Source organism: Nocardia nova, from assembly GCF_002933465.1.
In the GTDB taxonomy this organism is placed as follows: domain Bacteria; phylum Actinomycetota; class Actinomycetes; order Mycobacteriales; family Mycobacteriaceae; genus Nocardia; species Nocardia nova_B.
The window spans coordinates 458,529-513,636 of the sequence record NZ_PSZE01000001.1; the positions used below are offsets into that span (position 1 = coordinate 458,529).

A 55,108-nucleotide genomic window follows, 5' to 3' on the forward strand; every position below is an offset into this window, starting at 1 on the left:
CTGCGCCGAGGCCTTCGCGAGCGCCACCGCGCGGGCCGCGGTGATCGGATGCAACTGTTTGGGACCGTCACCGATGCGGTGATCGCCCACGCGGGCGCGAATCACGAACGCCAGCACCGCTTCCACGGCGGCCACCGGATACAGCGAGGCGCCCGCGATCACCGTGATCGGCGGAAAGCTCGAATAGGCCCACCGAGTCGCCACCCACGCCACCGCGGCGGCGATCACGACATTCGCGAGCAGATCCAGAATCTTGGTCGGCCTCATGACATTCATGACCAGCCACCGTTCATCGCTGCGCCGCGGACAGCGACAAGTCGGTGAGCCGGACGCCCTCGACGTCGTCCGGATCGAGAGCGGCGAGCAGTTCCCGAATCGGCCGGGTCCAGCCGAGCACCTCCAGCGTCGCCTCGGGTTCCACTTCGGCCCACGGCACCAGGACGAACGCGCGATTGTGCGCCTGCGGATGCGGCAGTGTCAGTTCCGGGTCCGCACTGGTCACCGGGCGCGGCCCCGCAGGGCCACGCTCAGCGCACCAGATCACGTCGACATCCAGAGTCCGTGCGCCCCAGCGAATCTCGCGGACACGCCCGGACCGCTGTTCCAACCGCTGTCCGCGTTCGAGCCAATCGCGCGGGCCCAGCTCCGAATCCTCGACCACCACAACGGCATTGAGGTAGTCCTCCTGCGGCACTCCACCCCACGGCGCGGTCGAGTACACCGACGAGACCGCGACCAGCTGCGGCGTCAGCGCCTCGACCACACTGCGGAGATGGGCCAGCCGATCCCCCAGATTCGACCCGATCGACAGCACCGCACGGCTCATCCGGCCACCTCCGCGGTCGGCGGTAATCCCCGCCGCCTGGTAGCCACCACGCGCACATCGGCGAAAGTGTGCGGAATCGGCGCCGAGGGCTTGTGCACGACAACCTCTGCTGCGGTGACGCGCTCGTCGCGCATCACATCGTCGGCGATCTCGGCGGCGACGGTCTCGATGAGATTGCGCGGCGGGCCGGAGACGATCGCTACCGCGCGTTGCGCCAGCTCGCCGTAGTCGACGGTGGCCGACAGCTCATCGGTCGCGGCGGCCTTCGCGAAATCCAGCCACAGGGTGATGTCGACCAGGAATTCCTGGCCGTCGCGGCGCTCGAAGTCGAAGCAGCCGTGGTGACCGTAGGCGCGCAGACCGCGCAGCTCGATGCGATCGGTACTCACTCGTTCCCCTGATTGTGTGAACCGGATTCGGCCCGCCGCTGTATCGACTCGGCGGCCCGCCGCCCTCCAGATTCGGCGGCCCGCCGCCCTCCAGATTCGGCGGCCCGCCGCCAGGCATCCGCGACGGCGATGGCGTCGAGCGACGACCGCGCATCGTGCACCCGCACGCCCCACGCGCCGTGCTGGGCGGCCAGGGCGGAGATGGTGGCGGTGGCGACCTCACGCCCGTCGGGCGGGCGCGGTCCGGACTCGTCGGCCAGCAGCGAACCCAGGAAACGCTTGCGGGAGGCACCGACCAGAATCGGCAGCCCCTGGGCCGTCAGTTCCGGCAGTGCGCCCAGCAGGGTCCAGTTGTGCTCGGCGTTCTTGGCGAAGCCGAGGCCGGGGTCCAGTACCAGCCGGCTCGGATGCACGCCGGCCGCCATGGCCACATCCACCTGGGACGAGAGTTCGGCCAGCACCTCGCGCACGACGTCGTCGTAGTGGTCGGCCGGGCCGATGTGACGATAGTCGGCATTCGCCCGCCAGTGCATCAGAATCCACGGGATCTCCGCGGCGGCAACGACTTTCACCATCTCGGCATCCGCGCGACCACCGGATACGTCGTTGACCACGCTCACTCCGGCGTCGATGGCGGCGGCCGCGACACTCGCCCGCATGGTGTCCACACTGGTCGGCACGCCGGCTTCCACCAGCCCGCGAATCACCGGGACCACCCGCTGGATCTCGGTCTCCGGATCGATTCGAACGGCGCCCGGGCGGGTGGATTCACCGCCCACATCGATGATGTCGGCGCCCACCTCGTACAACCGCACCCCGTGGGCGACCGCGACAGCCGGATCGAGGTAGCGGCCACCGTCGGAGAAGGAGTCGCTGGTGACGTTCACCACGCCCATCACCACGCACGAGCGCCCGTCCCGGGGAGTGATCAATGCGCTCATGGGCGATCGCTCATTTGCGCAGGATCAGGTCGAGGGCCTCGGCGCGCGAGGACGCGTTGGTCTGCAGCAGGCCCCGGACCGCGGAGGTGGTGGTGCTGGCGCCCGGCTTGCGGATGCCGCGCATCGCCATGCACAGATGCTCGGCCTCCACCACGACGATGGCGCCACGCGGATCCAGCTTCCGCATGACCGCATCGGCGATCTGGCTGGTCAGCCGCTCCTGGACCTGCGGCCGCTTGGCGTACAGGTCGACCAGGCGGGCCAGTTTGGACAGACCGGTGACCCGGCCCTGCGGGCCCGGGATATATCCGACGTGGGCGACCCCGTGGAAGGACACCAGGTGATGTTCGCAGGTCGAGTACATCGGGATGTCGCGCACCAGCACCAATTCCTGATGCCCTTCGTCGAAGGTGGTGTTCAGCACCGAATCCGGTTCCACGTACAGGCCCGCGAACATCTCGCGATAGGCGCGCGCGACCCGAGCGGGGGTATCGATCAGCCCGGGGCGGTCGGGATCCTCCCCGATCGCGACCAGTAGTTCACGTACCGCGGCCTCGGCCCGCTTCTGATCGAAGGGCTGACCGGTACCCAGCGCGATCGGAGCCGGTACCTCGGCAATCACGGCTGCACCCGCTCCCGACGACGAATCGGACCCGGCGGGAGCGATGTTGTTGGCCGACATACGAGGACACCTCCACAATCACGTAAATCAACGCGCCGACAGCGCGGTTCGACCGTCGAGCCTAATCGCAGCCGGTCAGCGGTGGCCGTTCGGTCCGTCCCAATCGCCGTGATCCTGGGTGCCGCTTTGCGCCGATCCCTCCTGATCTCCGGGCCATTCGGGCCGACGATGACCGCCGCCGTAGCGCTGCGGCTCGCCATAGCGCTGGGGCTCGCCGTATCCCTGGGAGCCGCCGCCGTACTCCGGCTGCTGCGGCGATCCGCCCGCAGACGGATCCTCCTGCGGCGGCCAGCCCGGAGCCGACCAGCCGGCGGGAGCGCCGTAATCCGGCCGGGAGCCGTGCGTACCCTGCCGCGGATATCCCGGGCCACCCGCGGGCCGTGGGTAATTGCCGGGCTGCGGGGCCGGATAGCTGTAGCCGGTGGGAGCCGGAGCCGGGTTGCGATGCCCTTCCTGCGGATAACCGTTGGCCGGCACCGGCTGCGGAGCGGGCTGCTGGTTCGGCTTGCGTGTTTCGGCTTCCTCCGGCCACGGCTCACCGCGTTCGGCGGCGAGCTCGCGCGGGGTCTTCACCGGCGGCCGATCCGAGGGCACGCGTTCACCGAAATCGTTGAAGGCGGTGATGCGCGGGCGCTTGTCGACGGTGGCGAGAACCTGCTCGAGGTCCTTGCGGTGCAGGGTCTCACGCTCCAGCAACGCGCTGGCCAGCGCGTCGAGTTCGTCGCGATATTCGTTGAGGATCGCCCAGGCCTCGGTGTGCGCGGCCTCGATGAGGTTGCGCACCTCCTCGTCGATCTCGCGAGCCACCTCGTGCGAGTAGTCCGAGCCGGTGCCCATCGTGCGACCCAGGAACGGGTCACCCTGTTCCTGCCCGTAGCGCACCGCGCCCAGGCGGGCACTCATGCCGTATTCGGTGACCATCGCACGCGCGATCTTGGTCGCCTGGTCGATATCGGACGAGGCGCCGGTGGTCGGCTCGTGGAAGACCAACTCCTCGGCGGCGCGTCCACCCATGGCCATCACCAGCCGGGCGATCATCTCCGAACGGGTCATCAGGCCCTTGTCGTCCTCGGGCACGGTCATGGCGTGGCCGCCGGTGCGACCGCGGGCCAGGATCGTGACCTTGTAGACGGGCTCGATATCCGGCATCGCCCACGCGGCCAGCGTGTGGCCACCCTCGTGGTAGGCGGTGATCTTCTTCTCGTGCTCGCTGATGATCCGGCTCTTGCGCCGCGGGCCGCCGATCACGCGGTCGACCGATTCCTCCAGCGCCGGTCCCGTGATGACGTTGCCGTGCTCACGCGCGGTGAGCAGCGCCGCCTCGTTGATCACATTGGCCAGATCCGCACCCGACATGCCGACGGTGCGCTTGGCGAGGCCGTCCAGATCGGCATCGGGCGCGATCGGCTTGCCCTGCGAATGCACCCGCAGGATCGCACGCCGACCGGCGAGGTCCGGATTGCCGACCGGGATCTGACGGTCGAAGCGGCCCGGGCGCAGCAGCGCCGGGTCCAGGATGTCCGGGCGGTTGGTGGCCGCGATGATGATGACACCGGTGCGGTCGCCGAAACCATCCATCTCGACCAGCAACTGGTTCAACGTCTGCTCGCGCTCGTCGTGCCCGCCGCCGAGGCCGGCGCCGCGCTGGCGGCCGACCGCGTCGATCTCGTCGACGAAGATGATGCAGGGGCTGTTCTGCTTGGCCTGGTCGAACAGGTCACGCACGCGCGAGGCGCCGACACCGACGAACATCTCGACGAAGTCGGAACCGGAGATGGTGAAGAACGGCACCCCGGCCTCACCCGCGACCGCGCGGGCCAGCAGCGTCTTACCGGTTCCGGGCGGGCCGTACAGCAGTACGCCCTTGGGGATCTTGGCACCCAGCGCCTGGTAGCGAGCCGGATTCTGCAGGAAGTCCTTGATCTCGTACAGCTCTTCGACGGCCTCGTCGGCACCGGCCACATCGGCGAATGTGGTCTTGGGCATATCCTTCGACAACTGTTTGGCCTTGGATTTGCCGAAGCCCATCATGCCGCCGCGGCCACCACCCTGCATCCGCGCCATCACGAAGACGAACAGGCCCAGCAGAATCACCATCGGCAGGACGAACAGCAGCACCTGGGTGAACCAGCTGTCCTGTTTGACCGCGGTGTTGAACGGCGCACCGGACTGCTGCACGTCGCGCAGGATCTGCGCGGAGACCTCGCTGCCGCCGGGGTACTTGGCCATGATCTGGGTCTGGCCGCCGGTGGCGTCGTTGCCCTGTTTCAGGGTGATGCGCAGCTGCTGTTCTTTGTCATCGATCTGGACCTGCTTGACGTTCTGCTTGTCGGCAAGCTGGGTGAGCGCCACCGAGGTATCGACGTTCTTCCAGCCGCGCGTGTCGTTGCTGAAGTAGCTGACCAGATAGATCACGAGCAGGATGCCCGCGACTATGGCCAGGTTGCGAAACACTGTCTTGCGGTTCATAGAGCGTCGGCCGGCGGGCCAGTCCTTTCCGGTGTTTCCGGTGTATGCCTACTATGCGTCGGGCGGGGCCGTATCCATACCGGCACCGACCGGGTCGGGCAGAACGGATGCGGACAAGCCACGTTACCGCGTACGGTCTACTCGATACATCGCGCAGTTCGGCAGCTGATGCAGTTCAACAGGTAAACGGTCGGAGAACGCTGGTGGTTCCCGTCCTATCGGGCGATCACCTCGCGGTGTCCGTCCAAGTGGTCCCAATCATGGCATGCACGACCTATTGTGAGCGACAACACAGGACGAACGCAGGGGGTATGGACATAGTCGAGCTACGGACACCCACAGCGATACTGCGCCACGGCGGCGGGCGACTCCAGGTTCTGCGGCCGGGCGCCGAGGGCGAGCGGGTGCTCGACGTTCCGGTGTCGGACCTGCTCAAGGTCCGGCTGAACCGGCGCGCCGACGACGCCGTCGTGATCGAGATCTACCTGCGTTATCCGAGTCCGGTCCTCACCGGCGTCCCGGCCGACCGCACCCCGCTCCCGGTGCTGATCGCCGAGCATGACGTGCCGGCCGCGACCGTGATCGTGGAGCGGATCAACACCCAGATCCTGGCCACCCAGCGCATCGATATGTCGGCACCCGATCTGGTGCCTCCCGCGCCGGTCTGGGGTAAGACCGGCCCGACCCGGGCCGACGTGGACCGCGCCATCCGGCGGATGGCGCCGCGACGGGAGACCCGCTCGGCGGCCGCAACGTTGCACACGATGGTCACGCCCGATGAATTCATGCTGGAGACGGCGATGGTCACCGCGGTCCCGCCGGCCGGGCGCGGGCGCGGCCTGCTGGCCGTCACCACCGGGCGAGTGCTGACGCTCTCGATCGGATCCACTCCCCGTTACGCGCACGAGATGCCGGTTTCGGCGCTGATCTCGGCCGAGGTCGGCAAGGGTTCGGGCGACGAGCCTGGTGGTGATTACGGCATCGACCTCATCGACGGCAATAGAACGCTGAGTTTCCTGGGGACCGACCGGGCCGATACCGATCGGATCGTCGGCGCGGTGAATTTCGCGATTCAGCGCGAGTCCGCCGACGGCGCCGTGGCGCCGCCGGACCCTGGTGTGGCGCAGCTGTATTCGGAGTGGGAACTGCTGGTCGAGCGTCATTCACTGGCGATGGTGGACGATGCGCAGTTCCAGCGCTACGGCCGCGGGATCCTGCGCTCGCTCCCCGACTGAGACGCCTACTCTCCCTGGAGTGCGATGCGCCGCCACGGACTGGTCGGCCGCATCCATAGTCGGACCAGTTCGAGCCGCCGATCGGTGCCGCCGGACTTGAGTTCGGCCAGATCCTCACAGGCCTGCCAGTAGGTCCAGCCGGTGAGATAGGCGTCGCCGAACTGCCGCCAATTGCGGTAGCGCTTCTGCGCCGGCGGCAGCGCGCGCATCACATAATCCCAGGCGGTATCGGCCTCGAGGTAGCCGGCGGTGAAGGCCATCCGTGCCACCGCCACCACGCGGGCGAGGTCCCAGGCCAGGATATCGGCCGGCAGCGGCTGCACCAGATGGCCGGTCAGATCGAGTTTGATCGCCTGGGACCAGATGTCGTAGTCGCGAACCAGCGCCTCCGGATTGTCCATTCCCCGAAACGCCCCGACCTGCCGCAGGAAGGCGCGATGCCGATCGGCGCGTTCACCGAAGCGGTCCCGTTCGGGCGAGTTGAGGGCCGCGTTGACCAGCGGATGAACCAATGCGTACAGCGGCGCGTGCATCCCTTCGAGCAGCTGTTCCATCGACGCCATCGCCTCGGTCCCGTCGGTGATTCCCCAGGCCCCGGTCAAGGTGTCGATGGCCAGTTCACGGCGGTCGCCGAGCGGATGTTCCCGCTCGGGTCCAAGCAACAGCGCGTCGTGGAACGCGTCCCATCGAGCGGAATAGAACGCCCCCAGGGACAGCGCGCGTAATTCGTCGTCGGAAACCTGAGCGCCGGACCAGTGGTCGTCCTCGCGCTCGTCCAGTTCCGGGTAGGGGAAAGTGGTCAGGGTCGGCATGTCGCGGGCAGCCATGGTTCCGATTGTGTCGCATCGGCGATCCGGGAGTTCGGTTATCTCCCCGATGCTGTGTCGACTGTGACCCGGAAGGTTCGCCGCGCTCAGCGATCGGGGCGCGCGGGAGGCGGATTTCGAGGCTTTCGGACGCTCCGCCACAGTCCGATACACACATTTTTCACATTTGCCGTTTCATCGGGCGCCGCAAGCCCCTACCTAGGGCTACTCTCGGCGCCATGAGCAACATCACCGTGCTGCGCGGGCTCGAGCCCCGTGCCACCGAGCAGGAGATCTTCGCTGCCGCACAGGAATACGTGCGGAAGGTGGGTGGCCTGACCGGTCTGTCGTATGTCACGAAGCCGGCCTTCGACAAGGCGGTGGCCGCGGTGGCCGCGGCGACGACGACGTTGCTGGCGGAACTGCCCGACCATCCGGTGACCGCGGCGGCGGAACCGCCGCTGCGCGCGACCGGCGACCGGGTCTGAGCGCTCACACCCCGTAGACCGCGACGCATTCCAGCGCCAACTCGAGTCGCAGCCCGCATTCCTCGATGCGGCGCCCGAGCGTTTCCTCGATGCGCTGAACGCGATAGCGGACCGTGTTCTTGTGCACGCCGAGGCGCGCCGCCGCGCCCTCCGGGCTGCGGTGGCAGCGCAGATAGGCGAGCAGCGTCTCGCGCAGCCGCGCCGAACTCGCATCCGGCGCGGCCAGCGGTCCGAGCTCCCGTCGGATCAGCGTGCGCATCGCCGCGACGTCCGCACCGGCCAGATACGCCGGTTCGACCTGCGCGTACGGCAGCACCCGGCCGAGTTCGACGGCCGCACGCTCGGCCACCTGCCGTGCCGCGATCGCCTCACGGTGGCTCTGCCGGAATCCTGCCACGCCCGTCCCGGACGAACCCAGCGTGAGGCGCATCGGAGCGGCGACGATATCCGCGGCGACCGCCACGACCGCGTCGGCATCGGCCGCGATCCATGCCCACAGCGCCGCCGATCCGGCCGGAACGGTGAGCACCCCGACTCCGCCGAGCGCGGTGGCGAGCCGCGTAACCGTGCGTTCCAGCCGCCCTAGTTCATCGTTGCCGCCGGCCAGCCGGTCGTCACCGGCCCCACCCAGCTCGCCTGGATCACCGAGGGGTACAGCGCCTCGGGCGTCGCTCGCCGCCGAGACTCGCTCGGGTCCCGCCGGGCCTGTCGCGGCGCCCGAGCCATCGCCCGTCCCGGAGATGTCGATCCGGCCTCCCGAACCGACGTATCCGTCTCCCGTAGCGACGGCAAGGAGCGCACCTGCGTCGCGCGCCGCGGGGTCGGCCCACAGCGCGATCGCGACCTGACGTTGCGCGAGGCGGAAACCCAGCCGCGCCGAGGCGTAGTCCGCGTCGACGTCCTCGCCCGACAACAACGTGCGCACGATTTCGGTGCGCTGGTTGAGGGCCGCGCGCAGACCGCGCTCCCGCTCCTGCATATAGGTGTCGGTCAGCGCCTCGACGGAGGTGTTCACCCAGCGGGTGGAGCGTTCGAACAGCCGGATCAGCGCCGAGCGTTCGAACTGCTCGGGCAGCCGGCGCTCGTCGATCACCTCGGTCATGTAATCGATCGCGGCCTGCTGGCCGGCGTGGTACACCCGCAGCAGCAGCCGCAGGTCGTAGCCGCGGCGGGCCAGGGTGCGCGCGAACGCGTGTGCCTGCTCGGGAACCGCGTAATCCATCGCGTCCTGGGTGAGACCGCTGAGGACCGCCAGGGCATGCGCCCGGGTGCTGGATTCCAGGTCGCGGCGCAGATCACGATCGGTCAGCTCCGGCACACGGCCGATGATCTGCGCGTCGAGCCGGGCCACCATCTGTTCGAGAGTCTCCCCGCGCAGCGTCTCGGCTACGAAATCGGCCATCCACTGCCGTACCGCCACATCGGACGGAGCCGTCGCCATCACCGATCCCCCTCCGTCACACGATCTCGTTCCGCAGCCGCCGACCACCTGTCACCGACGGCGAAAGTTTGTGCTCTGATGCCAAATTGCGGGCGAATACTTGACCTCAAAGACCAAGCAGCACGCCATTCATTGTGACACGATCATAGATCAGTGAAGTGATTCACAATGTCAACCGTTCGCAGCGCAGCGCACGTGGGGAGAGGCAGCATCGTGCCGAATACCGAACCGTCACCCGGCGAATCCACGGCCGGGAAGTCGACCGGCGCCAACAAGCCGGCCGCCCGCAAGACCGCAGGCCGCACCGCGGCCAAGAAGACGCCCGCGAAGTCGGCGGCCAAGTCCGCCCCGGCCGCGAAGTCGAGCACCCCTGCGAAGTCGCGCACCGCCGAGCAGGCCCCGTCATCCGGGCAGCAGGCGACGGCGGTCGCGACCGCGGTGGCCACCGAGATCGAGATACGCAACCCCGCGACCGGCGAACTGGTGGGCACCGTCCCCGCCGAATCGGCCGACGCGGTTGCCGCCAAGGTGCGCGAATTGCGGCTCTACCAGCCCGAATGGGAGGCCATCGGGCCAGAGGGTCGCAAGGAATGGCTGCTGAAGCTCCAGGACTGGATCATCGATCACACCGATCATCTCGCCGATGTGCTGCAGTCGGAAACCGGCAAGGCGCGCGTCGACGCGCTGATCGATCCGAGCTTCTCGGTCGACCTCACCGGCTATTACGCCCGGCGCGCAGGCAAGTTCCTCTCCGACGAACATCCCTCTCCGCACAGCCCGCTGGCCCGGGTCAAGAAGCTGACCACCGCCTACCGGCCCTATCCCGTGGTCGGCGTGATCACGCCGTGGAACTTCCCGCTGGCGATGCCGGTGATCGACGTGATTCCGGCGCTGGCCGCGGGTGCGGCGGTCGTCCTCAAACCTTCCGAGGTGACTCCGCTGTCCGCACTGGAACTGGCGCGCGGCTGGTCCGAAATCGGTGCGCCGCCGGTGCTGGCCGTGGTGACCGGCGCCGGCGAGACGGGTGCGGCGGTCGTCGACAACGTCGACTACGTGCAGTTCACGGGGTCGACGAAGACCGGTAAGCGGATCGCCGCCGCCTGCGTGGAGCGGCTCATCCCCTACAGCCTGGAACTCGGTGGCAAGGATCCGGCGATCGTGCTGGCCGATGCCGATATCGACCGCGCCGCCTACGGCATCGCGTTCGGCGGCCTGTTCAACGCGGGGCAGGTGTGCATTTCGGTCGAGCGGGTCTACGTCGAGGCGCCGATCTACGACACCTTCGTGGAGAAACTCGCCGCGCACGTACGCGAACTGCGGCAGGGCGCCGACGGCCGGGAGCCGAAATACGATGTGGGCGCGCTGGCCAACGACGCGCAGAAATCCATCGTCTCCGGCCACGTCGAGGATGCGATCGCCAAGGGTGCGCGGGCCGTGACCGGCGGCAAGGCCACCGGTGTGGGCACCTTCTACCAGCCGACCGTGCTGGCCGACGTCGACCACTCGATGAGCTGTATGACCGAGGAGACCTTCGGCCCGACCATCCCGGTGATGAAGGTCGCCGACGAGGCCGAAGCCGTTCGGCTGGCCAATGATTCGATCTACGGCCTGTCCGCGTCGGTGTGGACCGGCGACAAGGCGCGCGGGGAACGCGTGGCGCGCCAACTGAACGCGGGCGCGGTGAACATCAACGACGTCTTCGCCAACATGTTCAGCTTCGCGCTGCCCATGGGCGGCTGGCAGCAGTCCGGTGTGGGCGCGCGTTGGGGCGGCGCCGACGGCGTGCGCAAGTACTGCCGTAAACAGGCCATCACCGTGCCGATCCTGCCCACGCAGGAAAAAGAACTCCTGTGGTTCCCGTACAACACCACCAAACTCGGATTCGCGCTGGCCGCGATGCGCGCCGCGGGCGCGCGCGGCATGCGCCGGCTCGGTATCAAGGACGTGCTCGACACGGTCGGAGGGAAGAAGTGACCGACTTCGGCAGGATCAACGGCAAGGTCGTCGTCATCACGGGTGGTGCCCGCGGTATCGGCCTGGCGACCGCGACGCGGCTGCAGCAACTCGGGGCGAAGATCGCCATCGGCGACGTGGACGCGACGGCCGTCAAACAGTCCGGCACCGACCACGATTTCGGTCACTACGGCCGAGTGGATGTGACCGACCAGCAGTCGTTCAGCAGTTTCCTCGACGAGGTGGAACGGGCGCTCGGCCCGATCGATGTGCTGATCAACAATGCCGGAATCATGCCCACCGGCAAGGTGGTCGACGAACCGGATGCGCTGACCCGCCGCATCATCGACATCAATGTCTACGGCGTCATCCTGGGCTCGAAGCTGGCGCTGGCCCGGATGCTGCCGCGGCGCAGCGGCCACATCATCAACATCGCCTCCCTCGCCGGTGAGACCCACATCCCCGGCCTGGCGACCTACAACGCCACCAAACACGCCGTCCTGGGCTTCACCGACACGCTACGAGAGGAGTACCGCGATACCGGCGTGTCGTTCTCCTCTGTGTTGCCGACGCTGACGAACACCGAACTGGGGTCGGGTGTTTCGGCGCCGAAGCTGATGCGCCCGGCCGAGCCGGAGGAGATCGCCGAGGCCATCGCGAAACTCCTGGTGGCGCCGAAGTCGAAGGTACGCGTGACCAAGGTGGCCGGCGCCATCTCGCAGGTAGTCGGGTTGCTGCCGGAAGCGGTGGGCGATGCGATCGGGCGTGCCCTGGGCGCGCAGCAGACCTTCCTCGGCGACGTCGACTCGGTGGCCCGTAAGGCGTACGAGGAGCGGGTCCGCAGCGGGACCGAATAGCGCGGAGCGAAACGAGCTGTCCGGCCGCGGTGTCCCGTGGGCGCCGCGGCCACCGTGCATTCGGCATCGGTGCGGTCGTGGTTGCGCGGCACCATCCGCCACGCCCCGTGATCATCAACGGTGTGCGGCGCCGAAAGTGATAACTTGCGCGACAACATCGAAACAGCCCATATCGACCACAACGCGACGGGGGCTTTGACATATGCACAACGAGGGCTCCGCACTAGCCGACGCGACATCGAACGCCGTCTCGCGCGCCACTCGGGAGGTAGCAGTGGACGCAGATGAAACCACCGGTACGGAACCAGCGGATCGGCCCTGCGGCCCCGCATCCGGAACCGATGAGCCAGAGCACGATTCCCCCGCCGAAGCCGAGCGCACCGATCAGCCACCGGCCGACGACCGCCCCACGGACACCGGGAAATCCTCGAGCGCGCAGCACCACGAATCGCCCGCGTCGTCCACGACCGCCCCGAAGCTCGCAACCGGTGAGCCGCCCGTCGACGGTCTCGCGGCCGCCGAGACCGTCCCGAAGCCCGCGAAGTTGACGACCGCCACCGCGATCGCCGCCGCGGTGCGCGACGGTCTGGTCACCGCCGGACAGGTCGTCGATGCGGCGCTGGACCGCATCGCCGGCGGCGATACGCGAGTAGGCGCCTTCCACACCGTCCGCGCGGAGCAGGCACGCGCCGAGAGCCGGGCCCTGGCCGACCGCGCCGACCTCGACATCCTCCCGCTGGCCGGCGTTCCGGTCGCGGTGAAGAACAACATCGATGTGGCCGGTGAGATCACCGCCGCGGGTTCGCGCGCCGGGTCGGGCGTCCCAGCCGGCTCGGATCATCCGGTGGTGCGGCGGTTGCGGGCCGCGGGCGCGGTCGTGGTCGGCCTGACCGAGATGCCGGAGGGCGGGCTCTGGGGCACCTCCGACACGCCCGAGCGGATTGCGCGTTCTCCGTGGAATATTCGCTACAGCGCCGGTGGCTCCTCGGGTGGGTCGGGCGCCGCGGTCGGCGCCGGACTCGTGCCGGTGGCTCACGGTAACGACGGGCTCGGGTCGGTGCGGATACCCGCCGCGTGCTGCGGCGTCTTCGGCATCAAGCCGGGGCGCGGCGTCGTCCCGGCCCAGGTCGGTGTCGACTCCTGGAGCGGCATGACCGAGAACGGAGTGCTCGCGACCACGGTCGCCGATGCGGCACTCATGCTTTCGGTGCTGGCCGACCGGCCCGCCCTGGCCGATCTGGAACCGCCGACACCGCTGCGCATCGCGATCGCGGCCGGATCGCCATCCCCGCTGGTACGGGTGGACAAGCAGTGGGCGGCGGCCGCGCAGACCGCCGCCCGGCTCGCCGGGGAGGCCGGTCACGGCATTGTTCCCGCCGCACTGCCCTACCAGGGCGCCACCACAGCGCTGGCGTGGCGCTGGCTAGCCAATGCGGCGCGCGAGGCGGGTGCGGTCGCGAATCCGGAACTGCTGCAACGCCGTAGCCGCGTGCATATCGCGCTGGGCCGGGCAGTGCTGAAGGCCGGTCTGGTCCGGCCGAATCAGGTCGACCGGATCGAGGCGCGGCTGCTCGACTTCTTCGAGCAGCACGATGTGGTGATCACCCCGACACTGGCCGCCCCCGCTCCGGCGGCACGCAACTGGCATGCCCGCGGCTGGCTGGCCAATGTCGTTGCCAACGTTCGCTTCTCGCCGTTCACGCCGCTGTGGAACCTGGTCGGCTGGCCCGCGGTGAGCGTTCCGATGGGGTTGCATCCGCGCACCGGGACGCCGGTGGCGGCACAGCTGGCCGGGCCCCCCGGTAGTGAATCGACGCTGCTACGGCTGGCCGCTCAGTTGGAGGCGGCCCAGCCCTGGCAACGCACCGCCTGAACGTCCCTCGGGCCCGCGGTTCGCCACGGACCGCGGGCTCCGGGCCTATCGGTCGTCTTCGACGAGGGAGAATCCGCCGGCGACAACGCGATTGGCGAAATCGAGAATGGTCGGCCGGTCGTCGTCCGCGCGCCACACCATGGCGAGTTCACACGGCGCGAGGCCGGCGACCGGGCGGGCGGTGAGCCCGGGCCACCGATACATCGGCACGTTGTTCTCGGCCAGTAGGCAGACCCCGAGTCCGAGGCTGACGGCCTCGAGCCGCTCCTCGGCGGTGGCGGCCTCGCCGCCGATCTTGGCCTGGCGGCCGCCGCGGGCGTCGCCGCCGAGCCAGAAGTCGCGTGCCGCACCGGCTTCGGCAGGCATCGCGACGAACGGCTCGTCGATCAGATCGGCGAATTCGATGCTCTCCTGATCGGCCAGCCGGTGATTCTCCGGGAGGAGTACCCACCTCGCCTCGGTACGCAGCACCTGCCAGCGGTAGCGTCCGGAATCGGGCACCGGCAGCCACATCAACGCCAGATCGGCCTGCCGGCCCGCGAGGCCGCTGGAGGGATCGGTCCACGACGCCGAATGCAGTGCCAGCCGATGTCCGCTGGCGCTTTCCAGTTCGGCGATCAGGCCGCGTCCGATCGAACTCTGGATACCGACCCGCAACACCTCACCGGCTTCCTGGAGAGCCACGTTGGTGACCTCCCAGAACTCCAGGATGCGCCGGGCGCCCTCGAGCAGCTCTTTACCGGCGACGGTCAGCGCCACGCTGCGCTGATTGCGATCGAACAGGACCACGTCGAGCTGACGCTCGAGCTGGCGGATCTGCCGCGACAGGGTGGGTTGAGCGATGTGCAGCCGCTGGGCGGCATTGGTGAAGTGCAGTTCCTCAGCGACGGCGACGAAGTACCGCAGGTCGCGCAAATGCGGGTCCATAGCACCTTGCTATCAGAATTGGTCTTGGAAATCCAGCTGCTTCAGACCTTCGAGTCTGAATAGAGGGTCAGAAACAGCCAAACGGTTTGTTACCGACAGCATAGGGCTCCGCCATAACTCCAGCACAATCGCCCTGGAAAATTTCCAGCGAACACAACCGCCGTCGCGGCGAGCCGATGACACGGCTTCACGGCGCGCGACGACCAGCGGTGATATCACTTCCGGCACTGCGCGCGGATCTCCGCCGCCGAGGCGGCCCGCTATCCGGGCCGACCAGCAACTTCCATCGATAGCGATTGCGCAGGGAACATCGTCAAACGGTGATTTTCGCCACAGCCCAGCGGAATTCGGTCACCAATTCGGTCATGCGCCCAGTTCAGGCGCTGTAGACCCGCGGGTTCAAGGTCCCGATGTAGGGCAGATCGCGGTAACGCTCGGCGTAGTCCAGGCCGTACCCGACGACGAATTCGTTCGGGATGTCGAAGCCGACGTGCGCGACCTCGATGTGGGTGCGCAGGGCGTCGGGCTTGCGCAGTAGCGTCACCACCTCCAGCGAGGCGGGGTTGCGACTGGAGAGGTTGCGCATCAGCCACGACAGCGTGAGACCGGAGTCGATGATGTCCTCGACGATCAGCACATTGCGTCCGGCGATGTCCTTGTCCAGATCCTTCAGAATCCGGACCACCCCCGAGGAGGAGGTGGACGACCCGTACGACGAGACGGCCATGAACTCCATCTGCGTCGGGATCGGCAGCGCCTGCGCCAGCTCGGTCATGAAGAAGATCGCACCTTTGAGCACGCCGACCAGCAGCAGATCACCCTCGGGCGCGTCGGGGGGATATCGCTTCGCGATGAGTTCGGCCAGCTCGTCGACCTTGGCTCGGATCTGCTCCTCGGTGATCAGCACCGACGCTATGTCGTCCCCGTACACGTGTGCTGGCTTCCCTTCGGGTCGTTATCGTGCAAACGCCAACGTCAGCCTGCCACGTTCGCGCCTGGCAACCAACCTGATCCCCGGCATTCCCCCGCCGACCGCGACGCCGCCCTGGCCGTGCCATTCGGTGATCAAGGACTCGACCGCGCGTAAATGCTTGTCCGTCAAGGCTTTTGCACCGCCGTCGAGCAGCCAGGCCCGGATAATACGCCGACGAATCGCGGGCGGCACCGTGGCGAGTGTCTCGACCGACAGGGACGAACCATCACGCGCGTCGACCAGCAATCGATCGGCAATCGCATCGAGCGCCGCACCGTCCTCCCGAAGTTGCGCGGCCGTGCGAGCCAGCGCCGGCGCCACACCCCCACCCAGGACCTCCTCCAGCAGCGGCAGCACCTCGGTCCGCAGCCGGACCCGGGTGAATTCGGGAGCGGCATTGTGCGGGTCCTCGTGCGGCACCAGGCCCAGATCCCGGCACATCTCCCGAGTGACCGCGCGCCGCACGCCCAGCAGCGGCCGACCCCAGGGCTCGTCGAATTCCGCCATCCCCCGGATCGACCGCGGGCCCGATCCGCGCGCCAATCCGAGCAGTACGGTTTCCGCCTGGTCGTCGAGGGTGTGCCCGAACAACACCGGGAGGCCGTCTCGCGCCTCGACCAGCGCCCGGTAGCGTGCCTCCCGGGCGGCGGCTTCCGGGCCACCCGGGCCACTCACCCGCACCCGGCACACCCGCGCGGATCGACACCCCAGCCACCGGGCGAGGGCGGCGGCCTCGGCGGCGACCTCCGCAGACCCGTCCTGCAGCCCGTGATCCACGACGAGCGCGTCGACCGCCACGGCCTCGGCCACCGCCGCGGCCGTGAGTGCCAGCGAATCCGCCCCGCCCGAGAGCGCGACGGCGACCACCCCGGCCGGTGCGTAGCGCACGAGCCAATCTCGCACGGCGTGCCGCATGACCAAGACGGCTCGGGTCTCGGGCAACCGCGCCCGGTCCGCTGCCCGCGGCTCCTGGGCGCCCAGCCGGACCGGCCCGGATGCCGAGGGCGACTCCGCATCGCCGGGCGATGGGATCGCCGCTGCGGACACCGGATCCGTTCCCGGCGACTGCGCGGGCCGTTCCGGGTTCATCCCAGGACTCGGTCGATCCATCGTTGCGGGGTGCTGATCTCGTCGGGACGGGGCAGGGTGTCGGCGTCGGTCCAGACGGTGTTGAACCGCCGCATGCCGACCGTGCCGACGACCTCGTCGACGAACGCCTTGCCGCGCACGTACTGCGCGACCTTCGCATCGACCCCGAGCAAGGCGCGCAACAGGCGCTGGATCGGATTGGCCGGGCGCCGCCGTCGCTGATCGAAGGCCTCGCGGATCTGCGTGACGGTGGGAATCACGGCCGGGCCGACGGCATCCATCACATGGTCGGCATGACCCTCCAGCAGCGTGCCGAGCATCAGCAGCCGGTCCAGCGCCTCGCGCTGCGGCGGCGGCTGGGTGGCGCGCAGCAGGCCGAGGATGCCACGATCGGCCGGATCGTCGCTGACCCCGTTGTCGCGCCGACGGCGTACCTCCTCCACCAGCCTGGTCAGCACCTCGTTCACCGATTCGTCGCCGACAGCACCGAGGGTGTCGACGTTCTGCTTCATGTAGTCGCCCAGCCAGGGTGCCGAGGAGAACTGCACCCGATGCGTCACCTCGTGCAGGCACACCCACAGCCGGAAATCGCTGGGCGAGACGCCGAGTGCGCGTTCCACGGCCATGATGTTGGGGGCGACCAGCAACAAGGTGCCGTCCGGCCCGCTGAACGGGTCGTATTGGCCGAGGATCGCGGTGGACAGGAAGGCCAGCATCGCCCCGGCCTGGACGCCGGCCGGTTTCCCGGCGAAACGGCCGCGCTCGTCGTCGGCGGACCCGGTGAGTTCGGACATGGATTCGGCGGCCGCACGGATCCAGCCGCGGCGATCGACGATCGTGGCCTGTGGGACGGGCTGGTCGTCGAGGAGCAGACTCACCTCCCGCACCGGGCCCTCGGCACGAATGGACGCCTCGGACAGTTCCTGGACGACCTGTTCGGCCGAGTACCGCGTGGTGCGGGGACCGGACGGCACGACGGCGCTACCGGCGCGTGCGGCCAGCTGCCAATCGACCGAGCCGGCCAGCACCGAGCGCTTCGCGGCCGAGTTTTTCGCCACGTCGTTCTTCGCCACGTCGTTCTTCGCCACGTCGTTCTTCGCCACGTCCGTGGGTTCGCGACCGGCGACCACGGCATCGTCGGCGGTACGGCCATCGGCGGGGTCACCGGATCCGGTCATCGCATTTCCACCCGTCAGGAGCATCCACAGTTGCGAAGCGTGGTGGCGACGGCGTCCAATGCCGGGCGGCTGGCCTCTGGGGGCCGGTCGTTCGACATCAGCGCGAAGGTCATGACTCGGCCGTCGCGATCCAACACATATCCAGCCAACGCGCTCGACACGGACAGAGTTCCGGTCTTGGCGCGCACCCAGCCCGCTCCGGCGCGTTCGGGGCCGCCGTCGACGAACCGCACGGCCAGCGATCCGGTACCGCCGGCGACCGGCAGATAGTCCAGCAGCGGCGCCAGCGGAGAGGCGACCGCGGCACTGTCACCGGTGTTGACGACCGAGGGCGCGGCGGTCCCGCCCGGGTCCGCAGCACCCGGCTGCGCGGAGGCGGCCGACTCGGCGATGATCCGGTCGAGCAGTCGCGCCGGAACCCGATCGTCGGTGGACAGTCCGCTGTTGTCGATCTGGGTGACGCCCGCGGTGTCGAAACCCGCCGCCTTCAACGCCGTCAGGGTGGCGGAGGCGGCGCCGGCGAACGACTGCTCGCCACCGGTCGCCGCGGCGATCTCCCGGCCGATCGTCTCGGCGAGCACATCGTCGGAGTGAATCATCATGTCCCGCAAGCGGTCTCGCAGCTGCGCGGATTCCACGTGGGCCAACTCGGCGGCCCCGGGCGCGGCCTTGGCCAGCCGAACCTTCGCGGGGTCGGCGCCCAGCTCCAGCGCCAGCCGGCGCCCCGCGTCCAATGCGGGGGTGGCAGAGCGCGGCGAATATTCGACCAGCGGGTCGAGGCGGCCACCGTCGATCATCACCGGTTCGATCGGCGCCCACGAACCGCCCGCGATATCGGCCGGATCCCAGCCGGCCGGCGAGGTGGGGCCCGAATACAGCGAGGTATCGACCACGACCGTGTCGACCGGATGGCCGGCGGCACGAATCTGGGCCACCAGATCCGACAACTTCGGCCCGTCCGGGTAGTACCCCTTGCCGTCGGCCTGCGCGGTCAGGGTCGGATCGCCGGCGCCGACCAGCACCACCTCACCGGGCGCCGAACCGGTCACCACGCGCGTGGTGAGCCGATGGTCCGGCGGCAGGACCAGCAGGGCCGCCGCCGCGGTCATGACCTTGAGGGTGGACGCCGGGATCATCGGCTTGTCCGGATCGGCGCTCCACAACATGGCGCGCGTGTCGGGGTCGGAGATCGATCCGGCGAAATTGCCGAGGTCCGGACTGGCCGCCACGTGGGCCAGGGCATCGGCCAGCCCCTGGCGGCTGGGTTCGGGCGCACTCGCCGAGGCGGGATTCAGCTGCGGAAAGGGCTTCACGGGGGCCGGAGGTGCGGCTATCGTCAAACCCCCGTGCCGGAATTCCTCGGTCCAGGGGCGCACCGTCACCAGGGCGACCGTGGCCACGACGACGGCGACAACGGTTGCGACCAGCACCGCGACCCACATATTGCGGCGTCGGCGAGCGGCCAGCCCACCGATGTTCTTCCTACCTCGACCTACCACGTGACAGCTGTCTCCCTATTCACCCGTGTGAGGCGGACGCTCCCTGCCGCACCCATGCGCGCATCGACCACACTATCCTCACCTCGCCGGCGTTCCATCGAACGAGCTGGCGAGTCGGCAGCCCACCGAACCGGTCGGCGAGTCGGCCGCGGCACACGCCGGCGAGCAGCCGTACCGCATCAACGCATACGCATCGGACGAAGGAGATGACGTGGAGTTCGACGTCACCATCGAGATCCCCAAGGGGCAGCGCAACAAGTACGAGGTCGACCACGAGACGGGTCGGGTGCGGCTGGACCGCTACCTCTACACCCCGATGGTCTACCCGGCCGACTACGGCTACATCGAGAACACCCTGGGCTCCGACGGCGACCCGCTGGACTGCCTCGTGCTGCTACCCGAGTCGGTGTTCCCCGGCGTGATCGTCGAGGCCCGCCCGGTGGGTGTGCTGCTGATGAGCGACGAGGCCGGCGGCGACGAGAAGGTCGTGGCGGTTCCGGCCGGTGACAAGCGCTGGGATCACATCCAGGACGTCAACGACATCCCGGAGTTCGAGCGCAAGGCCATCGAGCACTTCTTCGAGCACTACAAGGACCTCGAGCCCGGCAAGTGGGTCAAGGTCGACGGCTGGGACGGCCGGGCCAAGGCCGAGACCCTCGCCGATGAGGCGTTCAAGCGGCTGCAGGAGCAGGGCGGACACTGAGTCCGGTCGACGGCGCTCGCGGGCGTATGCGTCCCGACGAGCGCCGTCGCGGCTCCCCCGAGCGCTACCTGCCCTGGAAGTTCGGCTTGCGCTTTTCGAAGACGGCCTGGATCGCCTCGGTCAGATCCTCCGAGGGCAGGAAGGCAGCGTTCCACGCCGACACGTACCGCAGCCCGTCGGCCACCTTGCCGGCCTTGGGCTGATCGAGCACATCCTTGATGCCCTGCACCACCAGCGGCGGATTCGCGGCGATCTCCTCCGCCAGCGTGTGCGCGGCGGCAAGTACCGCCTCCTGATCCGGGTAGACGTCGTTGACCAGGCCGATCTTCTCCGCGCGCGCGGCGTCGATGTCCTTGCCGGTGTAGGCGAGCTCCCGCACATGCCCCTCGCCGATGATGCCCGGCAACCGGTGCAGCGACCCGATGTCGGCGACGATGGCGACCTTGGCCTCGCGCAGGCTGAAGCTGGCCTCCGCGCTGGCCAGGCGGATATCCGCGGCGGAGATCAGATCGAGCCCGCCGCCTATGCACCAGCCGGAGATCGCGGCGATCACGGGTTTGCGGCAGTCGGCGACCGCGGTCACCGACGCCTGCATGCGCCGGACCTCGTAGAGGAAATCGCTGCGCGGTGCGGCCAAGGCCTTCTCGGCCAGCAGCGGGCCGAAGGTCGGGGTCATCGCGGGCAGATCGAGACCGTAGGAGAAGTGCTTACCGGAACCGGTGAGCACGATCGCGCGGACCTGCGGGTCGGCGTCCAGCTCGCCGAAGATCAACGGCAACTCACTCCAGAAATCCGGGCCCATGGCATTGCCCTTGCCGGGTCCGGTCAGCGTCACTCGCGCGACGTGACCGGTGCGCTCGACGTCGAAAGCCTTCCAATCACTCATTCGTCCAGCGTATCGGGGAAATTCAGCGGCACCGGGACAGCGGTCGGGATTGCGGGAGCGCGGGCAGGACGTAGGTTGGAGGCGTGAGCAGTTCCCAGCGACCCGACGCCGAGCTGGCCGATCTCAACCCCGAGCATCTCGAACCCCGGCACGACGGCGTCACCGCAGCGCAGTACCGAGCCGCCATGCGCCACTACCCCACAGGAGTGACGATCGTCACTCTGAGCCGGCCGGAGCGCCCGGTGGGATTCACCGCCACCTCCTTCGCCTCGCTGTCGCTGGATCCGCCGTTGATCTCGTTCAACATCGCGCACACCTCCTCGTCGATCGACGCGATGACCGAGGCCGATTCGGTCGTCGTGCACTTCCTCGGCGAACATCAACAGCATCTGGCACAGCGGTTTTCGCGCGCCGCCGAACAGCGTTTCGCCGACCCGGAGTTGTGGTCGACGCTCGATACGGGCGAGCCGGTGCTACACGGCACCCCGATCTGGGTGCGCGCCACGGTACACCGGTTGATTCCCATCGGCGACCACACCCTGGTGGTCGGGCTGGTCACCCGCGTGCACGACGACACCGGCGGCGCACCGATGCGCAACCCGCTGCTGTACTACAACGGCACCTATCATCGCCCTGCCGGATTAGACTGAGCCACAAGCTTTTTCACACGTCACGCGATTGCGGGGCGGCGCGGCGCACCTTCTCGCCGGATGCCGGCGCTTGACAATGCCGGGCGAATTCTGCCAATCTCGGGTCAGGTCACGAGTACCAGCGTCAAGCCCCGGCTAGCTGGTCGGCAACCCTCCTCCGCGGTGGGGTGCTCCGGGTGACGACCTGGCCGCTGCTCGACCGAGCACGGCAAGCGCGGACTCCGATCACCTCCACACCCGGAGTCCCTGAACAAAGGGATCGTCCCGATGCATACTGCTGTCTCGACAACTGCCGTTGCCACCGAAACCGTTGCCCCGGAACAGGTTTGCTCGAACCGAGGCTGCGCCGACACCCTCTCCGGAACCTCCTGCACCTGCTCGACAACTGCCTGTGCCGACAATGCCACGCGCGCCTGCCGCACCGGCGAACCGATCGCCCGCGTCTCCGGCTGCGATCTGCGAGTTCCGCTGGTGCAGGGCGGTTTTCGCACCTACGCCAACTTCGACTACGCCGCCAGCGCCCCCGCACTGGCCCAAGTCACCGACCGGGTGAACGAACTGCTCCCCTACTACGCCAGCGTGCACCGCGGCGCCGGATACGCCTCCCGGATCAGCACCGATTGCTACGAGGCGGCACGGGTTTCGGTGGCACGGGCGGTGAACTGCGCCGACGACCAGGTCGTGGTGTTCACCCGCAATACCACCGACTCGCTGAATCTGCTGGCCTGCTGCGTTCCCGGTGACACCGTGGTGCTCGATATCGAGCACCACGCGAACTTCCTGCCGTGGACGCGCCGCGGCCGCCGGGTGGTCCCCGCCGCCGACACGATCGCGGAGACGCTGCGCCGGATCGATGGCGAGCTGTGCGCCGAACCCGCTGCGCTGCTTGCGATTACCGGAGCGTCGAACGTGACCGGTGAGGTGCTGCCGCTGGCGGACCTGACCGCGCTCGCCCATCGCCACGGCGCCCGCATCCTGGTCGATGCCGCACAACTGGCCCCGCACCGCCGAATCGACCTGCAGGCATTCGCGGAATCCGGCGGAACCGGCATCGACTACCTGGCCTTCTCCGGCCACAAGCTGTACGCGCCCTTCGGCGCAGGTGTGCTGGTGGGTCGCCGGGACTGGCTGGACGCGGCCCCGCCGTATCTGGCGGGCGGCGGGGCGGTCACCGCCGTCACCACCGAACAGGCGCACTGGGCGCCCGCACCCCAGCGGCACGAGGCGGGATCACCGAACGTGCTGGGTGCGGCGGCCGTCGCGGCGGCCTGCGAAACGTTGAGCGCGCTCGACGAGCAGGCCGTGGTCGAGCACGAACACCACCTGATCCGCCGCCTGCGCGACGGACTGAAAACCGTTGCGGGCGTGCGGCAATTGCGTATCTTCTCCGACAGCGCCGACAGTGTGGGTATCGTCGCATTCACCGTCGAAGGGCTCGAGCCCGGACGAGTCGCGGCGTATCTGTCGGCCGAATTCGGGATCGGCGTCCGCGACGGGCGATTCTGCGCTCATCCACTGCTGCACCGGCTGGGCGTCGACGGCGCGGTGCGCGCGAGCGTCGGCCTGGGCACGTCGGTCGCGGATGTGGATCGCCTGCTCGAGGCTCTGCGTCGATTGGTTCGAGACGGCGCTTCGTGGAACTACACGTATGCGGGCGGACAGTGGTCGCCCCTGCCGGAGACCCGGCCGGGTTTGACCGAGGCGGCGCACGGCACGGCGCCGTGCACGATCTGATCCAGCGCGATCCGATTCACGGCACCAGATAGCGGGCGGCCAATTCCTCGATCAGCGGATCGCCGTCGGGAACGGAATCGATGGCCTCGAGGTCGTTCTCGATCGCGAGCTGGCGCGGGTCGTCCTGCTCGGGGTCGGGCACGCCGTCCTCGTTCAGTTGGCGCAGCATCTTCTCGCGCACCCGAGCCTTCAGTGAATCAGCGATTTCCTGGGTCATACTTCCAGCATGCCCGCCTAGACCGGGGCCAACCATGTACCCCAGGGGGTGTTCCGGGCGACGGTGAACACCATGAGCAGCCCGATCAACCACCATTGCGCCTGGCCACGAAGGGTGAACGGAAAGGCGGTGTCGGCTCTGCCGTGCCATCGGCCCAGGGCCCACCGCCCCCACCACAATGCGAGAGTGAGCAGCAGCGGAAGCACGAAGACATTGCTGTGCAGCGCGTCGAGCACCCGGCCTTCGGTGAGATTGTGCACAGCGCGCAATCCGCCGCATCCCGGGCACCACCATCCGGTCAGCGCATAGAACGGGCATATTCCGTACGCCCCTTGGTTGTGCGGATCGCGGAAATGCAGCACCGTAGCCGCGGCGACCACCGCACCGGCCGCCAGCAGCGGCCCGCCCTGTGTACGCCATCCGGTGCGCGGCACCGACCGTTCGCCGGGCAGCTCGCGCGCGATATCCACAGTGTTCACGGTAATCGGCGGCACGGGTGAGCCGCCAGCCGTCGCCGCGCCACCGAATTGCGGTTCAGGCCGGTTGCGCGAATCGCAGAATGTTGCCGAAGGGGTCGTATGGCGGACGACGATCGCCTGGTTTGGCAGATCGCGGTAGGGCTGGGGCTCCCCGATGCCACCGGACCTGGATCCCGTGACAGCGATGAGATCCATCTCGCGCCGAACCGATGCTCCCAGTCCACGGCGAAACCCAGGAAGTCCGGGTAGAACTCGTACGCGAGGCCGACGTCGTAGATCCGCAATACCGGTATCGGGGCGGCGAATCCGATCGCGTCGCTGTGCATGGCCCGATCGTCACATAGTCACCGAGCACGCGTCGTGACCGGCGCGGTAAGGGTGCCGGCGAGCATGTCGATGACCTGATCCCAGGCCTCGCGGTCGCCGGCGGCGATCCGGCCTGCTTCGACGGCCCGTTCGTGGTCGGCCAGCAGCGCGAACAGCACCGTGGTGAGACTGCGCAGCCGGCGATGCCGCAAGCGTGGCGGCAGGTCCGCGAGCGCGCGGTCCAGCCCGGCCACGATCACTCGCACCGAGGTCCGTTCGGCGCTGTCCAGATTGGCCGCGTCCGATACCGCCGGATGGGTGCGGATCTGTTCGAGAAACCTTGCGTAATAAGAACTCTCGTTCCGCGCTCCCAGTTCGAACATGGGGATGACCAGCGCGTCGAGCAGCGTGTGCACGTCGTCGCCGGTCGCGGCCGGGCGCTGCGCCAGCAACTCCAACCGGCGCACCTCCAGAGTTGCCAGCCGCTGCTGCACCACTGCCTCGACGAGTCCGTCGCGCGAGCCGAAGTGATAGGGGATCGCCGAGTTGTTGCGCTGCCCGGCCGCGGCGGCGATATCGCGCAGCGGGACCAGATATCCCCGCTCGGCGATCAACCGTTCCCCCGCCATCATCAACCGCTCCCGGGCACTCACTGCTTCCACCTTGAGCACGATACGTCCTACCAGCGGATTGAGCACTCGTCCTTGACAGTTAAGAACTAAGTCTTAACACTGCGAGGACACCCACCGAAAGGACTAGCGATGATCCTGGACAAATTCCGACTCGACGGCCGCATCGCCGTCGTCACCGGCGCCGGCCGCGGTATCGGCGCCGCCACCGCCCTCGCCCTGGCCGAGGCGGGCGCCGATGTGGCGATCGCCGCGCGCACGCAGTCACAGCTGGACGCGGTCGCCGAGCAGATCCGCGCGACGGGCCGGCGCGCCCTCGCCGTGGCCTGCGATCTTTCGGATCTCGACGCCGTCACGGCACTGGCCGACGCCGCCGCCACCGAGTTCGGCCGCATCGACATCGTGGTCAACAACGTCGGCGGCACCATGCCGAACACCTTCCTGACCACCTCACCGGAATTCCTCGAGGAGGCGTTCCGCTTCAATGTCTCCACCGCGCACGTCCTCACCCGCGCGGCGGTTCCGCACATGCTCGCGGGCGAGGGCGGCTCGGTGGTCAACATCTCCTCGATGATGGGCCGGGCACCCGGGCGCGGCTTCCTCGCCTACGGCACGGCCAAGGCGGCGCTCGCGCACTGGACCCGGCTGGCCGCCGCGGATCTGTCGCCGCGGATCCGGGTCAACGGCATCGCGGTCGGATCGGTGCTGACGTCCGCACTCGAGGTCGTGGCACAGAATCCCGAGGTCAAGGCGAAGATGGAGGCCGACACGCCACTGCATCGGCTGGGCGATCCGACCGATATCGCGGCCGGCATCGTCTACCTCTGCTCGCCCGCGGGCAGCTATCTCACCGGCAAGATTCTGGAGATCGACGGCGGTATCGCCGCACCCAACCTGGAACTCGGTCTGCCCGATTTGTGATAACAACGCGGATTCTTCCGTACCATCCGCGCGCTCGGCAGGTCACAATGATCAACTATGCACTGTGATCGATCCCCCATCGGTCGCCTACGGTGCCGTCCCAGCTTGTCGACGAATGTGCCCGCCGCCCGGCCCAGCCGGACAGCGGGCCGGGTAGAGAGGTCGGACGCATATGAACTGCACGAGCATCACCCGATGGACGATCCGAGCGGCGGCCGCGACGGCGATCGCGACCGCCGGATTTGCTGTCACGGTGCCCGCGGGCGCCGACCCGGTGTGGCCCGGCGGCCCCGACATCCCCGGCATTCCGCAACTCGTACCCTCCCCGCCCGGCCAGATCTCGGCTCCCTGTTCGGCCGCGGCGCGCGCGTGCCTGCGGCTGTCGACCAACGAGGGCTGGCTGATGGACAACGGTCGCGTGGTCTACGGCCCGACCCCCATCTCGCACGGGCGGCCCGGGTATGAGACACCGCCCGGCACCTTCCACGTCGCGTTCAAGGAGCCGTATCACTGGAGCACCATGCACAACGCCGAAATGCGTTGGGCCGTCTTCTTCAACGGCGATATCGCCACCCACATCGGACCGATCGAGGAGCAGTCCCACGGCTGCATCCGAATGACGCCCGAAGGCGCCAAGGCCTTCTACGACTACGTCAATCCGGGCGACGTCTTCGAAGTCGTGCCGTGACCATACGCGCCGGCCCGGACTCCGGGTCGGCGCGCTACGAATTCAGGTGGCCCAGCTTGATCGCCAGCAGATTCGCGATCACGATGCCCGCGAAAACGAGCGCGGCCACCCGGTGCCCCAGTCCCCACAGCGCGGCCGCGGCGCCTCCGAACACCACGACCTTGGTGATCACCGCGAGCAGCGGAATATCGAAACTCGCCTTCGGCGCCGCGAACATTCCCCACACCACCGCGGCGGCCAGCGGGATGCCCAGCACCAGAACGACTTTCACAACGGTGTTGTCGCCGACGCGCCAGCCCCACAGTCCCAGCACCACCAGCGCGCCCACCTCCGCGGCGAACGCGACGGTCAGATTGGCCCACTTCCACAGTTCCTGCATGACTGCCCTCTCACGGTCTGAGAGCAGTGCTCTCTAATACGAGCAGTGTGCGCTAGAGCAGGGGCGTTGTCAACCGTTGCGGACTACCGTGCGCGACGGCACGGGAAGAGCAGGCCCGGCGGGGAGAGCTCGGCTCGCATGATCGGCCGGGCAGGATTCGACCCAACCCACGAGCGACCGGCAGTTACCGCGGCGGCGCGCCGAAATCGACAGGCGCGCAGACAAGGAAGCCGGCGAACACACCGAAAGGTCCACCGAACGTCCTGCCGAGAAGACGTCCTCAGCCTGCCGTTCGCGGCCGATCGGACAGGCCGAGGCGCAGATGCTCGCTGTGATACACCGCCTCGTCGAGCAGCTGTGCGACGTGCGTGTCGTAGAGGCTGTAGACGATGCTGCGCCCGGCGCGGGTTCCGGTCACGAGTCCGAGGTTGCGCAGCAGACGCAGCTGATGAGAGACCGCGGACTGCTCCATCCCCACCGCCTCGGCGAGCTCGGAGACGGGCCGCGGCCCCTGGCGCAGTTCACTGAGGATCAGCAGCCGGCTCGGCGTGGCCAGGGCTTGCAGGGTGGTCGCCACATGCGCGGCGGACTCACTGTCCAGCCGGGCAATCGGCCGATCGCGGCCCTCGACGCCATGTCCCATAACCGTGCAGTTTAGCCGACCAGGTATACATGAAGACCTCTTCACGTGTTCTGTTATTCTCGGGTTGTCCGCTCCCGATCCTCGGAGGTTTCTCGTGTCCGCACCGGCCGCCACGCGTCCCGCCGCGCTCACGGCGATACCCGCGCGGCGGACGCGACTGTTCGCGCTTCCCGAAATCCGTTGGGCCGCAGCGGCTCTCCTGCTCTTCGCGGCCGGCTCGGTGGCACGGATCCTGCACGCGCCCGTCGAGGTGTGGTGGTCGCTCTATCTGGCCTGCTACCTCACCGGCGGCTGGGAACCCGCCCTGGCCGGGGTGCGCGCCCTGCGCGAACGGACGCTGGACGTCGATCTGCTGATGGTGGTGGCCGCGATCGGCGCCGCCGCGATCGGGCAGATCACCGACGGCGCGCTGCTGATCGTCATCTTCGCCACCTCGGGCGCACTGGAGGCGTTCGCGACCGCGCGAACCGAGGATTCGGTGCGCGGACTGCTCGATCTGGCACCCGACACCGCCACCCGAATCGACGACGGTGTCGAAACAACCGTCAGAGCAGCGGATCTCGCGGTCGGTGATGTCATTCTGGTCCGCCCGGGCGATCGCATCGCGGCCGACGGCACGGTCGTCGCGGGAGCGAGCGAAGTCGACCAGGCAACCATTACTGGTGAGCCCATGCCGGTGGACAAATCGCCCGGTGACGAAGTGTTCGCCGGAACCTCGAACGGCACCGGTGTCCTGCGGGTACGGGTCGGTCGCCGCGCCGAGGACTCCGTCGTGGCCCGGATCGCCGCCCTGGTCGAACAGGCCGGCCGGACCAAGGCCCGGGCGCAACTGTTCATCGAGAAGATCGAGCAGCGTTATTCGGTGGGCATGGTCGCGGTGACACTCGCGGTCTTCGTCGTGCCACTGTTCTTCGGTGTGGCGCTGCGGGATTCGCTGCTTCGCGCCATGACGTTCATGATCGTCGCCTCACCGTGCGCGGTGGTGTTGTCCACCATGCCGCCTCTGCTCGCCGCGATCGCCAATGCCGGCCGGCACGGCGTCCTGGTGAAATCGGCGGTCGTGATGGAACGACTGGGCAGCACCACCCGTGTGGCCTTCGACAAGACCGGCACACTCACCCGCGGCGTCCCGGAACTCACCGACATCCGTGTGCTGCCCGATTGCCCGGGCACGGAGCCGGAGGTCCTGCGCTGGGCCGCGGGTGCGGAATATTCCAGCGAGCACCCGCTGGCCACCGCGGTCGTCCGAGCCGGTCGCGAGCGCGGACTCACGCTGCCCCCCGTCGACGCCTTCAGCGCGCAGCCCGGACGCGGCGTCACCGCCACTGTGGACGGTCACCGCATCGAGGTGGGATCGCCTGTCGCGCTTCTGGATTCGGCCGATACGGCCGCCGCGGCCGTGGTAGCGGAGATACAGGATGCGGGGCATACAGCGGTGATCGTGCGGCGCGAGCGCCGAGCCATCGCGATTCTCGGCATCGCCGATCAGACGCGCCCCGAAGCGGCCGATTCCGTTGCCGCGCTCACCGAAATCACCGGGGCCACACCGGTTCTGCTCACCGGCGACAATCTCGCCGCGGCCCGGAAGCTGGGCGCCCGTCTCGGACTGACCGACGTCCGGGCCGACCTGCTGCCGGAAGATAAGGTTGCCGCGATCACGGAACTGGAAGCCGCGGGCGACCGCGTCACCGCGGTGGGCGACGGTATCAACGACGCACCCGCGCTCGCCGCCGCCCACACCGGAATCGCCATGGGCGGCAACGGGTCCGACCTCACCCTGCATACGGCCGACGCGGTCGTCATCCGCGACGACTTGACCACCGTGCCTGCGGTGATCGCTCTGTCCCGTCGCGCGCGCCGCACCGTGGTCGCCAACCTGATCATCGCCGCGACCTTCATCGCCGCCTTGATCACCTGGGATCTCGTCGGCCACCTTCCACTACCGCTGGGCGTGGCCGGTCACGAGGGCTCCACGGTCATTGTCGGACTCAACGGACTGCGCCTGCTGCGCGGCCGCGCCTGGGAGAGCGGGACGGCAAACCGGGACGATTGACGGCTGTGCCCGGCCGAAGGCCGATCAGCCGATCGCGCCACCCGCTGAAGGGGAGAGGTGCATACTGGTCGAGCGCGCATGGTGCGGCGGCGGGGTCGAACCCACCGCCGGGGTAACTCGTTTCAGAGGCAGAACGTCAGAACGTTTCCCGAAACCGACCACCAGAGGTCACCATGACCGATCTGTCACCGTTCTACGCCGACGTGCAGGCCCACTACGACCTGTCCGACGATTTCTTCGCGCTCTTTCTGGATCCCACGCGTACCTACAGTTGCGCGTATTTCCGCGAACCGGACCTCACTCTGGAACAGGCACAGCTCGCCAAGATCGACCTGTCGCTCGGCAAATGCGACCTGCATCCGGGTATGACGCTGCTCGACATCGGCTGTGGCTGGGGCTCGACGATGTTGCGCGCCGTGGAGAAATATGGCGTGCGTGTGATCGGCCTGACGCTGAGCCGCAACCAGTTCGAACACGTGCGCGACCTGCTGGACGGCTTGCCGCCCGGCACGGGGGAGGTATACCTGCGCGGCTGGGAGGAATTCGACCAGCCGGTCGACCGGATCGTCTCGATCGGAGCCTTCGAACACTTCCGGCGCGAACGTTACGACGCGTTCTTCGACCGCTGCCACCACCTGCTGCCCCCGGACGGTCGCATGATGCTGCACACCATCATCGGCTTCCACCGCCACCAATTGCGTGAGATGGGCATCCCCATCACCCACGAATACCTGGCGTTCAGCAAGTTCGTCCTCGACGAGATCTTCCCCGGCGGTCAACTCCCGCAGCCGCAGTGGATCGGCGAATACGCCGGACGGGCCGGCTTCACCCTGCACGCCGTCCAATCCCTGCAGCCGCACTACGCCCACACCCTCGACCTCTGGGCCCAGGCCCTCCGCGACCACCGCTCCGAAGCCGTCGCCTTGACCTCCCCCACCGTCTACGACCGCTACATCCGCTACCTCACCGGCTGCGCGGACCTGTTCCGCGACGGCTACATCGACGTCCGCCAGCACGTCCTGCTGTCCTGACGAACCCGCCGCCGAACACACCAGATGCGAAACCGCCCCGGAAATCGTCTTCCGGGGCGGTCACGTGCACACCGCTGCCGCGCGTAGTTCGCGGCGGCCGAGCGCGCTAGAAGTAGTGCGCGCGGCCGGCCACTGGGCGTCCCAACGCTCCCATCAGAGCCAGCACCGCTCCCACGGCCAGCGCGATGATGCCCACAGTCCACAGGATCGGAATCCCGAGCAGGAAACCGAGAACCTGGTGCGACACCCACTTCGTCTTACGTGCGACCCCACGATGAGCAGCAGGCCGACCGCCAGCCACAGCAGCAACCAAGGGGCGGGTGAACTGGCGAACACGCGCAGCAGGCCATTGTCGGCCGCCCCTGCGGTGCAGGATGTGCTCGCCGGACCGCAGCAATCGCCGCCGCGCTTCGCGACTGGTCAAACCACTACGGCTGCTGCGCAGATCACGCGAGAGGCGATCGGCGTGCACAACGGGCCCGAGCGGCGTCGGCGCGAGGGACGAAGTGCCCCACTCATCCGTGCAGGTAAAAGACGTTCACACCCGGCCGACGTTCGGCCGACGCAGAAACGGTATCTGCTCGGACCGCTCACGCTCCTCGAGCGCGAGTTCCAGTTCGGCCAGCGCCGCCCGCAGTTGTGGAATTCGACGGTGTCGCAATGCCTGCACGCGCACCCGAGTGACGGCGAGTTCGTGGTCGACGATGCGGGTGGCCGCCTGCGCGGTGGCATGCGCAGCTGCCGCGCGGATCGCATCGCGAGCGGCTGCAGCAGCCGCCGGTAACGCCGCACCGGTGGTTATCGTATCGGCGTCGACAGGCGGGAATACGCATTCGGCCTTCGCCGGGTAGCGAACGCCGACCGTCGTTCCGGCGGTGACCGCCACATCACAATGGCGGGTCGTTGTCGCCAGCGCGAGCGCCCGACGCCCACCGGACAGGGCCGCGCGCTGGTACCACGCCAGCGCTGTCTCATTCGCCACAGTCCACTCCGCCCGCGTCGCTTCACACTCGGCAAGAAGCATCCGGTGCTCCTTTTCCAGGAGTGCCTGTTTCTGTTCGAGCAGTGACACCGCGGTCATCGCGGCGTCGAGGCGTTCGCGAAGCCATAGTCGTCCCGCTCGGCCGGGAGGAACACGCAAGGCCGCCATCAGCCGACGCCATGTGAGGCGAGTAGATCTTCGGGCAGCATTGTCAGTGCGGCACTGGGCAATTCGAGCAGAATCCGCCAGGCTCGCTCCAAGGTGTCGTCGAGAGTGCGACTTTCGGCACCGCCCTGCGCCACGAGCCCGCGCCGAAACCCTTCGTCGAAGTCCAGATACGCGTGATCGGCAGCGGTCAAAGCGTCGGCACCGATCAGTTCGGTGAGTTCGCGCACCTGTCTCGCCCGGGCCAGGGCGGCGAATATTTGCGCAGCCACCGGCAGGTGATCCGCACGTGTATGCCCGGTCCCGACCCCGTGGCGCATCAACCGCGACAGCGAGGCCAGTGCGTCGACCGGCGGGTACACACCGCGTGCGTGTTCTGTCGCCGACAGCACGATCTGGCCTTCGGTGATATAGCCCGTGAGATCTGGTACCGGGTGCGTGATATCGCCTCCGGGCATCGTCACCACCGGAACCAGAGTCACCGACCCGAGCTCACCGCGGATCCGGCCGCAGCGTTCGTACATCGAAGCGAGATCGCTGTACAGATAGCCCGGATAGGCTCGGCGACTGGGGATTTCACCGCGAGCCGAGGACACTTCCCGCAACGCCTCACAATAGTTGGTCATATCTGCGAGGACGACCAGCACATGCCGCCCGCCCGATTCGCCGAACGCCAACTGTTCGGCGATCGTCAACGCGATCCTCGGTGTCAGAATGCGTTCGACCACCGGATCGTCCGCGAGATTGAGCAACAACACCAATTGCCGCGCCGCCCTGCGCTCCGCGAGCGCATCGCGGACGAAGGCGGCGTCGGCATGGGTCACCCCCATCGTCGCGACCACGACGCAGAACGATTCCCCGCCGGTGCCACTGTGCGCGGCGATCTGGCATGCCAGTCGTAGATGCGGCAGACCCGGCGGCGAGAATATCGGCAGCTTCTGCCCCCGTACGAGCGTGGTCAGCGCGTCGATGACCGAGACACCCGTCAGGACGGGCTCGACAGGAGCTTCCCGTCGAACCGGATTGAGCGGGGCACCGGCCACCGGCATCTGCGCACCGGTGACCGGTGGACCACCATCGAGGGGCGCGCCACGACCGTTGCACACCCGCCCGAGCCACTGCGGACCGACGGGGATTTCGTAAGGCGCACCGGTGAATTCGGCGCGGACGGAGGCGGGGTCCATGCCCGCGGTTCCCTCCAGCATCTCCACCACGGCGATATCCTGAGCGACATCCAGCACCACTCCGTGCCGCACCTCACCATCGCCCAGCCTCACCCGCACGAATTCGTCCCACCCCACCCCCTCCAACCCGGACACCACCAGCAACGGGCCTCGCATTTCCCGCACGCGCGTGTACTCGACCCAGGTGCGAGGCGACGTGCGCCCGGACCGCATCGGCGTGACCGTCGGCTGATCTCCGGCTGCTGTCATGTCAATTCCCCGATCCGGTCCAGAATCTCATCCCGCAGGCGCGCGACCTCGATGGTGTCGTCCGGGCCGGTTGTTTCGCGAGCTCGCACCAAAGTTCCGAAATCCAACTCCTCGACGCGCTCCGGTGCGACACCGCGCGCGACGGCCTGCCGGCAGCGATCGATCACCGTCAGCACGGCGTCGGCCAGCGCCACGGTCTTGGCCATCGCACAATGAGAATCGTTGGCCGACAGCGCGTTCTGCGTGAGCAGTCCCTCGCTCAGCAGGCGGCCGGCCAGCACGGTCACCCGTTGATCCGGCGGAAGCGCGTCCAGTCCGACCAATTCGGTCAGCGTCGCGATTCGATCGGCTTCCGCGAGCAGCGCGACGACCTGTCCACGGCGCTCGCCCCACGCGGAATCCCCCGCCTGTTCGTATCCGGCGCCCACGGTATCGACGTCGTAGGAAAACGATGCCTCCCAGGAGACCGCGGGATAGTGCCTGGAGTAGGCCAGTTCCCGGTCGAGACTCCATCGGCAACGGACGAATCGCTCGGTCTGCGCGGTCACCGGCTCGGACAGGTCGCCGCCCGGCGGCGACACCGCCCCGATAATCGTCACCGAGCCGGACCTTTCGCCCAGAGTTCGCACCGCACCCGCTCGCTCGTAGAAGGCGGCCAAGGCCGACCCCAGGTCGGCCGGGTAGCCCTCTTCCGCCGGCAACGCTCCCAGCCGAGAAGCGAACTCGCGCAGAGCCTCCGCCCACCGCGAGGTCGAATCCGCGACGACCACGGCGTGGTAGCCCATGTCCCGGAAGTACTCGGCCACCGTGACCCCGGTATAGACACTGGCCTCTCGTGCCATCATCGGCATATTGGAGGTGTTGGCGATGATGACGGTGCGCTCGATCAGCTTTCCGCCACTGCGCGGGTCGCCGAGAGTGACCAACTCGTCGATGATGTCGGCCAGCTCGTTTCCCCGCTCACCGCAACCCACATAGACGATCACATCGGCATCGCACCACTTGGCGATCTGCTGCAGCAGCATTGTCTTACCAGTTCCGAAACCTCCTGGCACACCGACTGTTCCGCCCTTGAGAACCGGAAACAACAGATCGACGACGCGCTGACCGGTGAGCAGCGGCTCCGCACCGTTCGCCGTCCCACTGTGGGGGCGCGCGAGCCGAACCGGCCACCGCTGAGCGATCCGCACCGGCCGGCCGCCGACTCGTGCCACCGACTCATCGGTCGGGTAATCCCCCTCTGCCACAATCATTTCCACGTCACCGCTCACTCCCGGAGGGACGAGCACGCGATACTCCACCGGTCCGCTGTCGGTCAATACACCGAGCACGGTCCCCTGACCTGCCGCGGCGCCGATCTCGACGGCTGGACGAAAACGGTATCGCCGCGTCGCAGGCTGATCGGCGCCTCTCGGCGCAAGCCAGGTCGGCGCATCCGCCAACGGCCGCAACAGCCCGTCGAAGATGCCGCCGAGCAGCTGTGGTGCCAGCGAGACCGACAGTGGTGCGTACAACGGGGCAACGATCGCGCCAGGTCTCAAACCGCCCGTATATTCGAATGCCTGGACCGTCACTCGCTCTTCGTCGATGTGAACGATTTCCGCCGGCAGCGCATCGTCGCCCAGGGCCACCAGGTGGCTCATCGCCATCCCGGGAAAACCGCTCACCTCCACCAGCGGTCCGGATACGCGCAGCACGACGCTCATGACCAGAGCCCGGCGATATCGGTTTCGACCTGTTCGACCGCGCGTGCCGCGATTGCGCTCAGTCGCAGATCGAGCACCCGGCCCCGCGACCGTGCCACGATGCCTCCGGCCGGATCGTCCTCGACGGTGAGTTCCGGGCCGAGTACCCGACCGGCCGCCGCGCACAATGTCTCGCGCAGTGCCGCGTAGCCAGGCTCGTCCCGTAGGTCGAGCACCGCCGTGGTCGCAGCCGCACGCCAGTGGTCGTAGGCCCGGCACTGTGCGGCCAGCACCATGTTCTGTCCTCGCTCAGCGGCGCGGTGGCGTCGGCGGGCCAGCTCAGCGACTGCGCGTGCCCGTCCCGCCGCCACTGCCCCCGCGGTGATCGCCTCACATTCAGCCGCGGCCCGGGCGTGCCGGGCGTCGGCGTAGGCGCAGGCTTGACGGAGAACGTCTTCGGCGTAATCGCGTGCACGGCGGAGAATGTCGGCGCGCAACGGCGACAAGGCGGCGTCGGCAGAAACGGCGGAATCGGGCGCGTTCATTCTGGCATCACCACCGTCAAGGGGCCGCCGTCACGCTGTTCCGCGGTGAGCGATCCGGCAGCCGCCTCGGTCAGAATCACCAACGCCGTGCGCGCGTCCAGTGCGGACCATGCACGCCGAACCGTCTCCGCGTCGGTCGCCGGCCAGATGGTGGCACCGGCCAGCGCATAGCCCTGGACCCGCCCAGGATCGCCGATGACCACGACGGTACCCATGTCATGCCTTCGCGATCAGCATGACAGCAACGATCAGCCCGTAGATCGCGATACCTTCGGCGAGCCCGACGATCACCATTGCGCGCCCGAACAATTCGGGCCGTTCACTCAACGCGGCCAGGGCCGCAGCCCCCGTGTAGGCGACCGCGATTCCGGCAGCCACCGACGAGCCGGCCACCGCGATCGCGGCGGCGATCAGGGCGGCCCCGTTCGCGCTCGACGACGCGCCGGCCGCCGTCGTCACGGCCGCTGCCGGACCCGACGATGCGGCCACTACGACCGCCACCGCGCCCGCGATCAGCAGACCACACGCGAGGCCGGCCGCGAGGGCCACCGCACGACGGCTCGGACGACGTAGTACCAACGTGCCGGCCACGCAGGCGACGATGAGTAGCGGCAACGAAACTATCCAAGTCAGCACGACGCACTCCTTGCATCGATTCCCGGAATTCGCCAGGGCGTGTACGGCCGCCCCGTTCCCACGAAGACCCGGGAGAACAGTTCGTAGAATTCGAGTCTGAGCGCCTGCACACCCGCGATCAACAGCTCGAGCGCAAACGCGACGGCATTACCGATCACGAAAATGGCAGCGGCAAGGACTATTTCGGCGCCGCCCCCGGCGGCCACCGCCGTGGTGGCCCGCCAGACCAGCCAACCCAACGCGGCATGGGTCATCCCGAACGCCGCCAGCCGGGCGAACGAAATCGTGTTCGCTCCCAGATGCATGACCAGATCGACGACCCCGACGCCGGAACGAACCATCCCGGCACTCCCGCCGCCGGCTTCGGCGAACATGCCGATCGTCGACATGACCAGCCCCGCACCGGCCAGCACCGCACCGGCGACCACGACCGGCAACCGATGCGACAGCACTCCGCCCGTGATCACACCGAGCCCCAAAAATGTTGTCGCTCCCGCGATCCCGGACGAGGAGTACAGCGCGAGCCGCAGTCCGCCTTCTCGCCACCGGTTCGTGGTCCCGATCGCGTAGGAAATCGCCAGCAGGACCGCACCCGCTGCGATGGCGGCGATCATGAGTTGCACCGGCCGCTCGAGCGGGCTCAGCCACAGCACGGGCAGGATGCCGGTGGGACCGAAGAACTCTCCGTACAGCAAGCCGAATCCCGTCGCCGCGATCCCCGCACCGGCCACGAACATCCACAGCCGTCGTAACCCGGCGAATCGTCGCGGGCGGCCCGTGGCCAGCAGCAGCGCCGCAGCGATCAGCAGCGCGCCGTGGCCCGCGTCGCCGAACATCATCCCGAACATCACGACATAGGCCAGCCCAGCCGCAACGGTCGGATCGATATCCGCGTACGGAACAGTCCCGTATATCCGCAGCAGCGGCGCGAATGCCCGTTTCATCGGCGATCGGCCCCCCAACCAGGTCGGCGGGTCGATACCGGCGGGTGGCCGCATGCCCACCACGGCGGCGCCCAGAGGTTGCAGTCGACCGCGCAGCACTTCGACCTCGGAGGCCGGGCACCACCCCGCCAAGGCCGCCACTTCACCCCGGCGAACCGCCACCTCCGACAGGGACCGCAGCTGAGCCTCGCCGGACATCGCTTCGGTGCGACCGTCTTGCCCGGACGCGATCGCATCCGGCTCGGCACCCCCCGGCGCCATCATTGCGCCGGATCCGGAATCACTCCAGGCGCCGGTATCACCGAAGTCCACCACTCCGGCCTGCGCCACCCGAAGCAGCACACCACGCAACGCGTCGGCCGAAGCGACCAATGCCACCCTCTGCATGCGCACCGGCATGAGCGAGTCATGCCAGCTCATCGCGGGCCCCGATCCCGGCTACCCCTGCCGCTACTTCGAGCGCCGAGCGAACTCGCCACACATCGGCTATCGAAACGGCAAATGCGCCGACCGGCTTGTCGGGCCCGAACCGACTGCCGGCCAGCAGATGCGCCCCGTCCGTTTCGACGCGGATCCACCACCGGACCTCACCGCGCCACAGCTGCGACGGCGTATCCAAGCCGTCGAGAACCCATCGTGCACGGGCCGGTAGCACCGCGACCAGCGCAGGCAATTCCTCCTTGTCCACCGCGGCAGACCCCAGCAGGAGCGCGGCCGAACGCAACGCCGGGCCGGGTAGCGGCGACCGTTGCAGCACATGACGCCGGGCGACCACCAGGGCAGCCACCCCCGCCGCCCAGTCGCGTGCACCACCGGCCACCGAGCCCATTCGAGTCGCCCACGCGAGGACCGCCGAATCGGCGATGTCCGCGGGCCGGGCACTGCCGGGGTCGCCCCACACCGAACCTCGCAGTGCCTCGCGAAGCGCTGTCAGTGTCTTCGCCTCACGCAGCTGCTCCCAGGCCCAGCCGAGAGCTCCGAGTTCATATGCCGGCGTTGGTTCCCCGCCTGCGAGCGAAGAAGCCAACCCCTGGATATTCGCGGTTTCGAACCCTCCCGCCAGCGCGCGTAGCAACCGAAAACCCGCAGATGGCTGCCACCCAGCCAGAATCCGCAGATGCCACAGGACAGCCGCGGACACCACGTGTTCTGTCTCCGCGAGGTCGGCGCCGACGTGAATTCGGTGCCGAAACCCGTGGTCCAACAGCATCTGCTGAGCAGCGGCAAGAGATCCCGCCTCAGCCAGCCGGCGGGCCCCCGCGGCACCGAATCGCCGCTGAGCCAACCCCACGGCTCGCACGTCGCCCGCTACCCAGCCGATATTCATCGCACCGCCTCGAAGTCCCGGCCACCCCACTCGGCGATAAGAGTGCGCGCGGCCTGAACCACTCGATCCACGTAGCCGGGCAGGCGCTGTGCCACATGCTCGTCCGTCCGCCGCGCGACGAGTTCGGCGTCGTCGCCGGCGTCGACGGCGTCCGCGAGGCATCGCGACATCTCCTGCACCGCAACGGTTTCCACACTGTCGCGAGCACCGGCCACCATTCGGTCGGCCCGCAGATCACCGTCGCGGCGACGTTGCGCGGCTCGAGTATCCGCATCTCGCCGGATCCGCTGGGCCTCGTTCTCGACCGGATCGAGAAGAACCAGAATGGGCCGCAACTCATCAGCGGCGACTCGCGCGCGATCCACCGGCACTCCTCGGGCCGCTGCGGCGCCCGGCGCTGCGGCGGCTCTGAACCGGTCGAGGAAATCGCTCCAGCGAGGCATCTCGATGCCCTCCGTTCGCCGTCGACGTGACCTGCTGATTCTCATCCGCGGATAGCTTCTTCCCGTAGGGGCGCGGGTCGACGGAAGGCAGGGACCTTCTCCCCTTCTCCCCCGTCTGCCATCCCATGAATGCTGATTCCACACGTGGTGGCCGGGCGGAGAGGACTCGACGCGGCACGCCGCCACGCACAGTCGATGCCGGAGGCTATGACCGTGGAATCAGCCGAGCATCGGTCGGTCACTCAGACAAGTGGGAATTCGTTGTGACTTCGGCCCTCGGGGTCCGAATTACGAGAGCCGGAAACCGGCTCTACCAGGAAGTGTGGAGCCGCCTGGGGGAATCGAACCCCCGACCTTTTCAGTGCCGGTACAGAGGGTTACCACGGACGACTCTCAACAGTCAAGAACCTCCGAAACGGTGCATCTACCTGCACGTATGGCAATTTGCGAAAACTCTCGACACCCAAGCGTTCATCCACTCACACTCGACAGCAACGCAATTTGTTGTGACTTAGTTGTGAGGCCTCTGATCAGTCCGCCCGGCGTGTCATGGCGCGACACGCCGGATCGAAAAGCAACCGGCAAATACTTGGCAATTTCCATGCCGCCCACACGCGGTCGCTCAGCGGGCCGCCCGCTACAGAACAATCCGTAACGCCTGTTACATTCCTCTTCGTGACAAAGAATGAGACGGTCACGCGGTGGCTGGTTCTGCTGGTACGAGTGCCGGCGGAGCCGTCGCGGCATCGGGTGGCTGTGTGGCGTGAACTGCGGCGCGTGGGCGCTCTGCAGGTCGGACAGGGCGTGTGGGTGGTGCCCGATGTTCCGGTGTTCGCCGAGGGAGTCGCACGGGTGATCGCGTTGGCGCAACGCGGGGAGGGTGAGGTGCTGGCGCTCGATGCCAGGGGTCATGCCGACACCGACACCACCCGACTGGAGGCGATGTTCACGGGAGAGCGCACCGAGGAGTGGGCCGAGTTCCTGGCCGATTGCACCCGGTTCGATGCCGAGATCGACAAAGAGATCGCCAAGGCCAAGTTCACGATGGCCGAGCTCGAGGAGGAGGAGCAGAGCCTGGAACGACTCCGGCGCTGGCATCGGGACATCAAGGCGCGTGATGTGTTCGGCGCCCCTGCGGCTGTCGTAGCCGAGCAACAGCTCGAGCATTGCTCCGATCGGTTGGCCGACTACACCGAGCGGGTCTTTCGAGCCCTGCACCAGATGTGAGCCCAGCCCTGGAACAGAGGAGCCGATGAGCGTCGATACGCGAATCTTCTACGATGTCAACGACTTTGCGCGCGATACGCCGTGGCTGCATCCGATCGTGTCCGGCTACGCCGACTACGGGGTGGTGCTGTTCGCTCTGCTGCTGATAGCCGGATGGTGGACCGCCCGCCGCGACGCCGATTTCGCCCGGATGGTGGCGGCGGTGTGGGCGCCGCTGGGCGTACTGGCCGCGCTCGCGGTCAACCAGCCGATCGCCGCCGCCGTTGACGAGACCCGGCCGTGTAATGCGTTGCACGACATCGTGGTTCTGCACTGCAGTACCGATGCCGGGTTCCCCAGCGACCACGCGGTCATGGTCGGCGCGGTCACCGCGGGATTGTGGCTGGTGCAACGACGCCTCGCGGTACTCGCCGCCGTGGCCGCGGTGGTCATGGCGTTCGCTCGGGTGTACATCGCCGCGCATTACCCGCAAGACGTACTCGCCGGCCTCGCCCTCGGAGCTGTGATCAGTTTTCTCGGGTTCTACCTCGCACGGCCACTGCTGGCGCGGCTTGTCGCTCTTGCCGCTCGTACTCCGCTGCACGTTCTGCTCACCAGCACCGGCGCCGAACCTGCAGGCACGCAACACGAGTCGCGATGACCGCTCTACCCGGCGATCGACCCGACGCGAGACGAGCCCGGCTGTGGCCGTTGTACGCGGCCGGGTTCGTGACCGCGTTCGGCGCGCACAGCATCGCTGCCAGCCTCGCCGGATACACCGGGCAAGAGCATGCCAGCCTGCTCACCCTCGGATTGCTTCTGGCTGTGTACGACGGGGCGGAGGTACTGCTCAAACCCGTATTCGGCACGCTGGCAGACCGCGTCGGCGCACGCCCCGTGCTGCTTGGTGGGTTGGTAGCGTTCACGCTCGCGTCCGCCGCATTCGTGCTGGTCGGCAATCCAGGCCTGGTCGGTGTCGCGCGATTCGGTCAAGGCGCGTCCGCTGCCGCGTTCTCCCCGGCCGCCGGGGCTATGGTCGCCCGCCTGACCCCCGCCGCCGCACACGGACACGCCTTCGGAAGCTACGGCGCGTGGAAAGGACTGGGCTACACCCTGGGCCCGCTGTTGGGCGGCATCCTCGTCACCGTCGGGGGCTATGACATGCTCTTCACCGCACTCGCGGCGCTCGCCGCCATAGTGGCGGTATGGGCGGCGGTCACCGTGCCCGCCACCGAGGTCATGCCGAAAAAACGCCAGACGGTTGTAGATTTGGCACGCCGCCTCAGCAGCGGCTCGTTCCTGCGCCCGACCGCCGCTCTGGCAGGAGCCACCGCCGCTCTCGCGGTGGGAGTCGGATTCTTACCCGCGGTCGGCGCCCGCCACGGCCTGGGCCCGCTGGCCACCGGCGCCGTAGTGTCGGTACTCGCCGCCACCGCCGCGCTGGTTCAACCACGCGTCGGACGTGCCCGCGACATGGGACGACTGAGGGACCGATCCGGCATGGCCACCGGGCTCCTGCTAGCCGCCGTCGGGACCTCCGCCGCCGCGCTCCTGCCCGGGGTAACGGGTACGGTGTGCGCTGCGGTGATCCTCGGTGCCGGTGCCGGTGTGATCACTCCCCTCGGATTCGCGCACCTGGCGGCGACGAGCCCGTCCGACCGACTCGGTCAGACCATGGGAGCCGCCGAGCTCGGCCGCGAACTCGGCGACGCGGGCGGTCCGCTTCTCGTCGGCATCGTCGCCACCGTCGCCACACTCGGTGCCGGCCTGCTCGCTCTCGCCGCCCTCCTCGCCTGCCTCGCCGCAGCGATAGTCCTCACCGCACGAAAAACCACCCTCTCATCTTCCTGACCACTTCCGAGCCGTGCTTGCCACACAGCAGACGCGGTCCGACCCCAGGTTGCCGGTTCCGGGCGGTTAGCGCAGATAGGACATGACAGTCATCATTCCGGGTTCATCAGCTGGGCGCTCACGGCCGGCCAGGCCAGCAGCGTGGGCCCTGCGAGGCTGGGGCGTCGGTCAGCACGAAGACACAGAGATGAGCGGCCGAGCGCTGGTGAGGTGTACCGCGCTGGTGGGCGTGGTGCTGGTCGGCATACGATCCAGCCGGCACCGCCGAGAAGGAATGGCCGAGCACAGCGTTACCTCCGGCCTCGGCCGTGCTTGCCTCGGCGCGGCCACGGGGTCACCGACGGCGGTATCGGGCCGCTCGGGGTGGGTCTTTCGGCCCTGGGCCGAAGGTCTGGACGGCTCTGTCCGGCCAGACGCGCCCGGGGCAAGGTGAGGGTGAACTCGAGCGACCGGCTCGAGCATCTGATGCAGGGAGTTCGCGATGGGCGCACAAGAGCCATCGACAGGCTGGGGGCAGCGGCGCGCGCAAGGGTCCGGGCATCGCGGGCACGGCGCGATGATGATCGCCTGCTGTGCGCTGATCATCGCGATCGCGCTGGTCCTGGTCGTCACCGGGGTGATGCCGTCGGGGTTTCTGCTCGTCGCGCTGGGCTGCACGCTTATGACGGCCGTGATGATGGCTGACGTGGGCCACCCCGGCCGGAATTGAGCACCCCGTGTTGCCCCGCTCGCGCCGGGTAGCGCATGTAGCAGTGCCTGTCCGGCACGGGCAGGTGAAGCAAGGAGAGCAACCACGATGGACATGCAATCGCCGATGAGGCAGATCATGCATTCGATCATGATGTGGCTGCATCAGCAAGGAATCTGCCCGATGCCGATGCAGATGTGAGTTCTCCCGCAGCCGGACGGGACTGCGGTCCTCCTGCTCGGTGCCGTTCGGCCGTATTCATACGCGACTCGGACCGGCACCGTGAACAGCAATCACCGAAGGACGCGAAGGAGACGGCGATGATGATGTGGTACGGCAACGGCATGAGCGGCTGGGGCTATGCCTTCATGATCATCGGCATGGTGATCTTCTGGGCGCTCATCGGGGCCGGCATCGTGGCCCTGATCCGCTACAGCGGCAACAGCAGCTCAACCATCCCGAACACACCCCCGCAACAGCACGGGCCCAGCCCCCAACAGATCCTCGCCGAACGCTACGCGCGCGGGGAGATCGACGAGGAGGAATACACCCGGCGCACGAAAACGCTCGGCACCGGCACAGCCGCGTAACCGAGGCCGGGCACCGACGATGTAAAGAAACGCTCCGGCGCTCCCCGAGGCGCCGCCGCGGTCCGGCCTTCACGGCAAGGCTACCGCACTATACCCCCGAGGGGTATAGTGCGGTTTGTCGGTGAGAACGAGCGAGGAGACAGGGATGGTCGGCGAATCCGGGCGTAGCACCGCGGTGTTGGATGTCAGTGGCGTGGGTTGGGCCAGTCAGCAGAATGTGGTGACCGCGGTGCTCGGGCGCCGCCCGGGTGTGGTGTCGGTGGAGCCGAATCCGGTGGCGCAGACCGCGACGGTGATCTTCGACCCGCACCGCACCTCGCTGGCCGAGCTGCGTCATTGGGTGCGAGAGTGCGGCTTTCACTGCGCCGGGCAGTCCGTGCCCGCTCACGTCTGCGACCCGATGCTCGAGCCGGGCACACACCCGCCCACGCCAGATCACCGACCGGCCGGCGCCACAGCACCCGCACGTGCCGCCGGCCACGCCGACCATGCCGCGATGGACCATGAAGCGCACGCCGGACACGCGGGTCACGCCGGTCATGCGGGGATGTCGATGGCGGCGATGGCCGCCGACATGCGTAACCGGTTCGTTGTGGCGGCGGTGTTCTCGCTGGCGGTGATGGCGTGGTCGCCGATGGCCACCGACATGGTCGGGCTGCATCTGCCGACGCCTTTCGGTATGCGCCAAGACATTTGGGCGCTGCTGCTGAGCCTGCCGGTGATCTTCTACTCCTCGACCATCTTCTTCACCGGCGCGGTGCATGCGCTGCGGGCCCGCACGCTGGACATGATGGTGCTGGTCGCTGTCGGTATCGGCGCGGGCTGGCTGTATTCGCTGGCGATCACCCTCACCGGTGGCGGTGAGGTGTTCTACGAAGCGTCGACGATGCTGGCCACGTTCGTGCTGCTGGGACACTGGTTCGAGATGCGCGCCCGCGGTGGCGCCAACGACGCGATCCGCACCCTGCTGGATCTAGCGCCCCCGAAAGCGCTGGTGATCCGCGACGGAGCCGAGGTCGAGATCCCCACCTCCGAGGTCGTCGTCGGTGACGTGCTGCTGGTGCGGCCGGGGGCGAAGATCGCCGTCGACGGGGTCGTCACCGACGGTGACAGCGAGGTCGACGAATCGATGGTCACCGGTGAGAGCCTGCCGGTGCACAAGCAACCCGGATCCCCGGTGATCGGCGCCACCATCAACGCCAACGGCACCCTACGGGTGCGCGCCACCAAGATCGGCGCTGACACCGCGCTCGCCCAGATCGTCAATCTCGTTCAGCAGGCCCAGAACTCGAAGGCTCCTGGACAGAAGTTGGCCGATCGCGCCGCGTTCTGGCTGGTGTTGGTCGCTCTGCTCGGCGGTGGGCTGACCTTGGGGGTGTGGCTGCTGGCCGGGGCGAGCTTCGCGAAGGCGATGCTGTTCGCGATCACCGTGGTCGTGATCACCTGCCCCGACGCGCTCGGCCTGGCGACCCCGACCGCAATCATGGTCGGCACCGGACTCGGCGCCGGGCGTGGTGTGCTGTTCAAAAACGCGATGGCTCTGGAGTCCTCGGCCCGCGTGCAGGTGGTCGTGATGGACAAAACCGGCACCCTCACCAAGGGAGAACCCGAAGTCACCGAGATCGTCACCGACGGTTACCCCGGCGAGGACACCGAACTGCTGGGTCTGCTCGCCGCCGTCGAACGAGAATCCGAACACCCCCTGGCCCAGGCCGTCGTCGGCTACGCCCACGCCCACGGCGCCACCACCGCGACAGCGGAGCAATTCGAGAACGTGCCCGGCCACGGCGCGATCGCCACCGTGAACGGGCGCCGCGTCGTGATCGGCAACCGGCGCCTGTTCGAACGCGAAGGAATCGAGCTGGGCGAGCTGGCCACCGCCCGAGACCGACTCGCCGGCAGCGGTCACACCGCCGTGCTGGCCGCCGTCGACGACAAGGCCGCTGCGGTGATCGCCATCGCCGACGCACCCCGCGACACCTCCGCCGCCGCAGTCGGTGAACTACACGACCTCGGCATCGAAGTCGTCATGCTCACCGGCGACAACCAAGCCACCGCCGACCGCATCGCCGCCACCCTCGGCATCGACACCGTGATCGCCGAAGTCCTGCCCGGCGACAAAGCCGCACGCATCGCCGAACTCCAAGCCGGCGGCCGCAAGGTCGCCATGGTCGGCGACGGCGTCAACGACGCCCCCGCCCTCGCCCAAGCAGACCTCGGCATCGCCATCGGCGCCGGCACCGACGTCGCCATCGAAACCGCCGACCTGGTACTCATGCGATCCGATCCCCTCGACGTGCCGACCGCACTACGCATCGGCCGCGGCACCCTGCGCAAAATGCACCAGAACCTCGCCTGGGCCGTCGGCTACAACACCCTCGCCCTGCCCATCGCCGCCGGAGTTTTCGAACCACTCATCGGACTCACCCTGCGCCCGGAAATCGCCGCTATGTCCATGTCCGGCTCCAGCATCATCGTCGCCCTCAACGCCTTGGCCCTTAAACGACTCCACCTCCCCGACCACACCGGATAATGCCGAAGCGCATCGACGCGATCAGCCCCCCGGCCGGTGACGCGGCGTGCTTGCGCTGCTGCACTGATCGAAAGCCGCTCCGGCGGACGCCGGCACGGCTCGGTGGTCACTGCCCCCGGGAAGAAGGTGTGGCAGCGGCGGCGAAAAACAGCGGCAAGGCCAGCATCAACCGGTCGTTGCGACCCCGATGGGTTTGCTCGGCGATCCAACCGTCCGCCTGCTCACGGGTGACTGCCCCGGCAGCGCGCGCATTCTCGGCGAGCCCCGAAAGCATCGGCACCATCAGCGCATCAACGAACACGACAGTGCGAACCTCCACAGTGACGTCGGTGAAACCGTTGTCCAGCAACAAATTTCGGTAGCCACGGGCAACGCGAGGACTGACGACGACGCTCGCCCTGGCCGTCACAATCGTACGAGTCAGGTCCGGGTCGCCGGAGTCGATGATGAACGATTCCCAGTCCTGCCCGACCAATACGACACGTCCCCCGGGCGCCAGCACCCGCCGCGCTTCGGTAAGTGCGGCAGCAGGATCGGCGGATGGCCACGACAGCGCCGAACACCCGCCGCGCCACCCTGCGCCGCCACCGCGATCAACTCACCGCCACCATCACCGCCGCGCAGACCGCCCTGGCGATCGTTGAGGGCGCATTGAGCTGCGAACACGACGACTTCACAGCCTGTCCGCACTTCCGCGCCACCGTGACGGACCGCATCAGCCCCAACCCGCCCCCACACGTCCCGGCGGCGCACCGGGGGCTGCGGCGAGCGTGACCAGCTCGCACGGCTACTCCTCGCCACAAGCCGCCGCGGCCAGAGCAGCGGGGACCCGCAATTAATGCCACGCACATTGAGGCGAGGCTACGTCGATGAGGATGCAGCCACGAGCATCCCGGTCGATGTCCAGGTTTGTGCTGGCAATTCTCGCCTCAAACAACTGCCGGGCCCCGACGTTTTGCCCGTGCCTGACAGCCATGTCGAAACGCCGTGCTGTGTTTTCACGGCACAGGCGCATCCCACAGTGGGAACCAGCGCTCGAGTTCGGCTTCGATGGGGAGTTCGCCGGAAAGTGCTGCGCGGGTCTGGAGTTCGAGGGTGTTGTCGCGGCGTTGCTCGCCGGACGGCGCGAACGGGTAGATGGTGCCCCGTTTGAACAGGTAAACCAACCCGAGCCGGTGTGGCGGGAGGTCAGCGGTGGCGAAGCCGATGACGGTACACAGCAGGTTCGGCCCGAAACCGTTGTCGGACAAGGTGGAATTGATCGCGTGCAGCGCGGTCACCAACGCGGACAGGTCGGCAGTGTCTTGCCGGCAGGTGATCCAGGTGTAGCCGAATTCATCGATCGTCACCGACACTGCGACGGTCGGCTCGAGGTGCAGCAGATCGAAGATCTCCGCCTCGGACTGTCTTGCGCCGGCGCCCTCGGCCTGTTTGAAGCACACGGCCCCAGCCCCGGTTGGGTGGACGTCCAGCGCCGCCTGCAGAGTGTAGGCAGCGGGTGGAACAGCGAACAGTACATCGAGATTCGGCTGCACCGGCCTGGTGCGGCCCAGCAGCGCGTTGAGGAATCCCATCTCGATTTCAGCTCTCCTGCCCGAGTTCGGTAGCCAGTGCGCCGAGCTGGTCCAGTCGCTGCTGGAGGCTCGGATGGGTGGACAGTAGCGTCGACCAGGTGGCGCCGGCGCCCAGCGCGGGGGCGAAGAAGAACGCATTGAACGGCTGCTCGGTACGCAGGTCACGACTGGGAATGCGACCGATGTCCCCGCTGATCTTGGTCAGCGCCGAGGCAAGCTCCGACGGGCGGCCGGTGAGGATCGCCCCGGCCCGGTCGGCGGCCAGCTCGCGATACCGTGACAGCGCTCGGATCAGCAGGAAGCTGATCGCGTAGACGGCCGCGGAGACCGCCATCACGGCTAGAACGACGAGAAACAGGTTGTCGCCGTCACGACGATCCCGGCCGCCACCGCCGAACATTGCGGAGTACAGCGTGAATCGTGCGATCAGGCCCGCGAGCACGCCCATGAACGATGCCGTGGTCATCACCACCACATCCCGGTGCGCGATGTGCGAAAGCTCATGCGACAGCACACCATCGAGCTCATCGGCGTCGAGCCGCTGCAGCAGGCCGGTAGTGACGGCGATGACAGCGCGGCGAGGGCTGCGACCGGTGGCGAACGCGTTGGGCATATCGAGGTCCGCGATAGCGACCTGCGGTTTGGGCATGTTCGCGGTGGCACAGAGCCGGTCGATGATGCCGTGCAACTGCGGCGCCTCCTCCGCGGTGACGACGCGAGCCCGCATCGCGTACAGAGCGATCCGGTCGGAGAACCAGAACTGCGCGAACAGCAGCCCACCCACGATCACCACGATCAGCACGACCGACTTGATCAACACCACCAGCGCCGCGATGAACGCGACATAGATCAAGCCGAGCAAGAACATGGTCAATCCCATGCGGGCCGTGAGCCGATGGTCCGGCCGGAAACGGGTACGCATGGCAGTTATCCCGGAATCAGTCCGTCGTCGCGCAGCATCGCGCGAACCTCGGACAGCGGCATGTCCGCACTGGGAAGCACCAGCTCCGAGGCGACCAGCGCATCGTCGGCTACCGGGGTGGCAAGATCCCGGACCGTGGCCAGCATACGGCGCAGCACGAGCGAGAATCCGGTGTCGTCGCCCGCGTCGGCGGCCTGCAGCAGCTCGTCGTCGAGTTCGTTGAGGTCGCTGAGGCGGGCGTCGTCGAGGGTGTATTGACCTTCGCCGAGAATACGAACGATCATGATTTCGGCCTTTCTTGCGCATTCGCCTCGATCGCCGGCGTAAGCGAGCTTTTCAGTTGCGCCAGTTCGGCATCGACTCCGCTGCTGCGGCCTGCGTCGAGTGCGGCCTGGATGTCGTCATGCCGGCCGACCGGGGCGGTGGCATCCTCCAAGGCACCGGAGGCGATCAGCTCGTCCAGCGCTTGCGAGCGCGAGCTCATCTGTGCGGTCTTGTCCTCGGCCCGCTGGATCGCCAGCCCGACATCGCCCATCTCCTCCGAGATGCCGGTGACAGCCTCGCTGATCTTGGTTTGCGCCTCGGCGGCGGTATAGGTGGCCTTGATGGTCTCCTTGCGGGTCCGGAACGCCTCCACCTTCGCCTGCAATCGTTGCGAGGCGGTGGTGAGCTTGGCCTCCTGGGCGGCCAGGTCGTCGTACTGCGGCCGCAGCTGCTCGATCTGGGCAAGCGTTGCCGCGCGCCGAGTCAGCGCCTCCCGGGCCAGGTCGTCGCGACCTTGGGCGACCGCCTGCTGCGCCTGGCTCTGCAGGCGGTCGGCGGCCTGATGAAGCTGGTTTTCCTGCAACTCGATGCGTTTGCGGCTGGTCGCGACATCGGCCAGGCCGCGCCGCACCTGCGCGAGCATCTCCAGCTGCCGCTGATACGAGTAGTCGAGCACCTCACGGGGGTCCTCGGTGCGATCGAGCAGCTTGTTCGTCTTGACCCGGAACAACAAGGCGATACGTCGAGCGATACTCACTTCTCGTCACTTCCTCACATGTAGGAGACGCTGTCTCCACTGTTGTCGCCCACAACGCTCCATGCCAGGGACCTACGGCCCAATTTCGACCGTCCGTCATATGCGCGGCCCGGTGCTCTTGGCTGGAAACTGCCGGCGAATTGCGGAGCAATAGCCTTAACGCGATCGCCTACTGAAATGCGCTGTCGAAGCGGAGCGATCACTCATGGGATCGAACAGTGAGCAGCGATGCTCGCTGCGCCGGTCCAGCTCTGCTCACGCTCTGCCCAAGCCGATTAACATATTGGACGCCCTCTCGCGCGGTCCGAAACTCAGCTGCGGTAGTTGAGATCGAGCAACCACCCGAGAGCTGTGCGCTACGCACCACCAGGAGAGTGAGGCGGAGTTCCGGGATCGTCGGGCGGGAAGCGCGGTTCGCCGAAGGGTGTCAGCGGTCGGGTAGCCGTACAAGTCGTTGGGTGTCGTCGAACAAGGCCTGTTCGGCTACGCGGGCAGTGGTGAGTGCGCCCAAGGCGGTGGCGGCGAGCAGCATGTACATGACCACGATCTGGTAGCGGATCCGGTGGCCACGCCGATGGTGGCCGCGCGGGCCGCGTGCGGCAGACCGGCACCGCGCCGTGCGGCGACTTGCCCCGCGATGACGATCATGACCAGGACCCAGCCGAGAGCGCCGGGCAACCCGGTGTGCCGGAACAGGATCAGCAAGAGGCAATGGCGGCGGCCACCGCCACCAGTGCCAGCGACGTCGCCGCCCCGCCCCAACCGGGTACCGAAAGGCCCGCTGTCACTTCGTGTTCCGTGGTTCGAGCGGGCGGGAACTACGGGTCAGCCGCCCTTGGTGAAGCGACCAGATCGTGTCGGCGACGCCGTCGACGAAGTCGGTGTCGTGGCTGACCAGCACGACGGTGCCGCCGTCGCGGGTGTGGGTACGGATGAGTTCGGCGACCGCGGTGGCGGTGGCAGACATGGGTTCCAAACAGGTTCAGCTGGTGGGCTCGAATTCCCACAGCACCGCAGTGCCATCGGCGCCCTTCGGGATCGGTAAATAGCAGCGGTGGGTAGCCGGGTCCACCGCCAGCGAATGGGCGCCATCGGCCACATGCGCGGCGCCGACCGCGACAGTGCGGCCGTCGCGGCGGTCGAACACACTGACCCAGCCGCTTTCGGCCGCGACATACACCCGGTGCGCGCCCGGGTCGTAGACCAGCACGTCGGGGGTCTCGCCAACCGGGTCGCGGCCGGTCACGGCGCCGGTGGCCAGGTCCACGGTGACCATGGCCGCACCTGCCGCGCAGCCGACGAACATCACTCGGTCGGCCGCGTCGAGGGCTTGCCCGTGCGGATCATCACAGCCTGGAGTCGGAATGCGTTCGGTGATAGTGGCTTTCGCGGGATCGATCAGCGCCAGATCGTCGCGGCCGTGCACTGCGACCATCATCCGGTCGGTGACCGGGTCGTAAACGACGTTGCCGACCTCCCCATCCATTGCGACGGTCGCGCGCACCGCACCGGTTTCGGCGTCGACGACGGTCTCGGTACCGGCGTGCTCGTTGGTCGTCCACACCGCACGGCGAACCGGGTCATAGGCCAGCCCGTCGGGGTAATCGCCGGTTGGTGCGGTGAACAGGACCGCGCCGGTGTCCTCATCGATCGCGACCAGTTGATTGCGGCCGGTCGCGGTGGCGTACACACGATGAGCGTCTGCGACCACCAGCACCCCGTGCACGTCGGGCACATCAGCGATGGTGCGCACAACCCGATGGGCGCGCACATCGACCTCGACAACCTCCCCTGCACCCATATGGGCTACGAACAGCAACCCGCGCGCGGCATCGAGGGCGGTGTAGTCGAAACGAACCGGTCCACCGGTCAACGACACCTGCGCGACCCGGCGCAGCGGCAGCTCACCGGGGTGCGGAGGCCCCAGCGATGCCGAACCCGAGCAGCCGCTCACCAGAACGGCCGCGCCCAGCAACACCGCGAATGTGCGAATCGGCCGCATCAACCGTCTCTCACTCGGCCTAACCGTGGTTTCGACATTACGCCAGACTGCGGCCAGGCCGAACCATCGCCGAACCGGTCGATTCATGTGCGCGATGTACCTGCAGTCGAGGAAAAGGTGAGAGTCAGTTCCAGCCCCCCGTCCGGGTGGTTGGCTGCGGTGAGGACTGCCTGGTTGCGTGCCGCGAGAGTCGCTGCGATAGCCAGCCCCAGACCACTGCCGCCACGGGTGCGCGCGGTGTCGGCGCGAGTGAACCGTTCGAACATCGTCGGCAGGAACTCGGGAGCGACGCCCGGACCGTGGTCACGGATTGCCACGTGCACGGTCGCTGCGTCGGTGCGCGTAGCCCGGATCGAAATCGGTGGGGCACCGTGTTGGAAGGCGTTGTCGAGAATGTTGGTGAGGATGCGGTCGAGGTCATCGGGATCGGCGCGCACGCTGAGACCGGGGGCGGTGTCGATCGTGATCACCCCGGCGGCCTGGCGGTGGCGGGCGACCACAGTATCCAGGAGCGGCCCCAGCACGATGTCGGGAAGCGGTGCGTCGGGGTCGCGGGGTGTGGCGGTGGCGGTCAGCATGGCGCGCGCCAGCCGTGACAGGCGTTCCACCTCGACGAGTCCCGAGCGCAGGGCGGTGGTGAGTTCGTCGTTGCTGCGCGGGCGGCGCAGGGCGAGTTCGAGTTCGGTGGTCAGCAACCCGAGCGGAGTACGCAGTTCGTGTCCGGCGTCGGCGACGAATCGGCGCTCGCGGTCCACAGCCTCGTGCAGCCGGGCCAGTAGATCATTGAAAGTCGTTCCCAGCCGCGATATCTCGTCATGTGCACGTGGGACGGGTAGCCGGGCGGCGGTGTCGGTGTCGGTGATGGTGGCCGCGCGGGCGCGCATGCGCTCCACCGGCCGCAGCGCCGCCGTCGCCAGCAGGTAGGCGCCGATCGCTGCCGCGATCAACACCAACGGAAACCCGACGGCAAGCTCACGCGACAGGTCGGCCACGGCGGCGTCGCGGTCGGCGAGGCTCTCGGCAACTACCACAACCTTGCCGCCCGAGGTGCCGGCGGCGGCCAGACGAACCGGCCCCGCGAGCCCCGCCAATGCCGGACGATCGACGATCACCGTTCCATCTCCGACGCTGCGCAGTTCAGCCGTCGACAACGCCGCGGGCCCCGGCGGCTGCTGAGTGCTCGCCACCACTTCGCCTGTGCTGGTGATGATTTGGATCGCGGTGTCTTGACTGGGCCCGGGCAGGTCCGGTTCGGGCGAGGCCGCCGCCGGCCGCAGTTCGGCGAGCTGGTACTCCAGCGATTCCGTCACCGCGTTGTCCAGGAACGAGCGCATGTGCGTGACAGTGACGAATCCGATGACAGCCAGGACGATCGCCATCATCGCCACGAATGCGGCGGTGAGCCGGATACGGATGGGCCAACGGCGAATCATGATGCGCCACTGGCGCTTCGGCCACCATCGGGGCGCAGACGGTAGCCCGCACCGCGCACGGTTTCCAGGGAGCTGACGCCGAAGGGACGGTCGATCTTGTCACGCAAGCTGCGGATGTGCACATCGACGACGTTGGAGCGTGACTCGTAGGCGAAGTCCCAGCAGTGCTCGGTGAGCACCTCGCGAGTCAGAACCATCCCCGGCTGGCGGGCGAACATCTCCAGCAGAGCGAATTCCTTGGCGGTGAGCGTGATTTCGACGTCCGAGCGCCAGCAGCGCCGCCCGGCGGTGTCGACGCGCAAGTTCCCCAGCGACAGCACGGTCGGTCGCGGTATGGGTCCGCGCCGGATCAATGCGCGCAGACGAGCGAGAAGTTCGTCGAGGTGGAACGGTTTGGTCAGGTAGTCGTCGGCGCCCTCGTCGAGGCCGGTGACCCGGTCGGCGACCGCACCGCGGGCGGTCAGCATCAGCACCGGAACCCATACCGCTTCGCGGCGTAGCCTCCGGCACACCTCGAACCCGTCGTAGCCGGGCAGCATCACATCCAGCACGACCGCGTCATAGGCGCGGCTGACCGCTGCACCGTATCCGTCGGGCCCGTCGGCGGCCACATCGACCGCATACCCCTCCTCGGCCATGCCGCGGCGCAGCAGGGAGGCCATTTTCGGTTCGTCCTCGACGACCAGCACGCGCATGACAGACGTTCCCTTCCGGACTTCATCCTGGCTTCATGAAGAGCCGATAGACCTGTGCGTGCGGTCACAACCTCTGACCTACATCTACTCCACAACGACGGGAAACACCATGACCGGTTCCGCACAGCCCGCCCGTCGATGCGCCGCCGCGGTGGCCGCGGCGCTGCTGGTGACGGCAGTGGCGGCGTGCTCGAACACCGGAGGCGGCACCACTACCAGTTCCACTACGACCAGCACCGCGGCTCCGCACGACCACACCCCGACCGCCACCACAACCGCGGACTGGAAACCGGTCACCGACATCCTCGGCCGCACCGGCAAACTCGGCGACGGCAACACCGTGTACCGCATCCCGCTGGTGCGTTCGGACCTGCAGGTCACCACCGGCGGCGTCGCGATCAAACCCGGCCTGTCGCTCGGCGGTTACGCGGCATTCGGCAAGTACGACGACACCACTCTTCTCATGGGCGACCTCGTCGTCACCGAGGACGAACTACCCCGCGTCACCGACGCCCTGCACGCACACGGCATCGACCAAACCGCCCTGCACAAACACCTCCTCGAACAATCCCCGCCCGTCTGGTGGACCCATATCCACGCCATGGGCGACCCCGCTCAACTAGCCACAAACCTCAAAGCCGCATTGGATGCCACCGCCATCCCCGCCCCAGCGGCACCACCGGCCCAGCAACCACCCGTGGACATCGACACCGCCGGCGTCGACGCCGCGCTCGGCCGCACCGGAACCGCCGACGGCGGCCTGTACAAATTCACCATCGCCCGCGCCGAAACGATCGTCGACGACAACCACGTCGTCCCGTCGAGTTTCGGCGACACCACCACCATCAACTTCCAGCCCACCGGCGACGGCAAAGCCGCGATCAACGGCGACTTCGTCCTCACCGCAGCCGAAGTGAACCCGGTCATCCAAGCTCTGCGCAGAGGCGGGATCAACATCATCGAGGTACACAACCACTCCCTCACCGACAACCCGCGACTGTTCTACCTGCACTACTGGGCCGTCGACAACGCCGTGACCCTCGCCCACGGCCTACGCGCCGCCCTCGACGCCACACACCTCACCCCGGCCAAATAGACGCGCGCCATGACCACCACCGTCGCCGACGCAGTCATCAGCCACCCGCACATCCTGCTCACCGCACTCATCACCGGCGCGATCACACTCCCACTGGCGCTGTGGCGACTGGGACGCCACGCCTGGACCGACGCGATCGCCGTCACCCTGATCACCGGCGCAGCCGTATGGCTGTGGCGCACCAGCGCCAACCTGCCCCAACTCAACACCGACGGACTGCGCGGATTCTCCGCCAACGACTGGCTCGCACCCGTACTCACCTACGTCGCGCTATCGCTCTACACCGCGCTGCGACCCGTACGAGACCTCCACCGCTACAACCAAGCCCGCGCCCTCGCCGTGCTCGCGGCCCTCGCGGTCAACGTGATCGTCATCTGACTCGGCCGGTTGAC

Annotated in this window: 60 protein-coding genes, 2 pseudogenes and 1 riboswitch (1 of these 63 running past the window's edge); of the genes and pseudogenes, 21 read left to right on the plus strand and 41 right to left on the minus strand. The window is 68.0% G+C overall.

The genetic code is table 11. The features are described from left to right. From C5E41_RS02000 to ftsH, 6 genes are all read right to left on the minus strand, one after another. Window positions 1–267, minus strand: the 5' portion of a protein-coding gene (locus C5E41_RS02000; protein ID WP_104374213.1) for a DUF3180 domain-containing protein. Its footprint begins 204 nt before the window's first position; only the first 267 of its 471 coding nucleotides appear in the window; its start codon is at window positions 265–267; its stop codon lies off the left edge, out of view. Between the two features lie 22 nt (window positions 268–289). Continuing rightward, window positions 290–826: a 2-amino-4-hydroxy-6-hydroxymethyldihydropteridine diphosphokinase gene (folK, locus tag C5E41_RS02005; protein ID WP_104374083.1), complete on the minus strand. Its 537-nt coding sequence runs from the start codon at window positions 824–826 to the stop codon at window positions 290–292. After that, a complete protein-coding gene (gene folB / locus C5E41_RS02010; protein ID WP_104374084.1) occupies window positions 823–1,215 on the minus strand; it encodes a dihydroneopterin aldolase in 393 nt (130 codons plus the stop codon). The genes folK and folB overlap by 4 nt, the downstream gene beginning before the upstream one ends. Next, window positions 1,212–2,156 (minus strand): dihydropteroate synthase, encoded by a 945-nt coding sequence (folP, locus tag C5E41_RS02015; RefSeq protein WP_104374085.1) that lies wholly within the window; start codon window positions 2,154–2,156, stop codon window positions 1,212–1,214. The genes folB and folP overlap by 4 nt, the downstream gene beginning before the upstream one ends. 10 nt (window positions 2,157–2,166) lie before the next feature. Continuing rightward, complete coding sequence (gene folE, locus C5E41_RS02020) at window positions 2,167–2,838, minus strand: GTP cyclohydrolase I FolE (RefSeq protein ID WP_258080663.1); 672 nt, start codon at window positions 2,836–2,838, stop codon at window positions 2,167–2,169. A gap of 75 nt (window positions 2,839–2,913) precedes the next feature. Then, window positions 2,914–5,307 carry an ATP-dependent zinc metalloprotease FtsH gene (ftsH, locus tag C5E41_RS02025; protein WP_104374086.1) on the minus strand — a complete coding sequence of 798 codons (2,394 nt, stop codon included), beginning with the start codon at window positions 5,305–5,307 and terminating at the stop codon, window positions 2,914–2,916. A gap of 311 nt (window positions 5,308–5,618) precedes the next feature. Between ftsH and C5E41_RS02030 the strand changes: the two genes are divergently transcribed. Next, window positions 5,619–6,542 (plus strand): hypothetical protein, encoded by a 924-nt coding sequence (locus tag C5E41_RS02030; protein WP_104374087.1) that lies wholly within the window; start codon window positions 5,619–5,621, stop codon window positions 6,540–6,542. 5 nt (window positions 6,543–6,547) lie between these two features. Here the strand turns inward: C5E41_RS02030 and C5E41_RS02035 are convergent, their stop codons facing one another. Beyond that, entirely contained in the window at window positions 6,548–7,369 is an 822-nt protein-coding gene (locus C5E41_RS02035) for a DUF1266 domain-containing protein (RefSeq protein ID WP_258080664.1), read from the minus strand. A 218-nt stretch (window positions 7,370–7,587) separates the two neighbouring features. Between C5E41_RS02035 and C5E41_RS02040 the strand changes: the two genes are divergently transcribed. Then, window positions 7,588–7,836, plus strand: a complete 249-nt coding sequence (locus C5E41_RS02040; RefSeq protein ID WP_030517356.1) for a DUF2277 domain-containing protein — start codon at window positions 7,588–7,590, stop codon at window positions 7,834–7,836. A 4-nt stretch (window positions 7,837–7,840) separates the two neighbouring features. Here C5E41_RS02040 and C5E41_RS02045 read toward each other — a convergent pair whose 3' ends face one another. After that, the gene (locus tag C5E41_RS02045) at window positions 7,841–9,277 is read right to left on the minus strand and encodes a PucR family transcriptional regulator (RefSeq protein ID WP_104374088.1); all 1,437 of its coding nucleotides are present in this window, start codon (window positions 9,275–9,277) and stop codon (window positions 7,841–7,843) included. A gap of 438 nt (window positions 9,278–9,715) precedes the next feature. Between C5E41_RS02045 and C5E41_RS02050 the strand changes: the two genes are divergently transcribed. From C5E41_RS02050 to C5E41_RS02060, 3 genes are all read left to right on the plus strand, one after another. Then, window positions 9,716–11,251 carry an aldehyde dehydrogenase family protein gene (locus C5E41_RS02050; RefSeq protein ID WP_258080679.1) on the plus strand — a complete coding sequence of 512 codons (1,536 nt, stop codon included), beginning with the start codon at window positions 9,716–9,718 and terminating at the stop codon, window positions 11,249–11,251. Beyond that, window positions 11,248–12,087 (plus strand): SDR family oxidoreductase, encoded by an 840-nt coding sequence (locus tag C5E41_RS02055; protein WP_104374089.1) that lies wholly within the window; start codon window positions 11,248–11,250, stop codon window positions 12,085–12,087. Before C5E41_RS02050 ends, C5E41_RS02055 begins: the two co-directional genes overlap by 4 nt. A 544-nt stretch (window positions 12,088–12,631) precedes the next feature. After that, complete coding sequence (locus tag C5E41_RS02060; RefSeq protein WP_258080680.1) at window positions 12,632–13,960, plus strand: amidase; 1,329 nt, start codon at window positions 12,632–12,634, stop codon at window positions 13,958–13,960. A 45-nt stretch (window positions 13,961–14,005) separates the two neighbouring features. On the opposite strand, the gene C5E41_RS02065 is transcribed toward C5E41_RS02060, so the two are convergent. From C5E41_RS02065 to C5E41_RS02085, 5 genes are all read right to left on the minus strand, one after another. Further along, entirely contained in the window at window positions 14,006–14,887 is an 882-nt protein-coding gene (locus C5E41_RS02065) for a LysR family transcriptional regulator (protein WP_104374091.1), read from the minus strand. 376 nt (window positions 14,888–15,263) lie between these two features. Further along, on the minus strand, window positions 15,264–15,818 hold the full coding sequence (hpt, locus tag C5E41_RS02070) for a hypoxanthine phosphoribosyltransferase (protein ID WP_030517362.1): 555 nt from the start codon (window positions 15,816–15,818) through the stop codon (window positions 15,264–15,266). A gap of 24 nt (window positions 15,819–15,842) precedes the next feature. Then, window positions 15,843–16,775 carry a tRNA lysidine(34) synthetase TilS gene (gene tilS / locus C5E41_RS02075; protein WP_104374217.1) on the minus strand — a complete coding sequence of 311 codons (933 nt, stop codon included), beginning with the start codon at window positions 16,773–16,775 and terminating at the stop codon, window positions 15,843–15,845. Between the two features lie 170 nt (window positions 16,776–16,945). Beyond that, window positions 16,946–18,127, minus strand: coding sequence for a zinc-dependent metalloprotease (locus C5E41_RS02080; RefSeq protein ID WP_104374092.1), 1,182 nt, complete (start codon window positions 18,125–18,127; stop codon window positions 16,946–16,948). Between the two features lie 14 nt (window positions 18,128–18,141). Next, the gene (locus C5E41_RS02085) at window positions 18,142–19,569 is read right to left on the minus strand and encodes a D-alanyl-D-alanine carboxypeptidase/D-alanyl-D-alanine-endopeptidase (protein WP_104374093.1); all 1,428 of its coding nucleotides are present in this window, start codon (window positions 19,567–19,569) and stop codon (window positions 18,142–18,144) included. Between the two features lie 268 nt (window positions 19,570–19,837). On the opposite strand from C5E41_RS02085, the gene ppa reads away from it, so the two are divergent. Next, entirely contained in the window at window positions 19,838–20,329 is a 492-nt protein-coding gene (ppa, locus tag C5E41_RS02090; protein ID WP_030517366.1) for an inorganic diphosphatase, read from the plus strand. Between the two features lie 64 nt (window positions 20,330–20,393). On the opposite strand, the gene C5E41_RS02095 is transcribed toward ppa, so the two are convergent. Continuing rightward, window positions 20,394–21,215 carry a crotonase/enoyl-CoA hydratase family protein gene (locus C5E41_RS02095; protein ID WP_104374094.1) on the minus strand — a complete coding sequence of 274 codons (822 nt, stop codon included), beginning with the start codon at window positions 21,213–21,215 and terminating at the stop codon, window positions 20,394–20,396. 185 nt (window positions 21,216–21,400) lie between these two features. On the opposite strand from C5E41_RS02095, the gene C5E41_RS02100 reads away from it, so the two are divergent. Both C5E41_RS02100 and C5E41_RS02105 read left to right on the plus strand, forming a co-directional pair. Continuing rightward, window positions 21,401–21,865 (plus strand): flavin reductase family protein, encoded by a 465-nt coding sequence (locus C5E41_RS02100; RefSeq protein ID WP_104374218.1) that lies wholly within the window; start codon window positions 21,401–21,403, stop codon window positions 21,863–21,865. Between the two features lie 107 nt (window positions 21,866–21,972). After that, window positions 21,973–22,086: riboswitch (SAM riboswitch) on the plus strand. A 46-nt stretch (window positions 22,087–22,132) separates the two neighbouring features. Next, the gene (locus C5E41_RS02105; RefSeq protein WP_104374095.1) at window positions 22,133–23,599 is read left to right on the plus strand and encodes an aminotransferase class V-fold PLP-dependent enzyme; all 1,467 of its coding nucleotides are present in this window, start codon (window positions 22,133–22,135) and stop codon (window positions 23,597–23,599) included. Between the two features lie 16 nt (window positions 23,600–23,615). On the opposite strand, the gene C5E41_RS02110 is transcribed toward C5E41_RS02105, so the two are convergent. The 4 genes from C5E41_RS02110 to C5E41_RS02125 are packed head-to-tail and all read right to left on the minus strand — an operon-like array spanning window position 23,616 to window position 25,263. Beyond that, window positions 23,616–23,804: a hypothetical protein gene (locus C5E41_RS02110; RefSeq protein WP_104374219.1), complete on the minus strand. Its 189-nt coding sequence runs from the start codon at window positions 23,802–23,804 to the stop codon at window positions 23,616–23,618. 29 nt (window positions 23,805–23,833) lie between these two features. Beyond that, on the minus strand, window positions 23,834–24,286 hold the full coding sequence (locus C5E41_RS02115; RefSeq protein ID WP_219823075.1) for a DUF2752 domain-containing protein: 453 nt from the start codon (window positions 24,284–24,286) through the stop codon (window positions 23,834–23,836). A gap of 5 nt (window positions 24,287–24,291) precedes the next feature. After that, on the minus strand, window positions 24,292–24,621 hold the full coding sequence (locus C5E41_RS34335) for a glyoxalase superfamily protein (RefSeq protein WP_219823070.1): 330 nt from the start codon (window positions 24,619–24,621) through the stop codon (window positions 24,292–24,294). Between the two features lie 18 nt (window positions 24,622–24,639). Continuing rightward, a complete protein-coding gene (locus tag C5E41_RS02125; RefSeq protein WP_146097436.1) occupies window positions 24,640–25,263 on the minus strand; it encodes a TetR/AcrR family transcriptional regulator in 624 nt (207 codons plus the stop codon). Between the two features lie 99 nt (window positions 25,264–25,362). Between C5E41_RS02125 and C5E41_RS02130 the strand changes: the two genes are divergently transcribed. Together C5E41_RS02130 and C5E41_RS02135 are read left to right on the plus strand one after the other, a co-directional pair. After that, window positions 25,363–26,151 (plus strand): SDR family oxidoreductase, encoded by a 789-nt coding sequence (locus C5E41_RS02130; RefSeq protein ID WP_104374098.1) that lies wholly within the window; start codon window positions 25,363–25,365, stop codon window positions 26,149–26,151. Between the two features lie 172 nt (window positions 26,152–26,323). Then, window positions 26,324–26,839, plus strand: coding sequence for a L,D-transpeptidase (locus tag C5E41_RS02135; protein WP_104374099.1), 516 nt, complete (start codon window positions 26,324–26,326; stop codon window positions 26,837–26,839). Window positions 26,840–26,873: 34 nt separating this feature from the next. Here C5E41_RS02135 and C5E41_RS02140 read toward each other — a convergent pair whose 3' ends face one another. Together C5E41_RS02140 and C5E41_RS02145 are read right to left on the minus strand one after the other, a co-directional pair. Beyond that, the gene (locus tag C5E41_RS02140) at window positions 26,874–27,218 is read right to left on the minus strand and encodes a YrdB family protein (RefSeq protein WP_104374100.1); all 345 of its coding nucleotides are present in this window, start codon (window positions 27,216–27,218) and stop codon (window positions 26,874–26,876) included. Window positions 27,219–27,498: 280 nt separating this feature from the next. Beyond that, window positions 27,499–27,861, minus strand: a complete 363-nt coding sequence (locus C5E41_RS02145; RefSeq protein ID WP_062962144.1) for an ArsR/SmtB family transcription factor — start codon at window positions 27,859–27,861, stop codon at window positions 27,499–27,501. Window positions 27,862–27,955: 94 nt separating this feature from the next. Between C5E41_RS02145 and C5E41_RS02150 the strand changes: the two genes are divergently transcribed. Both C5E41_RS02150 and C5E41_RS02155 read left to right on the plus strand, forming a co-directional pair. After that, the gene (locus tag C5E41_RS02150) at window positions 27,956–29,914 is read left to right on the plus strand and encodes a heavy metal translocating P-type ATPase (RefSeq protein ID WP_146097437.1); all 1,959 of its coding nucleotides are present in this window, start codon (window positions 27,956–27,958) and stop codon (window positions 29,912–29,914) included. A gap of 173 nt (window positions 29,915–30,087) precedes the next feature. Beyond that, entirely contained in the window at window positions 30,088–30,945 is an 858-nt protein-coding gene (locus C5E41_RS02155; protein WP_104374101.1) for a cyclopropane mycolic acid synthase family methyltransferase, read from the plus strand. Between the two features lie 106 nt (window positions 30,946–31,051). Here C5E41_RS02155 and C5E41_RS34720 read toward each other — a convergent pair whose 3' ends face one another. The 11 genes and pseudogenes from C5E41_RS34720 to C5E41_RS33155 all read right to left on the minus strand — a co-directional run bounded on the left by C5E41_RS34720 (window position 31,052) and on the right by C5E41_RS33155 (window position 39,027). Continuing rightward, complete coding sequence (locus C5E41_RS34720) at window positions 31,052–31,192, minus strand: DUF6131 family protein (protein ID WP_258080665.1); 141 nt, start codon at window positions 31,190–31,192, stop codon at window positions 31,052–31,054. Between the two features lie 72 nt (window positions 31,193–31,264). Next, a pseudogene (locus tag C5E41_RS35860) lies at window positions 31,265–31,417 on the minus strand (cation-transporting P-type ATPase); the annotation flags it as partial. Window positions 31,418–31,483: 66 nt separating this feature from the next. Then, window positions 31,484–32,095 carry a V-type ATP synthase subunit D gene (locus C5E41_RS02160; protein WP_104374102.1) on the minus strand — a complete coding sequence of 204 codons (612 nt, stop codon included), beginning with the start codon at window positions 32,093–32,095 and terminating at the stop codon, window positions 31,484–31,486. Continuing rightward, complete coding sequence (locus tag C5E41_RS02165) at window positions 32,095–33,525, minus strand: V-type ATP synthase subunit B (protein WP_258080666.1); 1,431 nt, start codon at window positions 33,523–33,525, stop codon at window positions 32,095–32,097. The genes C5E41_RS02160 and C5E41_RS02165 overlap by 1 nt, the downstream gene beginning before the upstream one ends. Continuing rightward, a complete protein-coding gene (locus tag C5E41_RS02170) occupies window positions 33,522–35,231 on the minus strand; it encodes a V-type ATP synthase subunit A (RefSeq protein ID WP_104374103.1) in 1,710 nt (569 codons plus the stop codon). The genes C5E41_RS02165 and C5E41_RS02170 overlap by 4 nt, the downstream gene beginning before the upstream one ends. Then, a complete protein-coding gene (locus C5E41_RS02175; protein WP_104374104.1) occupies window positions 35,228–35,755 on the minus strand; it encodes a hypothetical protein in 528 nt (175 codons plus the stop codon). The genes C5E41_RS02170 and C5E41_RS02175 overlap by 4 nt, the downstream gene beginning before the upstream one ends. Continuing rightward, window positions 35,752–35,970, minus strand: a complete 219-nt coding sequence (locus tag C5E41_RS02180; RefSeq protein ID WP_104374105.1) for a V-type ATP synthase subunit F — start codon at window positions 35,968–35,970, stop codon at window positions 35,752–35,754. Before C5E41_RS02180 ends, C5E41_RS02175 begins: the two co-directional genes overlap by 4 nt. Window position 35,971: 1 nt before the next feature. After that, window positions 35,972–36,391 (minus strand): ATP synthase subunit C, encoded by a 420-nt coding sequence (locus tag C5E41_RS02185; RefSeq protein ID WP_104374106.1) that lies wholly within the window; start codon window positions 36,389–36,391, stop codon window positions 35,972–35,974. Then, window positions 36,385–37,755 carry a V-type ATPase 116kDa subunit family protein gene (locus C5E41_RS02190; protein ID WP_258080667.1) on the minus strand — a complete coding sequence of 457 codons (1,371 nt, stop codon included), beginning with the start codon at window positions 37,753–37,755 and terminating at the stop codon, window positions 36,385–36,387. Before C5E41_RS02190 ends, C5E41_RS02185 begins: the two co-directional genes overlap by 7 nt. After that, on the minus strand, window positions 37,742–38,662 hold the full coding sequence (locus C5E41_RS02195) for a hypothetical protein (protein ID WP_104374107.1): 921 nt from the start codon (window positions 38,660–38,662) through the stop codon (window positions 37,742–37,744). The genes C5E41_RS02190 and C5E41_RS02195 overlap by 14 nt, the downstream gene beginning before the upstream one ends. After that, window positions 38,659–39,027, minus strand: coding sequence for a hypothetical protein (locus C5E41_RS33155; protein ID WP_146097438.1), 369 nt, complete (start codon window positions 39,025–39,027; stop codon window positions 38,659–38,661). Before C5E41_RS33155 ends, C5E41_RS02195 begins: the two co-directional genes overlap by 4 nt. A 753-nt stretch (window positions 39,028–39,780) precedes the next feature. On the opposite strand from C5E41_RS33155, the gene C5E41_RS02205 reads away from it, so the two are divergent. From C5E41_RS02205 to C5E41_RS02225, 6 genes are all read left to right on the plus strand, one after another. After that, window positions 39,781–40,332, plus strand: coding sequence for a Chromate resistance protein ChrB (locus C5E41_RS02205; RefSeq protein ID WP_181063050.1), 552 nt, complete (start codon window positions 39,781–39,783; stop codon window positions 40,330–40,332). A gap of 25 nt (window positions 40,333–40,357) precedes the next feature. Beyond that, window positions 40,358–40,972: a phosphatase PAP2 family protein gene (locus tag C5E41_RS02210; RefSeq protein WP_104374109.1), complete on the plus strand. Its 615-nt coding sequence runs from the start codon at window positions 40,358–40,360 to the stop codon at window positions 40,970–40,972. Next, the gene (locus tag C5E41_RS02215; protein ID WP_104374110.1) at window positions 40,969–42,162 is read left to right on the plus strand and encodes an MFS transporter; all 1,194 of its coding nucleotides are present in this window, start codon (window positions 40,969–40,971) and stop codon (window positions 42,160–42,162) included. The genes C5E41_RS02210 and C5E41_RS02215 overlap by 4 nt, the downstream gene beginning before the upstream one ends. A gap of 481 nt (window positions 42,163–42,643) precedes the next feature. Continuing rightward, on the plus strand, window positions 42,644–42,871 hold the full coding sequence (locus C5E41_RS33160) for a hypothetical protein (protein WP_146097439.1): 228 nt from the start codon (window positions 42,644–42,646) through the stop codon (window positions 42,869–42,871). 299 nt (window positions 42,872–43,170) lie between these two features. After that, window positions 43,171–43,440 (plus strand): SHOCT domain-containing protein, encoded by a 270-nt coding sequence (locus C5E41_RS02220; RefSeq protein ID WP_104374111.1) that lies wholly within the window; start codon window positions 43,171–43,173, stop codon window positions 43,438–43,440. Between the two features lie 145 nt (window positions 43,441–43,585). Further along, window positions 43,586–45,973, plus strand: a complete 2,388-nt coding sequence (locus tag C5E41_RS02225; RefSeq protein ID WP_104374112.1) for a heavy metal translocating P-type ATPase — start codon at window positions 43,586–43,588, stop codon at window positions 45,971–45,973. 106 nt (window positions 45,974–46,079) lie between these two features. Here C5E41_RS02225 and C5E41_RS02230 read toward each other — a convergent pair whose 3' ends face one another. After that, complete coding sequence (locus tag C5E41_RS02230) at window positions 46,080–46,448, minus strand: hypothetical protein (protein ID WP_146097440.1); 369 nt, start codon at window positions 46,446–46,448, stop codon at window positions 46,080–46,082. A gap of 65 nt (window positions 46,449–46,513) precedes the next feature. Between C5E41_RS02230 and C5E41_RS02235 the strand changes: the two genes are divergently transcribed. Continuing rightward, a complete protein-coding gene (locus C5E41_RS02235) occupies window positions 46,514–46,747 on the plus strand; it encodes a hypothetical protein (protein ID WP_104374114.1) in 234 nt (77 codons plus the stop codon). 224 nt (window positions 46,748–46,971) lie between these two features. On the opposite strand, the gene pspAB is transcribed toward C5E41_RS02235, so the two are convergent. The 9 genes and pseudogenes from pspAB to C5E41_RS02285 all read right to left on the minus strand — a co-directional run bounded on the left by pspAB (window position 46,972) and on the right by C5E41_RS02285 (window position 53,620). Next, window positions 46,972–47,547 carry a PspA-associated protein PspAB gene (pspAB, locus tag C5E41_RS02245; protein WP_104374116.1) on the minus strand — a complete coding sequence of 192 codons (576 nt, stop codon included), beginning with the start codon at window positions 47,545–47,547 and terminating at the stop codon, window positions 46,972–46,974. A gap of 7 nt (window positions 47,548–47,554) precedes the next feature. Next, a complete protein-coding gene (gene htpX, locus C5E41_RS02250) occupies window positions 47,555–48,469 on the minus strand; it encodes a zinc metalloprotease HtpX (RefSeq protein WP_104374117.1) in 915 nt (304 codons plus the stop codon). Window positions 48,470–48,474: 5 nt separating this feature from the next. Next, a complete protein-coding gene (gene pspAA, locus C5E41_RS02255) occupies window positions 48,475–48,753 on the minus strand; it encodes a PspA-associated protein PspAA (RefSeq protein ID WP_104374118.1) in 279 nt (92 codons plus the stop codon). Further along, on the minus strand, window positions 48,750–49,490 hold the full coding sequence (locus C5E41_RS02260; protein ID WP_104374119.1) for a PspA/IM30 family protein: 741 nt from the start codon (window positions 49,488–49,490) through the stop codon (window positions 48,750–48,752). Before C5E41_RS02260 ends, pspAA begins: the two co-directional genes overlap by 4 nt. 427 nt (window positions 49,491–49,917) lie before the next feature. Further along, window positions 49,918–50,049: pseudogene (locus C5E41_RS34725) on the minus strand (ABC transporter permease); the annotation flags it as partial. A 225-nt stretch (window positions 50,050–50,274) separates the two neighbouring features. Further along, complete coding sequence (locus C5E41_RS02270; protein WP_104374121.1) at window positions 50,275–50,457, minus strand: hypothetical protein; 183 nt, start codon at window positions 50,455–50,457, stop codon at window positions 50,275–50,277. Window positions 50,458–50,472: 15 nt separating this feature from the next. Next, the gene (locus C5E41_RS02275) at window positions 50,473–51,492 is read right to left on the minus strand and encodes a YncE family protein (protein WP_104374122.1); all 1,020 of its coding nucleotides are present in this window, start codon (window positions 51,490–51,492) and stop codon (window positions 50,473–50,475) included. A gap of 83 nt (window positions 51,493–51,575) precedes the next feature. Beyond that, window positions 51,576–52,925 carry an ATP-binding protein gene (locus C5E41_RS35675; protein WP_104374123.1) on the minus strand — a complete coding sequence of 450 codons (1,350 nt, stop codon included), beginning with the start codon at window positions 52,923–52,925 and terminating at the stop codon, window positions 51,576–51,578. After that, a complete protein-coding gene (locus C5E41_RS02285; RefSeq protein ID WP_104374124.1) occupies window positions 52,922–53,620 on the minus strand; it encodes a response regulator transcription factor in 699 nt (232 codons plus the stop codon). The genes C5E41_RS35675 and C5E41_RS02285 overlap by 4 nt, the downstream gene beginning before the upstream one ends. Window positions 53,621–53,729: 109 nt before the next feature. Here C5E41_RS02285 and C5E41_RS02290 point away from each other — a divergent pair, with 109 nt between their 5' ends. Together C5E41_RS02290 and C5E41_RS02295 are read left to right on the plus strand one after the other, a co-directional pair. Continuing rightward, window positions 53,730–54,716, plus strand: a complete 987-nt coding sequence (locus C5E41_RS02290; RefSeq protein ID WP_104374125.1) for a DUF1259 domain-containing protein — start codon at window positions 53,730–53,732, stop codon at window positions 54,714–54,716. 9 nt (window positions 54,717–54,725) lie between these two features. Then, window positions 54,726–55,094 carry a hypothetical protein gene (locus C5E41_RS02295; protein WP_104374126.1) on the plus strand — a complete coding sequence of 123 codons (369 nt, stop codon included), beginning with the start codon at window positions 54,726–54,728 and terminating at the stop codon, window positions 55,092–55,094. Window positions 55,095–55,108 lie beyond the last annotated feature (14 nt).

Coding starts and splice junctions, on each gene's coding strand:
- folK (WP_104374083.1), bottom strand. CDS start 826: ATGAGCCGTGCGGTGCTGTCGATCGGGTCGAATCTGGGGGATCGGCTG.
- folP (WP_104374085.1), bottom strand. CDS start 2,156: ATGAGCGCATTGATCACTCCCCGGGACGGGCGCTCGTGCGTGGTGATG.
- folE (WP_258080663.1), bottom strand. CDS start 2,838: ATGTCGGCCAACAACATCGCTCCCGCCGGGTCCGATTCGTCGTCGGGA.
- ftsH (WP_104374086.1), bottom strand. CDS start 5,307: ATGAACCGCAAGACAGTGTTTCGCAACCTGGCCATAGTCGCGGGCATC.
- C5E41_RS02030 (WP_104374087.1), top strand. CDS start 5,619: ATGGACATAGTCGAGCTACGGACACCCACAGCGATACTGCGCCACGGC.
- C5E41_RS02035 (WP_258080664.1), bottom strand. CDS start 7,369: ATGGCTGCCCGCGACATGCCGACCCTGACCACTTTCCCCTACCCGGAA.
- C5E41_RS02040 (WP_030517356.1), top strand. CDS start 7,588: ATGAGCAACATCACCGTGCTGCGCGGGCTCGAGCCCCGTGCCACCGAG.
- C5E41_RS02045 (WP_104374088.1), bottom strand. CDS start 9,277: ATGGCGACGGCTCCGTCCGATGTGGCGGTACGGCAGTGGATGGCCGAT.
- C5E41_RS02065 (WP_104374091.1), bottom strand. CDS start 14,887: ATGGACCCGCATTTGCGCGACCTGCGGTACTTCGTCGCCGTCGCTGAG.
- tilS (WP_104374217.1), bottom strand. CDS start 16,775: ATGCGGCACGCCGTGCGAGATTGGCTCGTGCGCTACGCACCGGCCGGG.
- C5E41_RS02080 (WP_104374092.1), bottom strand. CDS start 18,127: ATGACCGGATCCGGTGACCCCGCCGATGGCCGTACCGCCGACGATGCC.
- C5E41_RS02085 (WP_104374093.1), bottom strand. CDS start 19,569: ATGTGGGTCGCGGTGCTGGTCGCAACCGTTGTCGCCGTCGTCGTGGCC.
- C5E41_RS02095 (WP_104374094.1), bottom strand. CDS start 21,215: ATGAGTGATTGGAAGGCTTTCGACGTCGAGCGCACCGGTCACGTCGCG.
- C5E41_RS02100 (WP_104374218.1), top strand. CDS start 21,401: ATGCGCCACTACCCCACAGGAGTGACGATCGTCACTCTGAGCCGGCCG.
- C5E41_RS02105 (WP_104374095.1), top strand. CDS start 22,133: ATGCATACTGCTGTCTCGACAACTGCCGTTGCCACCGAAACCGTTGCC.
- C5E41_RS34335 (WP_219823070.1), bottom strand. CDS start 24,621: ATGCACAGCGACGCGATCGGATTCGCCGCCCCGATACCGGTATTGCGG.
- C5E41_RS02130 (WP_104374098.1), top strand. CDS start 25,363: ATGATCCTGGACAAATTCCGACTCGACGGCCGCATCGCCGTCGTCACC.
- C5E41_RS02135 (WP_104374099.1), top strand. CDS start 26,324: ATGAACTGCACGAGCATCACCCGATGGACGATCCGAGCGGCGGCCGCG.
- C5E41_RS02140 (WP_104374100.1), bottom strand. CDS start 27,218: ATGCAGGAACTGTGGAAGTGGGCCAATCTGACCGTCGCGTTCGCCGCG.
- C5E41_RS02145 (WP_062962144.1), bottom strand. CDS start 27,861: ATGGGACATGGCGTCGAGGGCCGCGATCGGCCGATTGCCCGGCTGGAC.
- C5E41_RS02155 (WP_104374101.1), top strand. CDS start 30,088: ATGACCGATCTGTCACCGTTCTACGCCGACGTGCAGGCCCACTACGAC.
- C5E41_RS02160 (WP_104374102.1), bottom strand. CDS start 32,095: ATGGCGGCCTTGCGTGTTCCTCCCGGCCGAGCGGGACGACTATGGCTT.
- C5E41_RS02165 (WP_258080666.1), bottom strand. CDS start 33,525: ATGACAGCAGCCGGAGATCAGCCGACGGTCACGCCGATGCGGTCCGGG.
- C5E41_RS02170 (WP_104374103.1), bottom strand. CDS start 35,231: ATGAGCGTCGTGCTGCGCGTATCCGGACCGCTGGTGGAGGTGAGCGGT.
- C5E41_RS02175 (WP_104374104.1), bottom strand. CDS start 35,755: ATGAACGCGCCCGATTCCGCCGTTTCTGCCGACGCCGCCTTGTCGCCG.
- C5E41_RS02180 (WP_104374105.1), bottom strand. CDS start 35,970: ATGGGTACCGTCGTGGTCATCGGCGATCCTGGGCGGGTCCAGGGCTAT.
- C5E41_RS02190 (WP_258080667.1), bottom strand. CDS start 37,755: ATGAGCTGGCATGACTCGCTCATGCCGGTGCGCATGCAGAGGGTGGCA.
- C5E41_RS02195 (WP_104374107.1), bottom strand. CDS start 38,662: ATGAATATCGGCTGGGTAGCGGGCGACGTGCGAGCCGTGGGGTTGGCT.
- C5E41_RS02210 (WP_104374109.1), top strand. CDS start 40,358: ATGAGCGTCGATACGCGAATCTTCTACGATGTCAACGACTTTGCGCGC.
- C5E41_RS02215 (WP_104374110.1), top strand. CDS start 40,969: ATGACCGCTCTACCCGGCGATCGACCCGACGCGAGACGAGCCCGGCTG.
- C5E41_RS33160 (WP_146097439.1), top strand. CDS start 42,644: ATGGGCGCACAAGAGCCATCGACAGGCTGGGGGCAGCGGCGCGCGCAA.
- C5E41_RS02220 (WP_104374111.1), top strand. CDS start 43,171: ATGATGATGTGGTACGGCAACGGCATGAGCGGCTGGGGCTATGCCTTC.
- C5E41_RS02225 (WP_104374112.1), top strand. CDS start 43,586: ATGGTCGGCGAATCCGGGCGTAGCACCGCGGTGTTGGATGTCAGTGGC.
- C5E41_RS02235 (WP_104374114.1), top strand. CDS start 46,514: ATGGCCACGACAGCGCCGAACACCCGCCGCGCCACCCTGCGCCGCCAC.
- pspAB (WP_104374116.1), bottom strand. CDS start 47,547: ATGGGATTCCTCAACGCGCTGCTGGGCCGCACCAGGCCGGTGCAGCCG.
- htpX (WP_104374117.1), bottom strand. CDS start 48,469: ATGCGTACCCGTTTCCGGCCGGACCATCGGCTCACGGCCCGCATGGGA.
- pspAA (WP_104374118.1), bottom strand. CDS start 48,753: ATGATCGTTCGTATTCTCGGCGAAGGTCAATACACCCTCGACGACGCC.
- C5E41_RS02270 (WP_104374121.1), bottom strand. CDS start 50,457: ATGTCTGCCACCGCCACCGCGGTCGCCGAACTCATCCGTACCCACACC.
- C5E41_RS02275 (WP_104374122.1), bottom strand. CDS start 51,492: ATGCGGCCGATTCGCACATTCGCGGTGTTGCTGGGCGCGGCCGTTCTG.
- C5E41_RS35675 (WP_104374123.1), bottom strand. CDS start 52,925: ATGATTCGCCGTTGGCCCATCCGTATCCGGCTCACCGCCGCATTCGTG.
- C5E41_RS02285 (WP_104374124.1), bottom strand. CDS start 53,620: ATGCGCGTGCTGGTCGTCGAGGACGAACCGAAAATGGCCTCCCTGCTG.
- C5E41_RS02290 (WP_104374125.1), top strand. CDS start 53,730: ATGACCGGTTCCGCACAGCCCGCCCGTCGATGCGCCGCCGCGGTGGCC.
- C5E41_RS02295 (WP_104374126.1), top strand. CDS start 54,726: ATGACCACCACCGTCGCCGACGCAGTCATCAGCCACCCGCACATCCTG.